Consider the following 45,006-nt stretch of genomic DNA (forward strand, 5'->3'; position numbering starts at 1 on the left):
GTCGAAGCTCTTTTCGATGCCCTCAATGCCCTGACCGTCAATGTTGGTAAAGCCGATCAGATGTGCAGTGACCTGACCGGCTGGATAGTAACGACGCGACTCTTCGCGCAGGTAAATGCCGGGCAGCTTGAGTTTTTTGACGTATTCGCCAATCGCTGGGTTCACCTGGCGCGCCAGATAGATAAAGCGCCCTTTGGGATTGGCATTCACGCGCGCGGCGAGTTGATCAAGTGGGATAGATAAGGCATCTGAAAGGGCTTTCCAGCGGCTGTCGAGTGACACACCGCCATGTTCCATCAGCTCTTTAGGATCGGCCCAGATGGCATTCACTGGCACGCTAACGGCCAATGGACGGCCAGCACGATCGCTGATCATGCCACGTGCAGTGGGAACAGATTGAACACGCAGCGAACGCAAATCCCCTTCTTTGACCAGCTTATCAGGGCTGATGACCTGTAACCACGCCACGCGTGACAGCAATCCGCCCAAAGCCAGTAAAATACAGCCGCACAGCAACGCAAAACGCCAGCTTATAAAGCTGGCCTTATCTTCCTGTTTTTTTAACTTCAGCGTTTTGCCTGCGCCGCTCATTGAGGTCTGCGATTCCTTATTTATCTCTGCACCACGATATTTTCCTGAGAAGGATCAACATGCTGCATCTGCAGCTTATCGGTTGCTATTCGCTCAACCCGGCTATGATCGCCGAGCGCATTCTCTTCCAAAATCAGGTTACGCCACTCGATATCGAGCGCATCACGTTCTAACACCAACTGTTCGCGCTGCGCCGTTAACAGGCGCGTTTTGTGCGTGGTGGTCACCACCAACACCGAGGACACAAGTACTGCAATCAGCAGCAACACCGGGATCTTGCCGAATCGCAGCAGGTCACCGCCGATGACGCCGGGCAGGCTGTGTCGCTCGTTGCCAATCATGTCGCGGTCCTCTCAGCAATACGCAGTACCGAACTGCGTGCGCGTGGGTTCTCGTTGACTTCCGCTTCACCCGGAATCAGCTTGCCTAAGGTTTTCAATTCACGTCCACCTAGCGCTTTAAGCTGGCTGTCGGTCATTGGGATACCCGCTGGAACTTGCGGGCCTCGGCTCTGATCGCGCATAAAACGCTTCACCAAACGGTCTTCCAGCGAATGGAAGCTGATAACCGATAACCGCCCGCCAGGTGCCAGCACCGACATTGCCCCTTTCAGTGCAGTATCGATCTCTTCCAGTTCGCTGTTGATCCAGATACGAATCGCCTGGAAGGTGCGCGTGGCCGGATGTTTAAACTTGTCCTTCACCGGCATCGCAGCAGCGATCACGGTGGCTAACTCTTTGGTGCGCGTCATTGGCTGTTCACGATTACGCTCGACGATGGCGCGTGCGATACGTTTGCCAAATTTCTCTTCACCGTAGGTCTTGATGACGAAGGCGATATCGGCTTCCTCGGCGTTCATCAGCCACTCTGCTGCAGACTGGCCCCGTGTCGGGTCCATACGCATATCCAGTGGCCCATCACGCATAAACGAGAAACCGCGCTCTGCGTCATCCAACTGCGGTGATGACACGCCAAGATCGAGCAATACGCCATCGATCTTGCCGGTGAGACCACGCGCTTCGACATACTCTGCCAGCGCCGAAAAGGGTCCGTGCACGATCGAAAAACGTGGATCCTGAATTTCAGCTGCAGCGGCTATGGCTTGCGGATCGCGATCGATCGCCAGTAACTGCCCCTTCTCGCCCAGTTGCGAAAGGATCAGACGTGAGTGACCGCCGCGCCCAAAAGTGCCGTCAATGTAAATGCCGTCGTCCCTGATATTGAGGCCGTTAACCGCCTCATCCAGTAGCACTGTGGTGTGTTTAAAATTATCCTGCATAGCTATAGCGACAAGTCCTGCAACCGCTCAGATAAAGGCTCCTGAGCCGACTGTTCTGCGTCAATATCGTCCTTAACTTGTTGATACCAGGTCTGTTCATCCCACAGCTCAAACTTATTGAACTGTCCAACCAGCATCACTTCTTTGGTCAGGCTCGCATGTTGCCGTAGCGTATTCGCCAGCAACAAACGACCTGCATTATCCATCTGGCATTCACTCGCATGTCCTAACAGCAGTCGCTGCACGCGACGCTCAATCGGATTCATGCTGGATAAGCGCGCCAGTTTTTTCTCGATGATTTCCCATTCGGGCAGGGTATAAAGCAACAGACATGGCTGGTGGAGGTCAATGGTGCACACCATTTGCCCCTGAGACTCCGCGACAAGCAATTCACGATAGCGTGTTGGTACCGCCAATCGGCCTTTGCCGTCGAGATTGACTAACGTTGCTCCTCGGAACATGTCAGTCCTACCCCCCAATCACCCGTTTTCACCACTTTATCCCACTTTTTACCACGAAACGAGTTTACGGAGCCTATGAAATCCTTGTCAAGCCGCAACGACAAGTGAATATCACTCTTTACAAGGGTGAGAATTATTTAGTGGAGGGAAATTTAGGGGAATGAATGGCAAAATAAAAAATTAACCTGATGAATAATGGAATAAAAATTTTCACGATTTGAAAAATGGCGAAAAATAAAGCGTTTTAATCGCAAAAGATAATTATCCCGGGATATGCGACAGCGGCTGCATTTTAGGGGATTTCTGAAAGGAAGCCCAGCACCATCGCGCCAGCTCTGCTACGCGTCACTGCTGAAGATGTAAACAAATAAGAAAATTCAGCGCAGTTAATTCGTTAGGGAAAGTGGTGACTATTTACGCTTTTTTACCCCAGTCCTATGGCAGAAAAATATCTGAATGATTAATAAGTGCGGGCAGCCATCTGCCCGCGATTTCATTTCGTACGTCGGCTTAATTGACCACGGCGGAATAAATTGCGGCGAATACGGGTTAATCCCGGCTTCGGTTTGCGCGGTTCATCCAGCGAGGCCAAAACTAATTCCAGCACGCGCTCGGCGACATCGCGATGACGCTGCCCCACCGCCAGTACCGGGCACTCTAAAAAGTCCAGTAATTCGTGGTCGCCAAAGGTGGCGATAGCCAGGTCAGTGGGCAGGCGGCCATCCCGCTTTAGGGTAATGTCCATCACGCCCTGAAGCAGACCGAATGAGGTGGTAAACAACGCATCCGGCATCGGATGATCTTCGAGGTATTTCTCGAATAGTGTGGCAGCCGCAGTGCGATCAAAGCTGTTGCAGTAGAGGTAATCCACCGTGCGTTCATCGTCTTTCCACGCATCGCGGAAGCCCATTTCACGCAGGAAACTGACTGAAAGCTCAGGCAAGGCCCCAAGGAACAGCACGTTTTTCACCGGAAGCTGACGCAATTCAGCCGCCAGAGCATGCGCATCGTCCTGATCGGCACCGACCACACTGGTGAAGTGTTCACGATCCAGCGCACGGTCCAGCGCGATAATCGGCAGCGGATCGTTGATCCAGCGCTGATAAAACGGGTGTTCTGGCGGCAACGAGGTCGAAACGATGATCGCATCCACCTGGCGCTGCAGCAGATGTTCAATACAGCGCATTTCATTGTCAGGCTGATCTTCCGAGCAGGCAATCAGCAGCTGATAGCCACGTTGACGTGCCTGGCGCTCCAGATAATTGGCAATGCGCGTGTAACTGGTGTTCTCAAGATCCGGGATCACCAGACCAATTGAACGCGTACGTCCGGCGCGCAGGCCTGCCGCAACAGCATTGGGGTGATAATTATGTTCACGCACCACCGCCATCACTTTTTCGACGGTTTTGTCGCTGACACGATACTGCCGCGCTTTGCCATTGATAACGTAGCTGGCCGTGGTGCGCGACACGCCCGCCAGGCGCGCAATTTCATCCAGTTTCACGATGACACCTTAATTCTGATAAGCCAGGGCTGGGCAAATGTCCGCAGAGTAGCTATGGGTAAAACATTTGTAACATCTAACCGCAGAACACTACGCTGAGCAACCGCTTTTATCGGGCAGCACTCACAAGCGCATTAAATAAAAAAAACCCGGCATTACGCCGGGTTAGCTTGGAAGCAGGATGATAACTCTGCGGAATTAACGCATCACACGATCGCCACGTGACACGCCCACAATCCCTGATCGCGCCACTTCAACGATCTCAGCAACATCGCGTACCGTGTTGAGGAAGGCGTCGAGTTTATCGCTGGTGCCTGCCAGCTGAACCGTGTACAGCGTTGGCGTCACATCGATAATCTGGCCACGGAAAATTTCCGCGCTGCGCTTCACTTCTTCGCGGCCATACCCGCTTGCCTGAATCTTCACCAGCATGATTTCACGTTCAACGTAAGCACCCTGCCCTAGCTCGCTGACACGTAACACGTCCACCAGCTTGTGCAGTTGCTTTTCAATCTGCTCCAGCACTTTTTCATCGCCGACTGTCTGAATGGTCATGCGCGACAGTGTTGGATCGTCGGTTGGCGCAACGGTCAGGCTTTCGATGTTGTAGCCGCGCTGCGAGAACAAACCCACTACGCGAGACAATGCGCCGGATTCATTTTCCAGCAGTACCGATAACACACGACGCATAATTAAGTCCTCTCCGTTTTGCTCAGCCACATCTCATCCATCGAACCGCCGCGAATCTGCATCGGGTAAACGTGCTCGCTGCCGTCGATATTCACATCAACAAACACCAGACGCCCTTTCGCCAGGGTATCCAATGCCAGCTGCAGCTTCTCTTCCAGCTCAGCGGGGTGCGCGATGGAAATACCCACGTGTCCGTAGGCTTCGGCTAAACGCACAAAGTCAGGCAGAGATTGCATGTAGGATTGCGAGTGGCGGCCGGAATAAATCATATCCTGCCACTGTTTCACCATACCGAGGAAACCGTTGTTGAGGTTCAGCACCAGCACCGGTAAATCGTACTGCAGTGCCGTCGACAGCTCCTGGATGTTCATCTGAATACTGCCATCACCGGTCACGCAGATGACGGTTTCATCCGGCAGCGCCATTTTCACCCCCAGCGCAGCCGGTAAGCCGAAGCCCATGGTGCCAAGGCCACCGGAGTTGATCCAGCGACGCGGCTTATCAAACTGATAATAGAGCGCGGCGAACATCTGATGCTGGCCGACATCAGAGGTAACGTACGCATCCCCCTTAGTCAGACGCCAGATGGTTTCGATCACCGCCTGCGGTTTGATCTTGTCGCTGGTGCGATCAAATTCAAGGCACTTACGGCTACGCCAGCCATCAATGGTCTGCCACCAGTCGCGCAGGCTATCCAGCTCTTGCTTCGCATCGCTTTGCGCCAGCAGTTCCAGCATCTGCGACAACGTCTGCTTCGCATCACCGACAATCGGGATATCGGCGCTGACGGTCTTGGAAATCGAGGTCGGATCGACGTCGATATGCATGATGGTGGCGTTCGGGCAATATTTCGCCAGGTTGTTGGTAGTACGGTCATCGAAGCGCACACCAATGCCGAAAATCAAATCGGCATTGTGCATGGTCATATTGGCTTCGTAAGTCCCGTGCATACCCAGCATGCCTACACTCTGGCGATGCGTGCCAGGGAACACGCCGAGGCCCATCAGTGACATGGTGACCGGAATATTCAGCTGTTCAGCTAACTGCAGCAGCTCCGCCTCACAGCCGGACATAATCGCACCGCCACCGGCATAAATTACCGGCTTATGTGCGGCCAGTAGCGTTTGCAGTGCACGCTTAATCTGTCCTTTATGCCCCTGAATCGTTGGGTTATAAGAACGCATGCTGACCGACTCAGGATAGACGTACGGCAGTTTATTCGCTGGGTTGAGAATATCTTTTGGCAGGTCGATCACCACCGGGCCTGGGCGACCGCTTGCTGCCAGCCAGAAGGCTTTTTTCAGCACGGTTGGGATCTCTTCCGCGTTTTTCACCAGGAAGCTGTGTTTGACCACCGGACGGGAAATCCCGACCATGTCGCACTCCTGAAACGCATCGTAGCCGATCAGTGAAGACGGCACCTGACCCGACAGAATCACCATCGGAATCGAATCCATATAGGCCGTCGCAATACCGGTAATGGCATTGGTGGCGCCTGGACCTGAGGTGACCAGCACCACGCCGACTTCGCCGGTCGCGCGTGCCAGACCATCTGCCATATGCACAGCGCCTTGCTCGTGACGCACTAATACGTGGTCAATTCCACCGACCGTTTGCAGCGCATCGTAAATGTCGAGCACTGCTCCGCCCGGATAGCCGAATACCTGCTTAACGCCCTGATCGATTAACGAACGGACGACCATTTCGGCTCCTGACAACATCTCCATTTTCTGCCTCCAGGCTTGAGGAACCGGATCCCGTGACGCGCATTGCCCCTGCGCCACTGACACCCAGCCCCGTATTCGCCAGTTAAGATCAAAACCTTATGTTTATGCTCAGATGACAGAATTCATTTCTGCCTTCCAGGTACAGGGAATCTACTTGAGTTGATTCTTTTAAGAGTAGGTCGATTACCATAACCGCAGAAAACCCGGCCTGCAAACGACAGGAGGCTGCGACAGGCTTATTTCGGCACAAAAGGCACTGACACGTGATAATCGCTCGCGAGGATTAAACTAATGCCATCCCACAACCACAGATGAAAATGCTGGTTTCATGATTATTTGCAGCGTGTTCTAAGAAATATGATTTTCATATTGCCTGGCCGGTTAGCCCACAATTTTTCCTGAATATTACTTTCTGGCGTGATTAACTTCAAAATCCGCTTCTTGCATGACATTGTGCTAAGCAACCCGCAAAATCTTGTTTTTATGATTGAACCAAAACCCCGATTAAACATATTAAATTCAATAACTTAAAATTAATTCGTTTTTATAAAAAATTTTTTAGGCTGTTTAAGCCATTATGCATGCAGCTAATTAATGCCAAAGCTCTGTGTAGCGGGATATTCGCAGCAGATCGCCCTTAACCGACAAAAGAAATACCCTTTCACTTAGGGTTGACTTCCCACAGCAATCCCAGTATCAATATGTGCAGCACAAAATTTACGAGGTTTGATTCATGTTCCATTCTTTCCGCCTACTCGGTCTACTACTAAACGCATTCAGTTTGCGCGGTAGACTTGTGGGTGGAATCAATCACTGATTCGAACCTGAAGAAGTTTAAAGAACCCGCGCCGATGCGCGGGTTTTTTTATGCTCGTTACACCGGCGAAGTTGAGTTAAAGCAAAAGGAAGATGACCATGAGCCAGCAAGTTATTATTTTCGATACCACTCTGCGCGACGGCGAGCAGGCATTACAGGCCAGCCTGAGTGTTAAAGAAAAACTGCAGATCGCCCTGGCGCTGGAGCGTATGGGCGTGGATGTAATGGAAGTCGGTTTCCCTATCTCTTCGCCAGGCGATTTCGAATCGGTGCAAACCATCGCGCGCTCGGTGAAAAACAGCCGCGTTGCTGCCCTGGCTCGCTGCGTGGATAAGGATATTGATGCCGCCTACGAGGCTTTGCGTGTGGCTGAAGCATTCCGCATTCATACTTTCCTCGCCACTTCGCCAATGCATATCGCCACCAAATTGCGCAGTACCTTGCCAGATGTGATTGACCGCGCGGTAGCCTCTATTAAACGTGCCCGCAACTATACCGATGACGTTGAGTTTTCTTGCGAAGACGGTGGCCGTACGCCTATCGACGATCTGTGCCGCGTAGTGGAAGCCGCGATCAACGCCGGCGCGACCACCATCAACATCCCGGATACGGTTGGTTACACCTTGCCGCACGAGTACGCCAACATCTTCAGCCAGTTGCGCGAACGCGTACCGAACATCGATAAAGCTATCTTGTCTGTTCACACCCATGATGATTTGGGCATGGCAACCGGCAATGCCGTAGCAGCGGTGTTAGCAGGTGCGCGTCAGGTTGAAGGCACCATCAATGGCCTGGGCGAACGTGCCGGTAACTGTGCGTTGGAAGAAGTGATTATGGCGATTAAAACCCGTCAGCAGATCATGAACCTGCACACCAATATCCATCATCAGGAAATATACCGCACCAGCCAGTTGATCAGCCAAATCTGCAACATGCCGATTCCAGCCAACAAAGCGATTGTGGGTACGGGTGCGTTTGCTCACTCCTCTGGTATTCACCAGGATGGCGTGTTGAAGAACCGCGAAAACTACGAAATCCTGACGCCAGAATCGATCGGCTTACACAAAATTCAGTTGAACCTGACTTCACGCTCTGGCCGTGCTGCGGTGAAACATCGCATGGAAGAGATGGGCTACAAAGATTCCGACTACAACGTCGATGCTCTGTACGATGCCTTCCTGAAGCTGGCCGACAAGAAAGGCCAGGTATTTGATTACGATTTGGAAGCGCTGGCGTTCATCAACAAACAGAATGAAGAGCCAGAATATTTCCAGCTGAACGAATTCAATGTGCAGACCGGTTCCAGCGTCACTGCCACCGCGTCGGTGCAGTTGGGCTGTGGCGAAGAGACCAAAGCCGATGCCGCGACCGGTAACGGCCCGGTGGATGCCGTATATCAGGCCATCAACCGCATCACCGGCTTTGAAGCAGAATTGGTGAACTACAAGTTGACCGCGAAAGGCCACGGCGAGAACGCGCTGGGCCAGGTTGATATCGTGGTGAACTACAACGGTCGTAAATTCCATGGCGTTGGCCTGGCGACTGATATCGTCGAATCTTCTGCTAAAGCGATGGTGAACGCCCTGAACAACATCTGGCGCGCCAAACAGGTAGAAAAAGAATTGCAGCGTAAATTTAAAGATCAGAAGGAAACGGTGTAACTATGACTCAGTCTTATCATATTGCGGTAATGCCAGGCGACGGAATCGGCCCGGAAGTGATGGCGCAGGCTATCAAGGTTCTCGACGCAATTCGCGCGCGCTTCGACATGCGTATCACCACAAGCGAATATGATGTTGGCGGTATCGCCATCGATCGTCACGGTGAACCGCTGCCGCCTGCCACCGTTGCCGGTGCAGAGCAAGCGAATGCGATTCTGTTCGGCTCTGTCGGTGGTCCAAAATGGGAACACCTGCCGCCAGCGGGTCAGCCTGAGCGTGGTGCACTGTTGCCACTGCGTAAGCACTTTAAGTTGTTCAGCAACCTGCGCCCCGCTTCCTTATATAAAGGCCTGGAAGCGTTTTGCCCACTGCGCAGCGACATCGCCGCACGCGGTTTCGACATCCTCTGCGTGCGTGAATTAACCGGCGGCATCTACTTTGGTCAGCCGAAAGGACGCGAAGGTAGCGGTCCACATGAGCGTGCATTTGATACCGAGGTGTATCACCGTTTCGAGATCGAGCGTATTGCACGCAACGCCTTTGAAGCCGCACGCAAGCGTCGTAACAAAGTGACGTCAGTGGATAAAGCCAACGTGCTGCAGACCTCAGTGATGTGGCGTGAAATCGTTAATGAAGTGGCAAAAGATTACCCGGATGTGCAGTTGAGCCACATGTACATCGATAATGCCACCATGCAGTTGATTAAAGATCCATCACAGTTTGACGTGCTGCTCTGTTCTAACCTGTTCGGTGACATCCTGTCAGACGAATGCGCGATGATCACCGGTTCCATGGGCATGCTGCCTTCTGCCAGCATGAATGAAGAAGGTTTCGGTCTGTATGAGCCTGCGGGCGGTTCTGCGCCCGATATAGCCGGTCAGAACATTGCCAACCCAATTGCTCAGATTCTCTCGTTGTCTCTGCTGTTGCGCTTCAGCCTGAATGCCGCTGAAGCTGCAGACAGTATCGAGCGTGCGGTCAGCCGTGCGCTGGAAGCGGGCCATCGTACCCGCGATTTAGCCGGTAACGGCCCAGCTGTGAGCACAGATGAAATGGGCAGCATCATTGCTGGTTTCATCGCTGAGGAAAAATAATAAAATGAAAAGCTTATACCAGAAGTTATTTGATGCACATGTCGTCCACGAAGCACCAAACGAAACCCCGTTACTGTACATCGATCGCCATCTGATCCATGAAGTGACGTCACCGCAGGCCTTCGATGGCCTGCGCGCTCACGGCCGCAAAGTGCGCCAGCCGTCGAAGACGTTCGCCACCATGGACCACAACGTTTCTACCCAGACCAAAGACATTAACGCGTCGGGTGAGATGGCGCGTATTCAGATGCAAGAGCTGATCAAGAACTGTGCTGAGTTCGGCATTCAGCTGTATGACCTGAATCACCCGTTCCAGGGTATCGTGCACGTGATCGGGCCTGAACAAGGGATGACGCTGCCAGGCATGACCATCGTCTGCGGCGATTCCCACACCGCGACCCACGGCGCATTCGGTTCGCTGGCATTCGGTATCGGCACCTCCGAAGTTGAGCATGTGTTTGCCACGCAGACCCTGAAACAGGGCCGTGCCAAAACCATGAAGATTGAAGTGCTGGGCGAAGCGGCGCCGGGCATTACGGCAAAAGATATCGTGTTGGCGATTATTGGTAAAACCGGCAGCGCCGGCGGTACTGGTCACGTGGTGGAATTCTGTGGCCCGGCGATTGAAGCGCTGAGCATGGAAGGCCGTATGACGTTGTGCAACATGGCGATTGAGATGGGTGCCAAAGCGGGCCTGGTCGCGCCGGATGAAACCACTTTCGCTTATCTGAAAGACAAGCAGTTCGCACCGAAGGGCGAGCAGTGGGATGAAGCCGTCGCCTACTGGCGTACGATGAAGTCCGACAGCGATGCCAAATTCGACACCATTGTCACCCTGAACGCGGCCGATATCGCGCCGCAGGTCACCTGGGGCACCAACCCAGGCCAGGTGATGGCGGTGGATCAGGCGATCCCTAACCCGCAATCCTTTGCCGATCCGGTTGAGCGTGCTTCTGCCGAGAAAGCGTTGGCTTACATGGATTTGCAGCCGGGTATTAAACTGACTGAAGTCGCTATCGACAAAGTCTTTATCGGCTCCTGCACCAACTCACGAATTGAAGATTTGCGCGCTGCGGCAGCCATCGCTAAAGGCCGCAAAGTCGCACCAGGCGTTGTTGCCATGGTCGTCCCTGGCTCAGGCCCAGTGAAGGCACAAGCCGAAGCCGAAGGTCTGGACAAAATCTTCCTGGAAGCGGGTTTTGAATGGCGTCTGCCGGGTTGCTCCATGTGTCTGGCGATGAACAATGACCGTCTGAACCCAGGCGAGCGTTGTGCCTCCACCAGTAACCGTAACTTTGAAGGTCGTCAGGGCCGTGGCGGTCGCACTCACTTAGTGAGCCCGGCGATGGCTGCAGCGGCGGCAGTAACCGGTCGTTTTGCCGACATTCGTGAATTGACTCAGGGAGCTTAAGCCATGGCGAACAAATTTACCCAACACACCGGAATTGTGGCGCCACTGGATGCGGCGAACGTCGATACCGATGCCATCATTCCAAAACAGTTCCTGCAGAAAGTGACGCGCACCGGTTTTGGCGCGCACCTGTTCCACGACTGGCGTTTTGAAGATGATGCGGGCACCGTGCCAACCCCAGGTTTCGTGCTGAACAAGCCGGAATTTAAAGGCACCAGCATCTTGCTGGCGCGTGAAAACTTTGGCTGCGGCTCATCACGTGAGCACGCCCCATGGGCACTGACCGATTTCGGTTTTCACGTGGTGATTGCGCCAAGCTTCGCGGATATTTTCTATGGCAACAGCTTTAACAACCAGCTGCTGCCAGTGAAGTTGAGCGATGAAGAAGTGGATGAGATGTTCAAACTGGTGGCCGCGCAGCCAGGCGTGACCTTTACCGTGGATCTGGAAGCGCAGACCGTGACGGCCGGTGATAAGTCTTACAGCTTTGAAATCGACAGCTTCCGCCGTCACTGCATGATCAATGGCCTCGACAGCATTGGTTTGACGCTGCAACACGAAGCGTCCATCTCCAACTACGAGACCAGTCAGCCAGCGTTCCTGCGTTAATGCCCTATTCGGTGCGCTTCAATGCGTATCGAATAGATTCACCCTGAATGTTTATAAAGTCGCCTTTGCGGGCGACTTTATATTTATCGGGCATCACGTACGCGCGACGCCAGCCCCAACGCCACAAGCGCCATCGCTAATGCCAGCCAATACACCGACTCATGGCCAAAGCGCTCGCTCAGCGTGCCCTGTATCAATCCTGCAATAATCAAACCGGTCGATATCGAGGTGGTAAACATGGTGGTCGCTGCGCCCGCGCGTCCCGGCATCAAATCCTGGAACCACAGCATGCCAATTCCCGCGACGATGCCGATAAACGCCGCGTTGAACAGCTGAAGCACCATCAATGCCGTGCGCGACTGGAACAACACCAGTCCGAGATAGAACAGAATCGCCGCCACCAGCGCTAACAGCACCAACTTGCGCTTACCAAAGCGCTTCGCGTAGTGTCCGGCCAGCAGCATGATAGGAATCTCCAACCCTGCCGCCGTCCCCATCAATAATCCCGCCAGTTTTTCCGGCAACCCCAATGTGGAGCTGATATACAGCGGCATATCGATGATATACATGGTGTTGCACGCCCACATCACCACCGAGGCGATAAACAGCATTCGCACCTGGCTATCTTTCCACGGACTGAGCTGGGTCAGCACCTGCTCTGGCGTCGCGGCCACGCGCGGCACTGAAGGCAGAGTGCGCCAAATCAGCAGCATACTGAGCAGGAAAATCGCCGCCGCCACGCAGAACAGCGTCACGAAGCCATAGTTAAGCGCTAAGGCGAACGACAGCGGCGGGCCTATCACCCATGCCAGCGACAGCTGCGCACGCATCACCGAGCTGAACATCACCACTTCACGCGCCGACTGATCGGCATACTCACGTGCCAGCGCAAAGATCTGCGGAATCGCCACGCTGGCCAGCGCCGACAGCAACACGCCCACACTGATCAACGTCAGGTAATGACGATTAAAGGCGAATAGCAGCGCATTCAGTACCGCCATCAGGCAGCAAAACAGGATCAGATTACGACGATCGCCACGGTTATCCGAGCGCTTCGCCATTAGCAGGCTAATCACAATCCCGGCAATCGCGTTAATGGTAAAAAACAGACCGACCCAAAACGGGCGCACCTGCACTTCGCGCGTCAAAAACAAACTGAGCGTCGGCGCCTGTAGAGCACCGGCGACGCCGGTCATAAACGACACCGCCATAAAAGAGAGATAAACCGGGTTAAGACGACGCTGGCGCGTTAACAGCGATTTCATGCAGAAATCCCTTTGCGGAGAAATGAGGCTAAGACAAAGAGGGTAGAAGATTTCACAGCAAAACGAAAAAAGCCAGCAGAGAAAACGCTGCTGGCGGTGAAATGCACCCTACTCAGAAAAGGCTCCACGTCGGCGGAACCGCTGGCAGAGCGCCATTCATTGCTGAATGCCTCCCGCTCTTCCATTGCCTGGCAGTATGCCTCTAATATGGGGCAGGAAAAACTGAGCGATTCTGAGAAGGAGTTCCCCTTTTATGTCCTCTGCGCGACTGCAACAGCAGTTCATCCGCCTGTGGCAAAGCTGCCAGGGTGTGGATCAGGAAACCACCTTAAGCGATCTGGCTGAACGACTGCACTGCTCGCGCCGCCACATGCGTAATCTGCTGAATGCCATGCAGGATGCGGGCTGGCTGATTTGGCAGGCAGAAGCCGGGCGCGGTAAGCGTTCGACTCTGAGCTTCAATTACACCGGCCTGGCACTCCAGCAGCAGCGCGCCGAGGATCTACTGGAGCAGGACCGCATAGAGCAGTTGGTGCAACTGGTCGGCGATAAGAATCAGGTGCGGCAGATGATTGCGGCCCATCTCGGACGTAGTTTCCGCCAGGGCAAGCACATCCTGCGCGTGCTCTATTACCGTCCGCTGCCCAATCTGCTGCCGGGCTCGCCGCTGCGTCGTTCGGAAACCCATCTGGCGCGACAAATCTTTAACGGCCTGACGCGGATAAATGAGGAAAAGGGGGAAATCGAAGCGGATATCGCCCATCACTGGCAGCAAACCTCCCCACTCCACTGGCGCTTCTTTTTACGTCCCGCAATTCGTTTCCATCACGGACGTGAACTGGAGATGGAAGACGTTATCGCCTCGCTGGATCGCGTACGCAGTCAGCCACTATTCTCGCATATCGACAAACTGCACTCTCCCGCGCCCTGGACGCTGGATATTCATCTGACGCAGCCCGATAGCTGGTTGCCTTGGCTGCTGGCCAGCGTCAGCGCGATGATCCTGCCGCGCGAATGGCCGACGTTGCGCCATTTTGCCCGTCAACCCATCGGCACCGGTCCTTACAGCGTGGTACGCAACCAGCAGACGCAGCTGAAAATCGCCGCCTTTGATGACTATTTTGGCTATCGCGCGCTGATTGATGACGTGTCGATTTGGGTGCTGCCGGAAATCAGCGACGAGCTGGTGTATGCCGGCGTGAAGCTGCAGGGGGAAACCGCCGATGAGAAATCCGAAGAGAGCCGTCTGGAAGAAGGTTGCTATTTCCTGCTGTTCGACCAGCGCTCAGAGCGTGGTAAGGATGCCCATTTTCGACGCTGGGTGAGCTATCTGCTCAACCCGATTGCCCTGCTCAACCATGCGGGTGTGGGCTATCAGCGCTACTGGTTCCCTGCATACGGTTTCTTACCGCGCTGGCATCATCGCCGCGATCTCACCCCAGCCGAAAAGCCCGATGGACTCACGCAACTGACCATCAGCTGGTACAGCCATCATGTTGAGCATGAAGGGATTGCTAACGCCCTGCGCCCGCTGCTGGCTGAACAGGGCGTTGAGCTGATTACGCGCGAGCTGAGCTACGAAGAGTGGTTCGAAGGTGAAGGAGAGAGTGACATCTGGCTCGGCAGCGTCAACTTCACTCTGCCGCTCGACTACGCACTGTTTGCGCAGCTCTACGAATTGCCGCTCATGCATCACTGCGTTCCGATTGACTGGCACGCAGATGCACAACAGTGGCGACAGAAAGCCTTGCCTCTGGCCGAGTGGAGCAAACAGTTGGTGAACAGCGACTTTGTTCATCCGCTCTTCCATCACTGGTTACTGCTGGAAGGCCAGCGCAGTATGCGCGGTGTGCGGCTCAACACGCTCGGCTGGTTTGACTTTAAATCGGCCTGGTTTGCACCACCGGAGCTGTGACACTTTCGCGCTGTAACAGAAGTGTCTAAAATAAGCCGTTCTCAACGGGGTGCCCTGGTATTGGGCTGAGAGAAACCCGTCGAACCTGATCCGGCTCATACCGGCGTAGGGATTTGAGATGAGCGATAACTCAGATCCTTTGCGGCTCAACCTTATCTTCTCCTCAAGGAGCGCAAAGTGTTAAACAAAGTCTTGCCCGTGTTGCTGTTGGTCTCCGCCCCGGTGTTGGCTGCCAAGCCTGTTCTCACCGTTTACACTTATGACTCATTTTCTGCAGAGTGGGGACCCGGTCCCGCCGTCAAAAAAGCCTTTGAGGCCGAATGCGGCTGCGAACTGAACTATGTGGCGCTGGAAGATGGCGTGTCATTGCTCAACCGCGTGCGGATGGAAGGCAAAAACAGCAAAGCCGATGTGGTGCTGGGCCTCGATAACAACCTCGTGCAAGCCGCCGAAAAAACCGGCCTGTTCGCGAAAAGCACCGTCAACACCAGTAAATTGCAACTGCCTGATAGCTGGCATAACGACACCTTCGTTCCGTTCGATTACGGCTACTTCGCCTTCGTCTACGATAAAAACAAGCTGAAGAACCCACCGAAGAGCCTAAAAGAATTGGTCGAAAGCCCGGAAAAGTGGCGTGTGATCTATGAAGATCCACGCACCAGCACACCGGGATTAGGCCTGCTGCTGTGGATGCAAAAAGTGTATGGCGATAAAGCACCTGACGCCTGGCAGAAGCTGGCACAGAAAACGGTCACCGTCACTAAGGGCTGGAGCGAAGCCTATGGCCTGTTCCTGAAAGGCGAAGGCGATCTGGTGCTGAGTTACACCACCTCTCCGGCATATCACATCATCGAAGAGAAGAAAGATAACTACGCCGCTGCGCCGTTTAGCGAAGGCCATTATCTGCAAGTGGAAGTGGCTGCACAGCTCGCTAGCAGCAAACAGCCCAAACTGGCGCAGCAGTTTATGCAATTTATGGTGTCGCCAGCTTTCCAGAAGACCATTCCGACTGGCAACTGGATGTATCCGGTGATCAAAAGCGATCTGCCTGCCGGTTATCAGTCGCTCACCGTGCCGGCGAATGCGCTGCAATATAGCTCAGCCGAAGTGGCCGATCATCGCGCGGACTGGATTCGCACCTGGCAACAAGCCGTTAGCCGTTAATGCCAGCCTGGTTAATTCCTGGAAGTGCCGTTGCGCTGCTATTGTGCGCAGTGGCACTGCTGGCGTTTGGCGCCTTAGTGATGGCGGCGCCGGTCACTGACTGGCGCGCCCTGCTGTCAGACAGTTATCTGCACCACGTCCTGGCCTTCTCGTTTGAGCAGGCGCTTTTATCTGCCCTGCTCTCGGTGCTGCCGTCGATTCTGCTGGCACGTGCGTTGTATCGTCGCCGCTTTCCGGGACGTAATCTGCTGCTGCGCCTGTGTGCCATGACGCTGGTATTGCCGGTTTTAGTGGCCGTATTTGGTTTGCTCAGTGTTTACGGTCGCAGCGGCTGGCTGGCTCACCTCTGCAGCCTGACTGGCATTGATTACACCTTCTCGCCCTATGGCTTGCAGGGCATTTTACTGGCACATGTGTTCTTCAATCTGCCGCTCGCCACCCGCATGCTGTTACAGGCGCTGGAAAGTATTCCCGGCGAGCAGCGTCAGTTAGCCGCCCAGCTTGGCCTGCGCGGCTGGAATCTGTTTCGTTTAGTCGAATGGCCATGGCTGCGACGCCAGATTCTGCCCACCGCAGCCCTGATTTTTATGCTGTGCTTCGCCAGCTTTGCCACGGTACTGGCATTAGGCGGAGGACCGCGTGCCACCACGCTGGAACTGGCCATCTACCAGGCGCTGAGTTTTGATTACGATCCCAGCCGTGCGGCGCTACTGGCACTGTTACAACTCGGATGCTGTTTGCTGCTGGTGCTGCTCAGCCAACGTTTCAGTAAAGCCATCCCTACCGGCAGCCAAAATATTCGTGGCTGGCGTGATCCGCAGGATTGCTGGCATGCCCGGATCGGCGACACGCTACTGATTGTCTGTGCGCTACTGCTGTTGCTGCCGCCGCTCGCTGCGGTGATCGTTGATGGCTTGCGCGGTGGTGTTGCAGGTGCCCTGCAACAGCCCGCGTTATGGCAAGCGACCTTCACTTCACTGCGCATCGCCATCGGCGCCGGATTGCTGTGCGTGGTGCTGACCATCATGTTGCTATGGAGCAGTCGCGAGCTGCGTCAGCGTCAGCGCAACGTGGCGGCACAGGCAATGGAGCTAAGCGGTATGCTGATCCTGGCGATGCCCGGTATCGTGCTGGCCAGCGGCTTTTTCCTGCTGTTCAACGCCACCATCGGCCTGCCGCAGCGCGCCGATGGCTTAGTGATTTTCACCAATGCGCTGATTGCCATCCCTTATGCGATGAAGGTACTGGAGAACCCGATGCGCGATATCAGCGCTCGCTACACCCCGCTCTGCGCATCACTGGGCATTGCTGGTATTAATCGCCTGAAACTGATTGAACTGCGCGCGCTGAAGCGGCCCATTGCACAAGCGCTGGCGTTTGCCTGCGTGCTGTCGATTGGCGATTTCGGCGTGGTGGCCCTGTTTGGCAGCGCCGATTTCCGTACGCTGCCGTTCTATCTGTTCCAGCAAATTGGCGCTTACCGCGGCGCAGACGGTGCCGTAACTGCACTGCTACTGTTATTGCTGTGCCTGTGGCTCTTTACTCTGATGGAAAAACTGCCGGGTCGTCATGCTGACACTGAATAATCTCACTTACCTTTACCAGCATCTGCCAATGCGCTTCCGTTTTGAAGCCCAGGCGGGTGAACGTCTGGCAATCCTTGGTCCCAGCGGCGCAGGCAAAAGCACCTTGCTCAGTCTGATCGGCGGTTTTTTGCCAGTGAGCCAGGGAACCCTAATGATGAATGGCGTCGATCACACGCGCAGCGTGCCGTCGGCGCGACCAGTGTCGATGCTGTTCCAGGAGAACAATCTCTTCCCGCACCTGACGGTGCAACAAAATATGGGGTTAGGTTTGCATCCGGGCCTGAAACTGACGCGGGAACAGCAACAACAGTTGGCCACCATCGCTGAGCAGACCGGGTTAGCGGAGATGCTGAACCGCTTGCCCGTCGAGCTTTCCGGCGGTCAACGCCAGCGCGTGGCCTTAGCGCGTTGCCTGCTGCGCGATCGGCCAATCCTGTTGCTCGATGAGCCCTTCTCTGCGCTCGATCCGGCGCTTCGCGGTGAGATGCTGCAACTGGTGCGTACGGTGTGTGAAAGCCGCAATATCACGCTGCTGATGGTGTCGCACAGCCTGGAAGATGCCCAGCAAATTGCACCGCGCAGTCTGGTGGTGGTCGATGGTCGGATTTACTGGGATGGCCGCACCGCGAGCTTGATCAGTGGAGAGAGTGAAGCGGCGGCCATCCTTGGCGTGAAAAAGCCTTAAGCGAAGAACACCTTCCACAACAGATGGCGGAAGATGGGCATCATCGGGTGATACTGAATAGCGATAAATGCCGCCACGCCGATAGCCGCCGCCAGCGGTGCCAGCCAGCGTAAGCGCGCCTGCGGCAGATATTTCGTCGCCCAATCAGTGGTTTTGCCACTGCGCCACCAACGCCACATCAGCCAGAATCCCATCCACACCAGCAACGCCACCAGCAACAGCAGCCACTTAAAATTGCCGCCTTGCGCGGCCTGCGGCACATCAATCGCCACACCGGCGAGGATACCCGGCATCAGATAAGCCGGCGGCCAGAGAATACAGCCAATCAGGTTGGGCGGCAGGAACTTGCGCACCGGCAGCTCCAGCATGCCCGCCGCCAGTGGAATTAACGGACGCGTCGGGCCGACGAAGCGCCCCACCAGAATGGTAAACATGCTGTGTTCATGCAGCGCGTGCTCAGTTTTATCCAGCAGGCCCTGATACTTTTTCAGATATTTCCAGCGGTGTAATGGCCCCTGAAACTTCCAGCCGATGCCATACGAGACCCAATCACCAATCAGGCAACCGGCAAAACCCGCCGCCCAGGCAGGATAAAGGCCAATCTGTCCGCTGCCCACCAGCGCCCCAAGGCTGGCCATTAATACGGTTCCTGGCAACAGCAATCCCACGAACGCCAGTGACTCAAGGAAGGTCACCAGCGCCACGGCCATCAGCGCGTACTCCAGCGATTGCGAAAACAGATGTTGAATCCAGGCTTCCATAACTATCCTCTGCGGAATATAGAGGCTGGATTGTCCGGAGCCAGCGCCAAACCGTCAAGGCAAGAATTGTAGGACGATGTTGACAGAGTACTGACAATGTCGCCACACACAGGCACTGTATAAACATCCATGATATACTTCAGGCAATTCATTTCCCGGAGTTCACGTGACCGAACCACGCGCAGGTTTTTTGCTTACCCGCCACTGGCGAGATACCCCAACCGGCAGCGAAGTGGTGCTGTGGCTGGCGACTGATCAGGGACCGCAGCGGCTGGTGCTACCGACACAAGAGTCCGTGGCTTTCATTCCAGAAGAGTTCCGCCAGCAAACCGAAGCGTTGATCCGTGACGAGCGGCATATTCGTGTGCAATCGCTCGAACTGAAAGATTTCCGCCGTCGTCCGGTGTTTGGCCTTTATTGCCGTAGCCATCGCCAGCTGCAAAACCTGGAAAAGCGCCTGCGCGAAAATGGCATCGCGGTGTATGAGGCCGATATCCGCCCACCAGAGCGCTATTTGATGGAACGTTTCATCACTGCGCCGGTGTGGTTCAGCGGCGAGGTGCGCGGCGATAGCGTGGTCAATGCTCGCCTGAAACCGCATCCAGATTACCGCCCGCAGCTAAGATGGGTTTCGCTGGATATTGAAACCACGGAACACGGTGAGCTGTATTGCATCGGGCTGGAGGGCTGCGGTCAGCGCCAGGTGTATATGCTGGGTCCACCCAATGGCGATGCCAGCACGCTCGATTTCGATCTCATCTATGTGGATAGCCGCCCGCAGCTGCTGGAACAGCTCAATGCCTGGTTCGCCCGTCACGATCCTGACGTGATCATCGGCTGGAGCGTAGTGCAGTTCGATCTGCGCGTCCTGCAAAAACACGCCGATCGTTATGGCATTCCGCTGCGCTTAGGACGCCAAAATCAGGCGCTGGAGTGGCGCGAGCACGGCTTTAAGCCTGGCGTCTTCTTCGCACAAGCCACAGGACGGTTGGTGATTGATGGTATTGAAGCGCTGAAGTCCGCTTTCTGGGATTTCCCCTCCTTTAGTCTCGAAGCTGTATCCCGTCAGTTGCTTGGCGAAGGCAAAGCCATTGATAACCCGTGGCAGCGTATGGAAGAGATCAACTGGCGCTTTGCCCATGACAAACCGGCGCTGGCGAAGTACAACCTGAAAGATTGCGAGTTGGTGACGCGCATTTTCCATCACACTGCCATCATGCCGTTTCTGCTGGAACGCGCCACGGTCAATGGCCTGGCGGTCGATCGTCACGGCGGTTCGGTGGCGGCGTTTGGTCATCTTTATATTCCGCGTATGCATCGCGCAGGATTCGTGGCACCTAACCTTGGTGAAGTGGCACCCGAAGCAAGCCCCGGCGGTTATGTGATGGACTCACGGCCCGGCCTGTACGACTCGGTGCTGGTGCTCGATTACAAAAGCCTTTATCCCTCCATTATTCGCACCTTTCTGATCGATCCCGTCGGTTTGGTGGAGGGGCTGGCGCATCCAGACGATGCCGATTCCGTGCCCGGGTTTCGCCATGCGCGCTTCTCACGCCAAACCCATTGCCTGCCAGCGATTGTGGAGCAGATTTGGCAAGGGCGTGAAGCGGCTAAACGCAACGGCAATCAGCCTTTGTCACAGGCGCTGAAAATCATCATGAATGCCTTTTACGGCGTGCTTGGCACCAGCGCCTGTCGCTTCTTTGATCCACGTCTTGCGTCTTCAATTACCCTGCGTGGCCACGCCATCATGCAGCAAACACGCGAGCTGATTGAGGCCGAAGGGTTTGATGTGATTTATGGCGACACCGACTCCACCTTTGTCTGGCTCAAAGGCGCGCACAGCGAGGCGGAGGCCGCCGCCATTGGTCATCGTCTGGCTAAACAAGTCAATGCGTGGTGGCAGCAACATCTGCAGCAGACTTACGGGCTGGAGAGCGCACTGGAATTAGAGTACGAAACCCATTTCAGTCGCTTCCTGATGCCCACCATTCGCGGTGCTGAACAAGGCAGTAAAAAGCGCTACGCCGGCATGATTCGCAGCGACGGAACAGAGCGGCTGGTGTTTAAAGGGCTGGAGTCAGTACGCACCGACTGGACACCGCTGGCGCAGCAGTTCCAGCAAAATCTGTATGGCCGAATTTTTCGTGGTGAGCCATGGCAGGATTATATCCGTGAGACCGTGGCGCAGCTGCTGGCGGGCGAACTGGATGAATTACTGGTCTACAAAAAGCGCCTGCGCCGCCCGTTAAAAGATTATGAAAAAAACGTGCCACCCCATGTACGCGCTGCTCGCCTCGCCGATGAGCAAAATCGGAAATTACAGCGTCCATTACAGCATCAAAATGGCGGGTCCATTCGCTATGTGATGGCGACCGCTGGCCCGGAACCGCTGGAAGCGCGCACCACGCCGCTCGACTATGATCACTATGTCACCAAACAGTTACAACCGGTGGCAGATGGCATTTTACCCTTCGTCGGCGATGACTTTGCTACACTTATTACCGGGCAGCTGGGGCTTTTTTGACAGGTGACGAATGCCCTGCCATCCAGTACCATAGCGCCCTTCCTGTTTCTCACCGCATAGACACCCTGACCAAACTCTTGTTTGGCGGTGTTGTATTGCCTGAGTGCAGGTGAACTTCTTTATGGCATGTCAGAGAGTCGAGCTAAAAATATATGGTTTTTACACTGGGTCAGCGCTGGATTAGTGATACGGAAAGTGAACTGGGATTAGGAACGGTGGTGGCGATTGATACCCGCATGATCACCATGATGTTCCCGGCAACCGGCGAAAACCGCCTGTATGCCCGTAATGATGCTCCCGTCACCCGTGTGATTTTCAATCCGGGCGACACCATCACCAACCACGAAGGTTGGCAGATGAGCGTCGATGAAGTCCGCAACGATAACGAATTAATGACTTACATCGGCACGCGTCTCGACACCGAAGAAAGCGGCGTGGTGATGCGCGAAGTGATGCTGGATAGCAAACTGGTGTTCAGTAAGCCTCAGGATCGCCTGTTCGCCGGTCAGCTCGACCGTATGGACCGTTTTTCCTTGCGCTTCCGTGCGCGTAAATACCAGAGTGAGCAGTATCGCCTGCCGATCAGCGGCCTGCGCGGCATGCGCACCAACCTGATTCCGCATCAGCTGCATATCGCCCATGATGTTGGCCGTCGTCATGCGCCACGCGTGTTGCTGGCGGATGAAGTGGGCCTGGGTAAAACCATTGAAGCCGGGATGATTATTCAGCAACAGCTGCTGGCCGGTCGTGCCGATCGCGTACTGATCGTGGTGCCGGAAACGCTGCAGCACCAGTGGCTGGTAGAGATGTTGCGCCGCTTCAACCTGCGCTTTGCCCTGTTTGATGACGACCGCTACACCGAAGCCCAGCACGACAGCGATAACGCTTTTGAAACCGAGCAATTAATTATCTGCTCGCTAGACTTCGTGCGTCGCAATAAGCAGCGTTTGGAATTACTGGCTGATGCCGACTGGGATTTACTGGTGGTCGATGAAGCTCACCATCTGGCCTGGAGCGAAGAGGCGCCAAGCCGTGAATATCAGGTGATTGAACAGCTGGCGGAAAAAACGCCAGGCGTATTGCTGCTGACGGCCACGCCGGAACAGCTGGGTCTGGAAAGCCACTTTGCTCGCTTGCGTCTGCTCGATCCGAATCGCTTCCACGACTTCAGCCAGTTCGTGGCTGAGCAGCAGAACTATCGCCCGGTGGCTGATGCGGTGAGTTCGTTGCTGGCCGATCAGGCTATCACCAAAGAAGAGATGAACCTGATCAATGACCTGATCGGTGAACAGGACATCGAGCCGCTGCTGCAGGTGGCGAACAGCGATCGTGAAGGCAAAGAAGACGCACGCAAAGAGCTGGTCTCGATGTTGATGGACCGCCACGGCACCAGCCGCGTGCTGTTCCGTAACACCCGTAACGGCGTGAAGGGCTTCCCGAAACGCGAACTGCACCAGATTCGTTTGCCACTGCCTGCGCAATATCAAACCGCGATTAAAGTTTCCGGCATTATGGGCACGCGCAAGAGCGCAGAAGAACGCGCGCGTGACATGCTGTATCCGGAAAAGATTTATCAGGAATTTGAAGGTGATAGCGGTACCTGGTGGAACTTCGACCCACGCGTTGAGTGGCTGATGGGCTACCTGACCAGCAACCGTAAAGAGAAAGTGCTGGTGATTTGCGCTCAGGCTGCCACTGCGCTGCAACTGGAGCAGGTGCTGCGCGAGCGCGAAGGTATTCGTGCTGCAGTGTTCCACGAAGGATTATCCATTCTGGAACGCGACCGTGCTGCGGCATTTTTCGCTTCAGAAGAAGAAGGTGCGCAGGTGCTGCTGTGCTCGGAGATCGGTTCTGAAGGCCGTAATTTCCAGTTCGCCAGCCGCCTGGTAATGTTCGACCTGCCGTTTAACCCGGATCTGCTGGAACAGCGTATTGGCCGTCTCGACCGTATCGGCCAAATGCACGACATTCAGATCCTGGTGCCGTGGCTGGAAAAAACCGCCCAGGCGGTGCTGCTGCGCTGGTACCACGAAGGCCTGGATGCGTTTGAGCATACCTGTCCAACTGGACGCACCATTTATGACAGCGAATACAGCAAGTTAATCGAATACCTCGCCGCACCTGAGAATCCACAGGGGCTGGATGAGTTTATTGCAGAGAGTCGTAAACAGCACGACACGCTGAAAGCGCAGCTGGAGCAGGGGCGTGACCGCTTACTGGAGCTGAACTCCAACGGCGGCGAAGCAGCGCAGGCGCTGGCGAATGCTATCGGCGAACAGGATAACGACACCGATTTGGTTAACTTCGCGCTTAACCTGTTCGATATCGTCGGCATCAACCAGGAAGACCGCAGTGACAGCCTGATCGTGCTGACGCCATCCGATCATATGCTGGTGCCGGATTTCCCAGGTTTACCGGAAGATGGCTGCACCGTGACCTTCAACCGTAACCAGGCGCTGTCGCGTGAAGACACCCAGTTCATCACCTGGGAACATCCGCTGATCCGTAATGGTCTCGATTTGATCCTGTCCGGCGACACCGGCAGCTGTGCATTGTCACTGCTGAAGAACAAAGCGCTGCCGGTGGGGACGCTGCTGGTTGAGATGGTGTACGTGGTTGAAGCGCAGGCTCCGAAAAGCCTGCAACTCACCCGCTTCCTGCCGCCAACGCCGGTGCGTCTGCTGATGGATCGGACGGGCAACAACCTGGCAGGCAAAGTGGAGTTTGAAAGCTTTAACCGTCAGTTGAACGCCGTGAATCGTCACACCGGCAGCAAACTGGTCAATGCCGTGCAGCAGGAAGTGCATGAGATTCTGACGCAGGCTGAGAAAGTGGTGATTCCGGAAGCACAGGCGATTATCGCAGCGGCGAAAGTCGAGGCGGATGAGAAACTGAGTGCCGAGCTGTCACGTCTTGAAGCATTGCGAGCGGTCAACCCCAACATCCGTGATGATGAGGTTGAAGCGCTGGAAAGCAATCGCGAGCAGGTATTGGCGAGCCTCGGTGATGCGGGCTGGCGTCTGGACGCACTGCGTCTGATCGTCGTTACGCACCAATAATCGCTGAAGGCCGCTACGACATGTTGATGGAAGCCTACAATCCGCCGCTCGAACCCTGGTTACATATTCTGTATCAGGACGAGCACATTATGGTGGTCAACAAGCCAAGTGGCTTGTTGTCGGTGCCAGGCCGGCTGGAGGAGCACAAAGATAGCGTGATGACGCGCATTCAACGTGATTTCCCCCAGGCGGAATCGGTGCATCGGCTGGATATGGCCACCAGCGGCGTGATCGTGGTGGCGCTGAATAAGGCTGCGGAAAGAGAGCTCAAGCGGCAGTTCCGCGAACGTGAGCCATCTAAGTATTATGTGGCACGCGTGTGGGGCCATCCTGCGGCGGAAGAGGGATTGATCGATCTGCCGCTGATTTGCGACTGGCCTAATCGCCCTAAGCAAATGGTGTGCTTCGAGAACGGTAAAGCCGCGCAGACCGAATATCAGGTGCTGGAATACGAAGCGAGCAACAGTGCCCGCGTGCGGCTTAAACCGATTACCGGGCGCTCGCACCAGCTGCGCGTGCATCTACTGGCGCTGGGTCACCCGATTTTGGGCGACCGCTTTTATGCCCATGAAGAAGCACTGAGCATGGCGCCGCGTCTGCAACTGCACGCGGAGTCATTAACCATTACCCATCCGGCGTTTGGCAACAGCATGACGTTTAAGCAGCCAGCAGATTTTTAATCTGCAGGTCATAAAAAAGGGCCGTCAGTCATGACGGCCCTTTCAAATTCAATCTTAACGTTCCAGGCTATTTAAATCCTTTCTCCTTACGAATCAAATCGTAAGCCGCCTGAATCTCCTGCGCTTTCTGCTTCGCCATCTCCATCATTTCTGGCGGTAACCCTTTCGCCACCAGTTTGTCCGGATGATGCTCACTCATCAGCTTACGGTAAGCGCGTTTAATGGTGGTGCTGTCATCGCTGCTTTTTACCCCCAGCACACTACAGGCGTCATCCAGCGTCGGTCCGCGTTTCGCCTGTTGATAAGCACCGCCATAAGAGGAGCCACCGCCACCAAATTGTTGCCCACCTTCCATCATGCGAAGGAACTGATCGAACTGTGCCCGCGAAATGCCCAGCTCTTCCGCGATTACATACAGCACCTGGCGTTCATTGGGATGCAGCGAACCGTCAGCAAATGCCGCCTGAATCTGAATTTCCAGAAACATCCGAATCAGATCAAAACGACCAAAACAGGCGCTGCGCAGTTCACGCAATTTATTCCGCAGCGGATAGTCACTTTGCTTGCCTTCGCGGAAAGCACGCTGCGCAGCCATGCGGGCATCGCCATGCAGTTGCATACGATCCATAAATAAGGAAGCAATCTGGATATCTGCCTCGGTGACGCGCCCTTTTGACTTGGTCAAATGACCCATCACCTGAAAAGTGGTACTGAAAAACAGCGTCTGTCGCGCCTGATTATTGGCGAAATAGCCCTGTCCTTTTACGCTGCGCACTTTGTCAAACATATGACCAATGATCAGACCCAGTACAATGCCCCAGAAGCCTGCTCCGGAAAGTAAGCCGAGAGCCAGACCAATAACTTTTCCCCAGTAGCGCATAAACTCCTCAATTCGCCATGCTTGCGGCTGAAAATTGCATTATCATACCTTTCATTTACTTCAGTGCCTAACAGCAACGCGATCAGACAAGGATTAACACTGGCACAACGCCGGGCAGTAAGTTAGTCTCTGAGCCGATTGTCGGCATGATGCCCGTTCTCATGGAAATCCCGAACCGCGTATGAAAAAACAGATACCTACCCTGCTGGCAACCATGATTGGTGCAGCGCTCTACAGTCAGCAGTCATTCGCCGACGATCTTATGTCGCAATGTATGCTGGGCGTGCCGAGCTACAACCGTCCGCTGGTCAGCGGCGACACCAATTCCCTGCCTGTCACCATCAACTCTGACTCGGCCAAGGGTAACTACCCGAATGACGCGGTATTCACGGGCAATGTTGATGTGCAGCAGGGCAACAGCCGCTTACGTGCCGATGAGATGCAACTGCATCAGCGTCAGCAGGATGGACAGACCACGCCAGTGCGTACCGTGGATGCGCTGGGTAATGTGCACTATGACGACAACCAGGTCATCCTGAAAGGTCCGAAAGCGTGGTCCAATCTGAACACCAAAGACACCAACGTGTGGAACGGTGATTACCAGATGGTGGGCCGTCAGGGCCGTGGTGTTGCCGACCAGATGAAACTACGTGGCGACAACCGTTATACCATTCTGGAAAACGGCAGCTTCACCTCTTGCCTGCCCGGCTCTAATAGCTGGAGCGTGGTCGGTTCTGAAGTGATCCAGGACCGTCAGGAAGAAGTGGCGGAGATTTGGAACGCCCGCTTTAAACTCGGCAATGTGCCGGTGTTTTACAGCCCATATTTGCAGTTACCGATTGGCGATCGCCGTCGCTCCGGTTTCCTGATCCCGAATGCGAAGTACGGTAGTAACAACGGCTTCGAATTTATGCTGCCGTATTACTGGAACATCGCGCCACAGGCCGATGCCACCATTACGCCGCATTACATGAGCAAACGTGGTCTGCAATTGCAGAACGAATTCCGCTATCTGACCGTGTTTGGTGCCGGTTTGATGGAACTGGATTATCTGCCGTCCGATCAGCAGTACGACAACGACAAATCGGTGCGTGGCATCTCTCAGGATGCCAGTTCTGATCGCTGGTTATTCTACTGGCAGCATGCTGGGGTATATGAGCAGCACTGGCGTTTTAATGCCAACTATACCAAGGTCAGCGATCCCTACTACTTCAACGATCTTGATTCGAAGTACTACAGCTCGACGGATGGCTACGCGACTCAGAAATTTAGCTTCGGTTATGCTGATACCAATTGGGACGCCACACTGTCGACCAAAGATTTCCAGGTATTTGGTACGACAGATACCACCAATGTTTATCGTGCAATGCCTCAACTCGATCTGAATTTTTATCAGAACGATATAGGACCGTTTGATGGACATGTTTATGCGCAGGCGGTGAAATTCACCAACGTAAATAGCCGTATGCCAGAGGCAACACGGTTACATATCGAACCGACCTTGAACTTGCCACTTTCCAACGGCTGGGCAAGTCTGGACACCGAAGCAAAACTCCTGGCAACTCACTATCAGCAGACTGGCATCGAAAACTACAACAATAATGTTGATGCAGACAGTGCCAGCGGACAGTTGAAAAACTCAGTCAACCGAACCATGCCTCAGTTCAAAGTGGATGGACGTTTGGTGTTTGACCGCGATATGGATTGGGAACCGGGCTATACGCAAACGCTGGAACCGCGTGTTCAGTACCTTTATATCCCTTATCGCAACCAGAGCAATATCTACCCGTACGATTCGACATTGCTGCAAACCGACTACACCGGACTGTTCCGCGACCGTACATACAGCGGCCTGGATCGCATCGCGTCGGCTAACGAGCTCTCAACCGGTGTGACCACGCGAATTTATGATAACGATCTGGTTGAACGTTTTAACGTTTCTGTGGGTCAAATCTACTCGTTTACCCCGTCTCGTACCGGCGTAAACCAGACAAATGATGATGATGACACCGGCAGCCTGGTATGGGCTGGTGACACCTATTGGAAAATCAGCGATCGCTGGGGCGCGCGCGGTGGCATTCAATATGATACACGTCTTGACAATGTATCTCAGGGTAATGCCATTCTGGAGTACCGCCAGGATACCGATCGTATGGTGCAATTGAGCTACCGCTATAGCAGCCCTGAGTATGTCGCTCAGGCACTCAGCGGCTCAACACTGGTTACCGATCCTAATTATCGCAAAATTTACGAAAAAGGGATTTCACAAGTCGGTGCTACCGCGAGCTGGCCAATTGCTGATGCCTGGTCACTGGTCGGCGGTTATTACTACGATACCCGCAACAGTCGTCCGGCTGAACAACTGGTAGGCCTGCAGTACAGCTCGTGCTGCTACGCCATTCGTCTGGGTTACGAGCGCAAGATCAACGGTTGGGAAAACAACGACAGTAAGTACGACAACCAAATCTCATTCAACATTGAGCTACGTGGTCTGAGTTCTAACTATGGCTTAGGCACCAATGAAATGCTGCGTCAGGGCATCATCCCTTACCAGCGCGCTTTCTGATGTTGTGATGTTTGACAGGCTATCCCGCAGTGCGGAAACAACAATGGATAAAGTATGAAGAACTGGAGAATGCTGATTCTTGGTGTAGCGATCACCGCTAACACTGCGTTCGCAGCCCCACAAGAGGTTGATAAAGTTGCTGCCGTCGTGAATAACGGCGTGGTACTGGAAAGTGACGTTGATAACATGATGCGCACCGTGAAATCACAGGCGCAGCAGGCTCATCAACAGTTACCTGATGACAAAACCTTGCGTCATCAGATCCTTGAGCGTCAGGTCATGGATGCCATCATTCTTCAGATGGGCGAGAAAGCCGGCTTGCAGGTCACCGATCAGCAGTTAGATCAGGCTATTCAAAATATTGCCGCACAAAATAAGATGAGCATGGACCAGTTGCGTAGCCGCCTGGCCTATGACGGAATGAACTACAACGCTTACCGTGCGCAGATCCGTCAGGAAATGCTGATCTCCGAAGTGCGTAATAACGAAGTGCGCCGCCGTGTCACCATCCTGCCGCAGGAAGTGGATACGCTGGCAACGCAGATTGGTTCTCAGAACACTCAGGGTACTGAACTGAACGTGAGCCAGATCTTGCTGCCGCTGTCAGAAAATCCGACGCAACAGCAGGTTGACGATCAGGAAGCGCTGGCGCGTCAATTAGTGGGTCAACTGAAAAGCGGTGCCGATTTCGGCAAAATGGCAGTGACTTACTCTGCCGATCCGCAAGCGCTGAAAGGCGGCAACATGGGTTGGGCGAAAATTGAAGAGTTGCCGACCCTGTTCTCGCAAGCGTTAAGCACCGCGAAGAAAGGCGACATCGTCGGCCCCATCCGTTCTGGCGTCGGCTTCCACATTCTGAAAGTGAACGATCTTCGCGGTGAGAGCAAAAACATCTCTGTCACCGAAGTGCATGCGCGTCACATTCTGCTGAAGCCTTCTCCGATTCTCACTGACGCGCAGGCGCAAGCGAAGATCGAGCAGATTGCTGCAGATATCAAAAGTGGTAAAACCACCTTTGCCGCTGCAGCAAAACAGTTCTCTGACGATCCGGGTTCAGCCAATCAGGGCGGTGATCTCGGCTGGGCAACCCCGGAAATCTACGATCCTGCCTTCCGTGATGCGCTGCTGAAGCTGCAAAAAGGCCAGGTCAGTGAGCCGGTACACTCATCCTTCGGCTGGCATCTGATTCAGTTACTGGATACCCGTCAGGTTGATAAAACCGATGCGGCGCAGAAAGAGCGTGCTTATCGTCTGCTGTTTAACCGTAAATTTGCCGAAGAAGCACAAACCTGGATGCAGGAACAACGCGCCAGTGCTTACGTGAAGATTCTGGACAACAATGGTCAGTAATTATCGTGTCGTGATCACCCCCGGCGAACCCGCCGGGATTGGTCCTGATCTCACCGTTCAACTGGCTCAGCTCGACTGGCCAGTTGAACTGGTGGTCTGTGCCGATGGCCATGTGCTGCGTCAGCGCGCCCAGCAACTGGGCTTACCGCTGACGCTGCGCGATTACCAACCGGGTGTTGCGGCACAAGCACAGCAGGCCGGTACGTTAACGCTGCTGCAGGTTGATACCGCGCAGCCGGTCACGCCTGGTGAATTAACCGTAGCGAATGGGCATTACGTATTGGAAACGCTGGCGCGTGCCTGCGACGGTTGCCTAAACGGTGAATTTGCTGCGTTGATTACCGGACCCGTGCACAAAGGCGTCATCAATGACGCCGGCATTCCGTTTACTGGTCATACCGAATTCTTCGCCGAGCGTGCCGGTGGCGATCGCGTGGTGATGATGCTGGCCACCGAAGAGTTACGCGTCGCGCTCGCCACCACGCATTTGCCGTTAAAAGATGTCGCTGATGCGATTACTCGCGACAGCCTGCATGAGGTGATTACGATTCTGCATCAGGATTTACAGCAGAAGTTCGGTTTACCCCATCCGCATATCTTTGTCTGCGGCCTGAATCCGCACGCGGGCGAAAGCGGCCATATGGGCCGTGAAGAAATTGATACTATCATTCCGGCGCTCGACGAACTACGTCAGCAAGGTATACAGCTTACCGGCCCATTACCGGCTGATACGCTGTTCCAGCCGAAGTACCTACAGCATGCCGATGCGGTCCTGGCGATGTATCACGATCAGGGCTTACCGGTGCTAAAATTTCAGGGGTTTGGTCGCGCGGTGAATATCACCCTTGGCCTGCCCTTTATCCGGACTTCTGTCGACCATGGTACCGCGCTGGAATTAGCCGGCCAGGGCAAGGCGGAACCGGGCAGCTTTATCACGGCGCTTAATCTCGCCATCACTATGATCAAGAGCAGTAATGAATAATCGCGTCCATCAGGGGCATTTTGCCCGTAAACGTTTCGGGCAGAACTTCCTGAACGATCAGTACATTATCGACAGCATTGTCTCCGCTATTCACCCGCAGAAGGGAGAAGCGATTGTGGAGATTGGTCCCGGCCTGGGTGCCTTAACTGAACCGGTGGGCGAACGCCTCGATGAACTGACCGTTGTAGAGCTGGACCGCGATCTGGCTGCACGTTTGCAGACCCATCCGTTCCTCGGACCTAAGCTGACCATTTACCAGCAAGATGCCATGACCTTCGATTTCTCGGCGCTGGCGCAAGAGAAAGGTCAGCCACTACGCGTCTTTGGCAACCTGCCGTACAATATTTCGACCCCGCTGATGTTCCACCTTTTCAGCTATACTGGTTCGATTAAAGACATGCACTTCATGCTGCAGAAAGAAGTGGTAAACCGTTTGGTTGCCGGACCAGGCAGTAAAGCGTATGGCCGCCTGAGCGTGATGGCTCAGTACTATTGCCAGGTGATTCCGGTGCTGGAAGTTCCACCCGAATCTTTCACGCCTGCGCCAAAAGTTGACTCCGCCGTGGTGCGTTTGATCCCTTACCCAGAACCACCTTATCCGGTGAGCGATATTCGCCTGCTGAGCCGCATCACCACTGAAGCCTTTGGTCAACGCCGTAAAACCCTGCGTAACAGCCTTGCACATATGTTTACTGCGGGTGCGTTGGATGAACTGAACATTGATGCCTCGCTGCGTGCTGAGAATGTCACCGTGGCGCAGTATTGCCAATTGGCGAATTGGCTGGGCAATCATCAGGCTGAAACCCCGGAGAAATAAGTGTATGAGTGAACTGGCCCGCGTCTGTATTCATGTATTGAGTCAATATGTGGAATCACAATCCTTGCCCGACGAGGATCGTTACGTGTTTGCCTACACCATCACCATACGTAATCTGGGACGAAATAGCGTTCAACTGCATAGTCGCTACTGGCTTATCACCAATGGCAACGGTCGTGAGACTGAAGTTCAGGGGGAAGGTGTGGTTGGCGAGCAACCGCACATTGCCGCTGGCGGTGAGTATCAGTACACCAGCGGTGCGATTCTGGAAACCCCTATGGGCACCATGCAAGGTCACTATGTGATGATCGACGATGAAGGTGAAGAATTTCACGTCGACATTCCGGTGTTCCGACTCGCCGTGCAAACCCACATACATTAATCCCCCTCCGCCCGGCCAGTCCGGGCGGCGCGTTTTGATCGGACTGACGTAATGAGTACATACCTGATTGGCGATATTCACGGCTGTTATGACGAGCTACGTGCGCTGCTGGCGCAGGTTGATTTCGATCCGCAGCAAGACGAGCTTTGGCTAACCGGCGACTTAGTGGCGCGTGGCCCGGGTTCGCTGGATGTGCTGCGCTATGTGAAATCGCTGGGAGATTGCGTACGACTGGTGCTCGGCAATCACGATCTGCATCTGCTGGCGGTTTATGCGGGCATCAGCCGTAACAAACCTAAAGATCGTCTGACGCCATTGTTAGAGGCGCAGGACGCGGATGAGCTGATCAACTGGTTACGTCGCCAGCCGCTGCTACAAGTGGATGAAGAGAAAAAGTTGTTGATGGCTCACGCAGGGATCACGCCGCAATGGGATCTCGACACCGCAAAACTCTGTGCACGTGAAGTTGAAGCCGTATTGGCCAGCGACACCTATCCGCTGTTCCTGGATGCGATGTACGGCGACATGCCAAACAACTGGACGCCGGAATTGAGCGGCTTGGCGCGTCTGCGCTTCAGTACCAATGCCCTGACGCGTATGCGCTTCTGCTTCCCCAACGGTCAGTTGGATATGATCTGCAAAGAAGCCCCCAACTCTGCCCCACCGCCGCTGAAACCCTGGTTCCTGGTTCCCGGCAAGATCAGCAGTGACTACACGCAGGTGTTTGGTCACTGGGCTTCACTGGAAGGCAAAGGGACGCCTGAGCACATTATCGGCCTGGATACCGGTTGTTGCTGGGGCGGCACGCTGACGCTGCTGCATTGGGAATCGCAACGCTATTATGTGCAGGCCTCCAACCGCGAAAAGGCGATGGCAGAGAGTGCCGCCAGCGTACATCCGCCATTGAGCGATATGTCATAAACAAAAAGCCCCGCAACGTGCGGGGCTTTTTTTGTTCGCCATAAAGGGTGGTTCTGAGATTTCCCGGTCGCCCTGTAGGGCAACACCACGACGAAATGAGACGATTTTCTCAGGGGCACATTGATGGGTGCCGGGATAAACATCAACGGCGATCTAAAATCTCAAAGCAGTAGCTGTGCGAGTTTTGCGCATCGGCGTCATGAAACTCGCTAAAGGTCGATTGCCACTCATCCGGCTCGTAATCCGGGAATTGGGTGTCACCTTCGACTTCGGCATCAATGTGTGTGAGATACAAACGATCGGCGCGCGCCAGCATCTGTTCGTAAATGCGACCGCCACCGATCACCATGACCTCTTCCACGTCTCCCGCCGCTTTCACTGCTTCGTCCAGCGAAGTCACCCAGGTCACGCCTTCATGGGTGCCCGGCTGGCTGCTCACCACGATATTCAAACGTCCCGGTAGCGGGCGGCCGATTGATTCAAAGGTCAGACGCCCCATAATCACCGGTTTATTCAGCGTATTACGTTTAAACCACGCCAAATCAGCAGGCAGGTTCCAGGGCATGGCGTTTTCCATACCAATAATGCGATCGGCTGCCAGTGCTGCGATCAGACTAATCATGTTAAAAGACCTACAGGAAAAAAATTGGCGCCATCATACGTAAAGGCGAAAGTTTCGTCGATAGGCCGCCCCCGCTATTTGCGTAAAGCTCCTATGCGACCGCATTTTTGTTATTGGACAGAGTTTTACACCGACTTTCCCACCATACATGGAAATAGACGCCAGATTAGTCCAGCGGAACGCTACAACTCAGGGTGAAATGAGGCTTTGACGTGATGGAGTGTAAAGAAAACCGCACTGTCTGCGACAAAGAAAAACGGCTCCCGCAGGAGCCGTTGATACTTCGATTAGAAATCGTAGCGCAGACGCACCAGGTTCATGTTACCCAGTGATTTGTCGGTGCTAGAAGTGATCACGTATTCGTAATCCACCTGGAAGCCGTAATCCAGTTTAGTGCTGATACCGACGCCATTGTCGATACGCTTGTAGTTACGTCCATTGACGAACTCCAGACGGTCACCCATGAAGTATGGCTGGATCGATTTAACCGCATACTGATCGATAGCGAATTTGTAGCCCGCGAAGTATTCAACGCCCCACGCATCATCTGCGAAGTAGTTGTTTACGTTCTTCACTGTCGTTGGGGAGAAGTTCTGGTACCAACCCGCACCTGCAGACAACGTCCAGTTATCCGGTTTCCAGCTCAGCGCGGTACCGTAGATGTTCTGGTTGTAATCTTTGTCATCGCCATTGGCAGCATTACGCATGGTGGCGCGTGTATAGTTCCACGCCGTGCCCCATGTTAAATCTTTTGTGATGTGGTAATCGATACCCAGTGAACCACCGCTCTTACGCTTATAGCGCAGGCTGTTGTTCTTCTGCAGCAGTTCATTATCTGCAAACAGATAAGACGCGTAAACATCAACGTCGCCGAAGGTATTTTTGTACTTCAGCATCTTACGTGAACGGTATGATCCGTCGTAATCGCCGTTGATACCGTTGCCCGGTGCCTGAGCCAGCATGTCGTAGTCCCAGATATCGGTCTTCGCGCCGACCACATCATAGTAAACGCTGTTCTGCTGACCAAAGGTCAACTGACCCCAGGTTTTGCTCTTCAGACCGGTGTAAAGCTGACGACGCGTGGTGTTGTTCTGGCCATCGGCATAGTGGTTATCCCAACCCCACCAGGCCGGGAAGTTCACGCCCAGCTCGTAGTAGCTGACCCAGCTGATGTCATCAAACAGGTAGTAATCCGCGGAGAAACGGAAACGTGAACCACCATCGTAGCCGTTACGCTTGTACGATTGATCACTGACGCCAGCCTGATGCTGGAACTGAGGACGAATACTGCCGCCGACTTTGAAATCAAGACGACTAAGTGGATCGCCTGCCTGCGGATCCTGCTTCAGCAGGGTAATTTCCGCCTGGCTGGCGAGAGGCGCAGCAACTAATAACGCAGCCACTGCGCTGAGGGTGAAAGCACGCATTTTCATTTTTTATATCCCAGTTAAGGTGAGCGCTCTATTGATGAGCGCTCAAGATAGTACGGTGCGCTTACCGGGATCGTATTTATAATTTTGTGCGGATAATCCGAGGTGTAACCGTTATCGCATCAACTGATAAAAACCATGTCAAATCAATATATTTTTCACACATAACCTTATTCAACCAACGATAAACAGGCGAAAAAAAACGGCTCCCTAAGGAGCCGTTTTCAGTCGGTCAACTTATTGATTAACCTTTGATTTGCGCATGCATTTCCTGCACTGAAATCACTTTCTCTGTCGGATCTGCATTCAACGCCATCGCGGTAGCAAATCCACCATTCAGCGTGGTGTCATAATGCACTTTATATTGCAGTGCACTGCGGCGAATCAGTTTGGAATCTTCAATCGCCTGACGACCTGCGGTGGTATTGACGATGTAGGTGTATTCGCCATTCTTCAGACGGTCCTGAATGTGTGGACGACCTTCATGCACCTTGTTAACCAGACGTGGGTTGATACCGGCTTCACCCAGCACCACAGCGGTGCCGTGTGTAGCGTCCAACTCGAAGCCAAACTTCTGCAGCTTCGCCGCCAGGTCAACGATACGTTTCTTATCGCCTTCGCGCACAGACAGTAACGCACGACCGGTTTTCTTCATGTTGCTCTGCGCACCCAGCATCGCTTTGGCGAACGCTTCCGCAAAGGTACGGCCGACACCCATCACTTCGCCGGTAGAACGCATCTCCGGACCAAGAATCGGGTCAACACCCGGGAACTTGTTGAACGGTAGCACCACTTCTTTCACCGAATAATACGGTGGAATGATTTCTTTCGTGACGCCCTGCTCAGCCAGGGTTTTACCTGCCATCACGCGCGCAGCCACTTTCGCTAAAGGTACGCCAGTCGCTTTAGACACGAATGGCACGGTACGCGCCGCACGTGGGTTCACCTCAATCAGGTAAACCTCGTTGTCCTTCACTGCAAACTGCACGTTCATCAAACCGCGTACGTTCAGCTCGAAAGCCAGTTTCTCGACCTGTTGACGCATCACGTTCTGGATTTCAGTGCTCAGCGTATAAGCCGGCAGTGAACAAGCGGAGTCACCTGAGTGAACGCCGGCTTGTTCGATGTGCTCCATGATGCCGCCAATCAGCACACGTTCACCGTCGCAAATCGCATCCACGTCGACTTCCACTGCATCATCCAGGAAACGGTCCAGCAGTACCGGTGCATCGTTGGAAACCGAAACCGCGGTCTGGAAGTAACGCTTCAGGTCGATTTCATCATAAACGATTTCCATCGCACGACCGCCCAGCACATAGGAAGGACGTACCACCAACGGATAACCGATACCTGCCGCTTTCTCAACAGCTTGCTCCAGCGTAGCCACGGTGGCGTTAGCCGGTTGCTTCAGGCTCAGGCGATCAACCGCCTGCTGGAAACGTTCACGGTCTTCAGCACGGTCAATCGCATCTGGGCTAGTACCTATCACGGGCACACCTGCTGCTTCCAGCGCGCGAGCCAGCTTCAGCGGGGTCTGGCCGCCGTACTGCACGATGACGCCTTTAGGCTTCTCGATGCGCACGATTTCCAGCACGTCTTCCAGCGTCACCGGTTCGAAGTACAAACGGTCGGAGGTGTCGTAGTCAGTTGATACGGTTTCCGGGTTACAGTTCACCATAATGGTTTCGTAACCGTCGTCGCGCAGCGCCAGTGCCGCATGTACGCAGCAGTAATCGAACTCGATACCCTGACCGATACGGTTTGGACCGCCGCCCAAAATCATGATTTTGTCACGATCCTGGTTTGGATTGGCCTCGCACTCTTCTTCATAAGTGGAGTACATATAAGCGGTATCGGTGGAGAATTCTGCCGCACAGGTGTCTACGCGTTTGTAGACTGGGTGCAGGTTGAACTGCTGACGCAGTTTGCGAATTTCGCTCTCTGCCACGCCCGCCAGGTTTGCCAGACGCACGTCAGCAAAGCCTTTGCGCTTCAGTGCACGTAGGAAATCAGCATTCAGTGAGTTGACACCTTCACGCGCAACCTGCTCTTCCAGACGTACCAGCTCTTCGATTTGCACCAGGAACCAGCGGTCAATGTTAGTCAGGTTGAACACGCCATCCACCGACAAACCGGCACGGAACGCATCCGCGATGTACCAGATACGGTCAGAACCGGCATCTTTCAGCTCACGGCGGATGCGGGTCAGGGCTTCGGCATCATCCAGATCCACTTTCGGGTCGAAGCCGTTTGCCCCCACTTCCAGACCGCGCAGCGCTTTCTGCATTGATTCCTGGAAGGTGCGGCCAATCGCCATCACTTCACCCACAGATTTCATCTGCGTGGTCAGGCGGTCATTGGCACCAGCGAACTTCTCGAAGTTGAAGCGAGGAATCTTGGTCACAACGTAGTCGATTGACGGCTCAAACGACGCCGGCGTACGACCGCCGGTGATGTCATTCATCAGCTCATCGAGAGTGAAGCCCACCGCCAGTTTCGCGGCGACTTTTGCAATCGGGAAACCGGTCGCTTTGGAAGCCAGCGCCGAGGAGCGCGACACGCGCGGGTTCATTTCGATAACCACAAGACGGCCGTCTTTTGGGTTAACCGAGAACTGCACGTTAGAACCGCCGGTTTCCACGCCGATTTCACGCAGTACCGCCAGCGAGGCGTTACGCATGATTTGGTATTCTTTATCCGTCAGGGTTTGCGCCGGTGCCACGGTGATGGAGTCACCGGTGTGGATACCCATCGCATCGAAGTTTTCGATTGAGCAGACGATGATGCAGTTGTCGTTTTTATCACGCACCACTTCCATCTCGTACTCTTTCCAGCCAATCAGCGACTCATCAATCAGCAGCTCATTGGTCGGTGACAGGTCGAGACCACGTTCACAAATCTCTTCGAACTCTTCACGGTTGTAAGCGATACCGCCACCGGTGCCGCCCATAGTAAAGGAAGGACGAATGATGCACGGGAAGCCAACGTCTTCGGCCACCGCCAGCGCTTCCTCCATGGTATGCGCGATACCGGAACGCGCGGTGCCGAGGCCGATGCTTTTCATCGCCACGTCGAAACGGCGGCGGTCTTCAGCTTTATCGATGGCATCCGCAGTCGCACCGATCATGGTGACGCCGAACTCAGCCAGCACACCCTGACGCTCCAGCTCCAGCGCACAGTTCAGTGCAGTCTGGCCACCCATGGTCGGCAGCACCGCATCCGGACGCTCTTTTTCGATAATCTTACGCACCACTTCCCAGTGAATCGGCTCGATGTAAGTCGCATCGGCCATTTCTGGGTCAGTCATGATGGTGGCCGGGTTGGAGTTCACCAGAATGACGCGGTAACCCTCTTCACGCAGCGCTTTACACGCCTGCGCACCGGAGTAGTCAAATTCACATGCCTGGCCGATAACGATCGGGCCAGCGCCAAGGATCAGGATGGATTTTATGTCTGTACGTTTTGGCATCGTGGGCTCCTGATTACTTCGCGTTAGAACGGTAAGCTTCGATCAGTTCGATAAAGTGATCGAACAGCGGCGCCGCATCGTGCGGGCCTGGGCTCGCTTCAGGGTGTCCCTGGAAGCTGAAGGCCGGTTTATCTGTGCGGTGAATACCTTGCACCGTCTGGTCGAACAGCGACACATGCGTGACACGCAGATTCGCTGGCAGCTGGCTGTCATCAACCGCGAAACCGTGGTTCTGCGCGGTAATCATCACCACATTGTTGTCGAGATCTTTGACCGGATGGTTGCCGCCGTGGTGGCCGAGTTTCATCTTGATGGTTTTCGCACCGCTTGCCAGTGCCAGCAGCTGATGGCCAAGACAGATACCGAACACCGGAATATCGGTTTTCAGGAACGCCTGAATTGCACTGATGGCGTAGTCGCAAGGCTCCGGGTCACCAGGACCGTTCGACAGGAAAATGCCGTCTGGATTGAGTGCCAGCACCTCTTCTGCGCTGGTCTTTGCCGGGACAACCGTCAAACGGCAACCGCGATCCACCAGCATTCGCAGGATGTTGCGCTTAGCGCCGAAGTCATAGGCGACAACGTGGAATGGCAGCTCTGCAGCCGTTTTCTGCTCAGGCAAATCCCCTTCCAGTGTCCAGCTACCCTGCTGCCACGCGTAAGTTTCCGCCGTGGTCACTTCTTTCGCCAGGTCCATGCCTTTCAAGCCCGGGAAGGCCTGCGCTTTTTGCAGCGCCAGTGCCGCATCCGGATTATCACCCGCGATAATGCAGCCGCTCTGAGCGCCCTTCTCGCGCAGCAAACGGGTCAGTTTGCGCGTGTCGATATCGGCGATGCCGACAATGTTATTGCGCTGCAAGTAAGCTGACAGGCTTTCTTCACTACGGAAGTTGCTGGTGATCAGCGGCAGGTCGCGAATAACGAGGCCTTGAGCATGGATTTGGCTGGATTCTTCATCGACGGCGTTAACGCCAACATTGCCGATATGGGGATAAGTGAGGGTAACGATTTGGCGGGAATAGGAAGGATCAGTGAGGATTTCTTGATAACCAGTCATTGACGTGTTGAAAACGACTTCCCCCACTGCCGACCCCGTTGCCCCGATGGCCCGACCGTGGAATTGGGTTCCGTCTTCCAGAACCAAGAGCGCTGACTTAATCAAAACATCCTCCAGGGAATAAACAGTCACAATATTTGCATATTAATTCAAAATACATGCCCGAATCAATGCAAAATCCGCCTGAATGCTCGAATTTTGGCAAATTGCGCGCATTCTAATGATCGACCTTCAGCTTGTCTACCCTGAGTGGCTATTTTTTTGTATTTTTAAGGCTGTTGAATGTTAAAAAGCGAGAAAGGCGATAAAAGAGTGAGATAAGTGAGGAAAATAAACGGTTGCTAAGCGGCAATAATCGCAAACACGTGCTACCGCGCATAAATTTTTGACCAAATGGTCAAAAATCGCATCTTACTGACCTCCTAACAGAACTAAACATTGAAAAACAGCCATCAAAAGACAAAAATACAATTAAGCCATCATTTTAATAAGTAAAATAAAGGGCAATGATCACATTGCCCTATTCAATCATCATCTTACCGATTGAAATAACCACATCACGATGGTTCACAACACTCACAACATCGATAAATCCAGCACATCCCGCATATCATAGAGGCCAGATTTCTTGTTCTTCAACCAACTTGCCGCCTTAACTGCGCCATTAGCAAAGGTCATGCGGCTGGAAGCCTTATGGGTAATCTCTACACGCTCGCCAATATCAGCAAACATCGCGGTATGTTCACCAACAATATCGCCTGCGCGTACGGTAGCAAAGCCGATGGTCTGTGCTTGACGCTCGCCGGTATGGCCTTCGCGTGCGTAAACCGCGTGCTCGTCCAATTTCCAGTTCATCGCATCGGCAATCGCTTCGCCCATCGCTAACGCTGTACCTGATGGTGCATCAACTTTATGACGGTGGTGCGCTTCCACAATTTCAATATCAGCATAGTCACCCATCACTTTGGCTGCTTGCTGCAGCAGATTCAGCACCAGGTTCACACCAACACTAAAGTTAGCGGCAAACACAATGCCAATTTCTTCGGCAGCGGCGCGAATCGCTTCTTTACCTGCCTCATCAAAGCCGGTGGTGCCAATCACCATCGCCTTTTTATGCTTGCGGCAGAATGCCAGGTATTCCAGCGTACCTTCCGGCCGAGTAAAGTCGATCAGCACATCAAAATCATTGACCACTTTCAGCAAATCATCGGTAACGGTAATACCGGTTTTACCGATACCAGCCAGTTCACCTGCGTCAGCGCCCAGCAGTGAAGAACCGCTACGTGCCAGTGCTGCGCCTAACGCGACACCTTCCGCTTGCTGCACAGCCTGAATTAAATTGCGTCCCATGCGGCCTGGCGCACCAACGATAGCAATGCGGATATCACTCATAATTATTCATTCCTGATACAAATCTATGCATGCAAAGCGTAAACAGGTTAACGGTCAGATAACCGTCACGCCACAATAAAAAAGGGATAATAAGAATTTTATGCCAGCCGCCAAACATTATCAGTAAAAGCAATCCCACCTGCTGGAAGTGGTCTATTTGGCGACGACAGATAAAGAAAAGGCCGAACGATGTCGGCCTGATTCTGTTTCGATAGCAAACGCTTACTGGACGTTGCGCACTTCGACACGCAACTCTTTCGGCACTTCAAACACAATGTTCTCTTCACGGCCAATCAACTCAATCGCGGCTTCGCCACCATACTCTTTCAAGCGCTGAATCACCTGCTGCACCAGAATATCCGGTGCCGAGGCACCCGCCGTCACACCGATGATCTGCTTGCCTTTAACCCACTCTTCCTGAATGTCATCCGCTGAATCGATCAGCTTCGCCAGTTTCCCCGCACGCTGTGCCAGTTCGGCCAGACGGTTGGAGTTAGAGGAGTTTTTCGAGCCCACCACCAGCACCACTTCCGCATCACGCGCCAGAACACGCACGGCTTCCTGGCGGTTAGTCGTGGCGTAACAGATATCATCTTTGCGTGGGCCAATAATTGCCGGAAAGCGCTGACGCAGTGCATCAATCACATCTGACGTATCATCAACCGATAAAGTTGTCTGCGTCATGAAGCACAGATTGCCTTCGTCCTTAACGCTCAGCTTGAACACATCTTCCGGTGACTCCACCAAATACATGCCACCGTTGGGGTTGTTGTACTGCCCCATGGTGCCTTCCACTTCAGGGTGTCCGGCATGACCAATCAGAATGGCTTCCACACCTTTACGGCTGGCGCGCGCCACTTCCATATGTACCTTGGTCACCAGCGGACAAGTGGCGTCAAACAGCATCGTGAGATTGCGCGCTTTCGCTTCCGCCCGCACCGCCTGAGAAACGCCGTGAGCAGAGAAGATCAGGATGGCATCGTCCGGCACTTCGCTGATCTCTTCAATGAAGATCGCTCCCCGATCGCGCAAGCTGCTCACCACGTAGCGGTTATGTACCACTTCGTGACGCACGTAGATCGGTGCACCGTACATCTCCAGCGCGCGCACCACGATGCTAATGGCGCGATCCACGCCTGCACAGAAACCGCGAGGGTTAGCTAACAGGATTTGCATCGCTGGCCTCCAGCACCGGATCAATCTCCAGCACTTCAATTTCAAACTGAATGCGCTGGCCGGCCAACGGATGGTTAAAATCAACGGTGATCGAGTCACCGGAAATTTCACGGATCACACCCGGCATCTCGCTACCACCTCTGCCGCTGAACAGCATGATGGAACCGACTTCCGGTTCGCCAGCATCTTTAAAGTCACGGCGCGAAAAGTACTGAACCAGGTCCGGACTGGTGCCACCAAAGGCATCTTCCGGTGCCAGCGTAAAGGCATGCTTATCGCCGACTTTACGTCCTAACAGTTCCTGTTCCAATGCACCAGACAAGCTGCCATCTCCCAGACGGAACAGCGCTGGTTTGCCGTTGGCGCGTGTTGATTCCGCTGTTGAGCCATCTTCCAGCTTCAGCGTGAAATGCACCAGCAACGCGCTATCGCGCTGTACGAAGTCGGTCATCTGTTACCCTTTCTCTTTTACCTGTTTATCTTTCGGGGTGAGAAAACCTTCTAACACCACCAACGCCGCGCCGATGCAGATTCCGCAGTCAGCGATATTAAAGGTGGCGAAGTGCCAGTCTCCAACATAGAAGTCGATGAAATCGACCACGAAGCCGTGATAAGCACGATCAAACAGGTTACCCAATGCCCCGCCGATAATCAGCGCATAAGCAATATTGGTTAATTTATTACTGGCGCGGTTGCGATACATCATCACCACCAGCGCCACAACGATAGCAATCGCAATGCCGGCAAAGAACCAGCGCTGCCAACCGCCTTTGTCCGCCAGGAAACTGAACGCCGCGCCATAGTTATGCGCGTAGAACAGATTCAGGAACGGTATCAGCGGCTGAGTTTCATGCAGCATCATGTTATTCATGATCCACTGCTTGCTGGCGAAATCGACCACGATCACCACCAGCACCAGCCACAACCAGCGCAATCCGGTAGAGCAGAGTTTACTCATCAGGCAAATTTCCGCACTTCACCGTTGCCGGCTACGTTGGTGTAACAACGTCCACAGACCGCAGCATGCTCCGGATTCTGGCCAACGTCAGTAGTGTAATGCCAGCAACGCGGACATTTCTCGCCTTCTGCTTTATGCAGTGCGATTTTCAGACCTTTCAGTACTTCGCTCTGCTGTGCTTCATCGCTGGCCGTAGCGTAATCCGCCACCGTAGCGCCGGAAGTCAGCAGGACAAAACGCAGCTCATCGCCCAGCGCCTGCAGTTTAGCGGCCAGTTCAGCATCCGCGTAAAGCGTTACTGTGGCTTCCAGCGCGCCACCGATACGTTTATCGCTGCGCGCCTGCTCGATCACTTTGTTGACTTCGCCGCGCACTTTCAGCAGCTCATCCCAATAAGCGTCGTTCAGTGCTTCGTTATCTGCCAGACCAAACAGGCCTTCATACCACTCTTCGGTGAATACGTATTTAGCACGTTCACCCGGCAGGTAGCCCCAGATTTCATCAGCAGTGAAGGACATGATTGGCGCCATCCAGCGCACCAGCGCTTCAACAATGTGCCACAGCGCGGTCTGGCAACTGCGACGCGCCAGGCTGTCACCTTTCGCGGTGTACTGACGATCTTTAATCACATCAAGATAGAACGAGCCCATTTCGATGGAGCAGAAGTGCATCAGACGCTGCACCACTTCATGGAAATCGTAGTTCTCGTAAGACTGGACGATGTCCTGCTGTGCAGCCAGCGCACGGCCAACCGCCCAGCGATCTACCACCACCATCTCTTCGGGTTTCACACAATCGGTCGCCGGGTTGAAGCCCGCGAGGTTAGCCAGCAGGAAACGCGCGGTGTTACGGATACGACGATAGCTGTCCGCTGCACGCTTCAGGATTTCGTCGGACACCGCCATTTCACCGGAGTAATCCGTTGAGGCGACCCACAGACGCAAGATATCCGCACCCAGTTTGTCCATCACATCCTGCGGAGCCACGGTGTTACCGATGGATTTCGACATTTTGCGGCCCTGACCGTCCACGGTGAAACCGTGCGTCAGTACCTGACGGTAAGGCGCTTTGCCTTTCATCGCCGTCGAGATCATCAGCGAAGACATGAACCAGCCACGATGCTGATCTGAACCTTCCAGATACATATCCGGCGCATGGCCGCCAAATTCTGGGCGCGAATCGACCACAGAGTAGCTGGTTGATCCTGAATCGAACCACACATCCAGCGTATCTGGCACTTTGACATAGTGATCAGCGTCATCGCCCATCAGATCACGCGGATCAAGATCCCACCATGCCTGAATGCCATCCTGCTCTACGCACTTCGCGACTTTTTCCATCAGCTCCAGTGTATCCGGGTGCAGCTGCTCGGTCTCTTTATGTACGAATAGCGCCATTGGCACGCCCCACGTACGCTGACGCGAGATACACCAATCTGGACGGTTCGCCACCATCGCTTCGATACGCGCCTGGCCCCAGTCTGGGATCCACTGCACGCCTTTGATCTCTTTCAGCGAC

36 protein-coding genes, 1 pseudogene and 1 riboswitch are annotated in these 45,006 nt (G+C 54.2%); of the genes and pseudogenes, 18 read left to right on the forward strand and 19 right to left on the reverse strand.

The window, feature by feature from the left end:
• From H7A81_RS07075 to ilvI, 7 genes and pseudogenes are all read right to left on the reverse strand, one after another.
• Positions 1-591 (reverse strand): annotated as a pseudogene (locus tag H7A81_RS07075) (peptidoglycan glycosyltransferase FtsI); the annotation flags it as partial.
• Between the two features lie 20 nt (positions 592-611).
• On the reverse strand, positions 612-932 hold the full coding sequence (gene ftsL, locus H7A81_RS07080; protein WP_034825986.1) for a cell division protein FtsL: 321 nt from the start codon (positions 930-932) through the stop codon (positions 612-614).
• Positions 929-1,870, reverse strand: a complete 942-nt coding sequence (gene rsmH / locus H7A81_RS07085) for a 16S rRNA (cytosine(1402)-N(4))-methyltransferase RsmH (protein ID WP_182057095.1) — start codon at positions 1,868-1,870, stop codon at positions 929-931. Before rsmH ends, ftsL begins: the two co-directional genes overlap by 4 nt.
• Positions 1,871-1,872: 2 nt before the next feature.
• Entirely contained in the window at positions 1,873-2,331 is a 459-nt protein-coding gene (gene mraZ, locus H7A81_RS07090) for a division/cell wall cluster transcriptional repressor MraZ (RefSeq protein WP_034825993.1), read from the reverse strand.
• A 493-nt stretch (positions 2,332-2,824) separates the two neighbouring features.
• The gene (cra, locus tag H7A81_RS07095; RefSeq protein WP_097118335.1) at positions 2,825-3,835 is read right to left on the reverse strand and encodes a catabolite repressor/activator; all 1,011 of its coding nucleotides are present in this window, start codon (positions 3,833-3,835) and stop codon (positions 2,825-2,827) included.
• A 198-nt stretch (positions 3,836-4,033) separates the two neighbouring features.
• Complete coding sequence (ilvN, locus tag H7A81_RS07100) at positions 4,034-4,525, reverse strand: acetolactate synthase small subunit (RefSeq protein ID WP_034825997.1); 492 nt, start codon at positions 4,523-4,525, stop codon at positions 4,034-4,036.
• 2 nt (positions 4,526-4,527) lie between these two features.
• A complete protein-coding gene (gene ilvI, locus H7A81_RS07105) occupies positions 4,528-6,252 on the reverse strand; it encodes an acetolactate synthase 3 large subunit (RefSeq protein WP_034825999.1) in 1,725 nt (574 codons plus the stop codon).
• A 733-nt stretch (positions 6,253-6,985) separates the two neighbouring features.
• On the opposite strand from ilvI, the gene leuL reads away from it, so the two are divergent.
• The 5 genes from leuL (at position 6,986) to leuD (ending at position 11,844) form a co-directional block, all read left to right on the forward strand.
• Positions 6,986-7,069 carry a leu operon leader peptide gene (gene leuL, locus H7A81_RS27965; RefSeq protein WP_101749442.1) on the forward strand — a complete coding sequence of 28 codons (84 nt, stop codon included), beginning with the start codon at positions 6,986-6,988 and terminating at the stop codon, positions 7,067-7,069.
• Positions 7,070-7,167: 98 nt separating this feature from the next.
• Positions 7,168-8,730: a 2-isopropylmalate synthase gene (gene leuA / locus H7A81_RS07115; protein ID WP_034826001.1), complete on the forward strand. Its 1,563-nt coding sequence runs from the start codon at positions 7,168-7,170 to the stop codon at positions 8,728-8,730.
• 2 nt (positions 8,731-8,732) lie between these two features.
• The gene (gene leuB, locus H7A81_RS07120) at positions 8,733-9,824 is read left to right on the forward strand and encodes a 3-isopropylmalate dehydrogenase (protein WP_058960908.1); all 1,092 of its coding nucleotides are present in this window, start codon (positions 8,733-8,735) and stop codon (positions 9,822-9,824) included.
• A 4-nt stretch (positions 9,825-9,828) separates the two neighbouring features.
• Positions 9,829-11,235, forward strand: a complete 1,407-nt coding sequence (gene leuC, locus H7A81_RS07125; protein WP_058960909.1) for a 3-isopropylmalate dehydratase large subunit — start codon at positions 9,829-9,831, stop codon at positions 11,233-11,235.
• 3 nt (positions 11,236-11,238) lie between these two features.
• Positions 11,239-11,844 (forward strand): 3-isopropylmalate dehydratase small subunit, encoded by a 606-nt coding sequence (leuD, locus tag H7A81_RS07130; protein ID WP_182057096.1) that lies wholly within the window; start codon positions 11,239-11,241, stop codon positions 11,842-11,844.
• Positions 11,845-11,927: 83 nt separating this feature from the next.
• On the opposite strand, the gene H7A81_RS07135 is transcribed toward leuD, so the two are convergent.
• Entirely contained in the window at positions 11,928-13,109 is a 1,182-nt protein-coding gene (locus H7A81_RS07135) for an MFS transporter (protein ID WP_182057097.1), read from the reverse strand.
• A gap of 253 nt (positions 13,110-13,362) precedes the next feature.
• On the opposite strand from H7A81_RS07135, the gene sgrR reads away from it, so the two are divergent.
• From sgrR to thiQ, 4 genes are all read left to right on the forward strand, one after another.
• Complete coding sequence (gene sgrR / locus H7A81_RS07140) at positions 13,363-15,024, forward strand: HTH-type transcriptional regulator SgrR (RefSeq protein WP_182057098.1); 1,662 nt, start codon at positions 13,363-13,365, stop codon at positions 15,022-15,024.
• 35 nt (positions 15,025-15,059) lie between these two features.
• A riboswitch (TPP riboswitch) is annotated at positions 15,060-15,154 on the forward strand.
• A 47-nt stretch (positions 15,155-15,201) separates the two neighbouring features.
• A complete protein-coding gene (gene thiB / locus H7A81_RS07145; RefSeq protein ID WP_182057099.1) occupies positions 15,202-16,188 on the forward strand; it encodes a thiamine ABC transporter substrate binding subunit in 987 nt (328 codons plus the stop codon).
• Positions 16,188-17,774, forward strand: coding sequence for a thiamine/thiamine pyrophosphate ABC transporter permease ThiP (gene thiP, locus H7A81_RS07150; RefSeq protein WP_182057100.1), 1,587 nt, complete (start codon positions 16,188-16,190; stop codon positions 17,772-17,774). Before thiB ends, thiP begins: the two co-directional genes overlap by 1 nt.
• Positions 17,758-18,459 carry a thiamine ABC transporter ATP-binding protein ThiQ gene (gene thiQ / locus H7A81_RS07155; RefSeq protein WP_182057101.1) on the forward strand — a complete coding sequence of 234 codons (702 nt, stop codon included), beginning with the start codon at positions 17,758-17,760 and terminating at the stop codon, positions 18,457-18,459. Before thiP ends, thiQ begins: the two co-directional genes overlap by 17 nt.
• Here the strand turns inward: thiQ and H7A81_RS07160 are convergent.
• Positions 18,456-19,220, reverse strand: a complete 765-nt coding sequence (locus H7A81_RS07160; protein ID WP_166934030.1) for a DedA family protein — start codon at positions 19,218-19,220, stop codon at positions 18,456-18,458. The genes thiQ and H7A81_RS07160 overlap by 4 nt on opposite strands.
• Positions 19,221-19,386: 166 nt before the next feature.
• On the opposite strand from H7A81_RS07160, the gene polB reads away from it, so the two are divergent.
• From polB to rluA, 3 genes are all read left to right on the forward strand, one after another.
• Positions 19,387-21,747 (forward strand): DNA polymerase II, encoded by a 2,361-nt coding sequence (gene polB / locus H7A81_RS07165; protein ID WP_182057102.1) that lies wholly within the window; start codon positions 19,387-19,389, stop codon positions 21,745-21,747.
• A 152-nt stretch (positions 21,748-21,899) separates the two neighbouring features.
• A complete protein-coding gene (gene rapA, locus H7A81_RS07170) occupies positions 21,900-24,806 on the forward strand; it encodes an RNA polymerase-associated protein RapA (RefSeq protein WP_182057103.1) in 2,907 nt (968 codons plus the stop codon).
• A 20-nt stretch (positions 24,807-24,826) separates the two neighbouring features.
• Positions 24,827-25,486: a bifunctional tRNA pseudouridine(32) synthase/23S rRNA pseudouridine(746) synthase RluA gene (rluA, locus tag H7A81_RS07175; RefSeq protein WP_182057104.1), complete on the forward strand. Its 660-nt coding sequence runs from the start codon at positions 24,827-24,829 to the stop codon at positions 25,484-25,486.
• Positions 25,487-25,553: 67 nt separating this feature from the next.
• Here the strand turns inward: rluA and djlA are convergent, their stop codons facing one another.
• On the reverse strand, positions 25,554-26,366 hold the full coding sequence (gene djlA, locus H7A81_RS07180) for a co-chaperone DjlA (RefSeq protein ID WP_058959353.1): 813 nt from the start codon (positions 26,364-26,366) through the stop codon (positions 25,554-25,556).
• Between the two features lie 181 nt (positions 26,367-26,547).
• On the opposite strand from djlA, the gene lptD reads away from it, so the two are divergent.
• From lptD to apaH, 6 genes are read left to right on the forward strand one after another with little or no spacing between them, the layout of a single operon-like run.
• Entirely contained in the window at positions 26,548-28,932 is a 2,385-nt protein-coding gene (gene lptD / locus H7A81_RS07185) for an LPS assembly protein LptD (protein ID WP_182057105.1), read from the forward strand.
• Between the two features lie 54 nt (positions 28,933-28,986).
• Positions 28,987-30,282: a peptidylprolyl isomerase SurA gene (gene surA, locus H7A81_RS07190; protein ID WP_034826072.1), complete on the forward strand. Its 1,296-nt coding sequence runs from the start codon at positions 28,987-28,989 to the stop codon at positions 30,280-30,282.
• On the forward strand, positions 30,272-31,264 hold the full coding sequence (gene pdxA, locus H7A81_RS07195) for a 4-hydroxythreonine-4-phosphate dehydrogenase PdxA (protein WP_182057106.1): 993 nt from the start codon (positions 30,272-30,274) through the stop codon (positions 31,262-31,264). The genes surA and pdxA overlap by 11 nt, the downstream gene beginning before the upstream one ends.
• Positions 31,257-32,081 carry a 16S rRNA (adenine(1518)-N(6)/adenine(1519)-N(6))-dimethyltransferase RsmA gene (rsmA, locus tag H7A81_RS07200; protein ID WP_182057107.1) on the forward strand — a complete coding sequence of 275 codons (825 nt, stop codon included), beginning with the start codon at positions 31,257-31,259 and terminating at the stop codon, positions 32,079-32,081. The genes pdxA and rsmA overlap by 8 nt, the downstream gene beginning before the upstream one ends.
• A gap of 4 nt (positions 32,082-32,085) precedes the next feature.
• Entirely contained in the window at positions 32,086-32,463 is a 378-nt protein-coding gene (gene apaG / locus H7A81_RS07205; RefSeq protein ID WP_034826077.1) for a Co2+/Mg2+ efflux protein ApaG, read from the forward strand.
• A gap of 51 nt (positions 32,464-32,514) precedes the next feature.
• Positions 32,515-33,384 (forward strand): bis(5'-nucleosyl)-tetraphosphatase (symmetrical) ApaH, encoded by an 870-nt coding sequence (gene apaH / locus H7A81_RS07210; RefSeq protein WP_166934020.1) that lies wholly within the window; start codon positions 32,515-32,517, stop codon positions 33,382-33,384.
• Positions 33,385-33,526: 142 nt separating this feature from the next.
• Here the strand turns inward: apaH and folA are convergent, their stop codons facing one another.
• From folA to H7A81_RS07255, 9 genes are all read right to left on the reverse strand, one after another.
• Entirely contained in the window at positions 33,527-34,006 is a 480-nt protein-coding gene (gene folA, locus H7A81_RS07215) for a type 3 dihydrofolate reductase (RefSeq protein ID WP_034826087.1), read from the reverse strand.
• 287 nt (positions 34,007-34,293) lie between these two features.
• Complete coding sequence (locus H7A81_RS07220) at positions 34,294-35,439, reverse strand: porin (protein WP_182057108.1); 1,146 nt, start codon at positions 35,437-35,439, stop codon at positions 34,294-34,296.
• A gap of 241 nt (positions 35,440-35,680) precedes the next feature.
• Positions 35,681-38,905: a carbamoyl-phosphate synthase large subunit gene (carB, locus tag H7A81_RS07225; protein ID WP_182057109.1), complete on the reverse strand. Its 3,225-nt coding sequence runs from the start codon at positions 38,903-38,905 to the stop codon at positions 35,681-35,683.
• 13 nt (positions 38,906-38,918) lie between these two features.
• The gene (carA, locus tag H7A81_RS07230) at positions 38,919-40,067 is read right to left on the reverse strand and encodes a glutamine-hydrolyzing carbamoyl-phosphate synthase small subunit (protein WP_182057110.1); all 1,149 of its coding nucleotides are present in this window, start codon (positions 40,065-40,067) and stop codon (positions 38,919-38,921) included.
• 471 nt (positions 40,068-40,538) lie between these two features.
• A complete protein-coding gene (gene dapB, locus H7A81_RS07235; RefSeq protein ID WP_160833563.1) occupies positions 40,539-41,354 on the reverse strand; it encodes a 4-hydroxy-tetrahydrodipicolinate reductase in 816 nt (271 codons plus the stop codon).
• 222 nt (positions 41,355-41,576) lie between these two features.
• Positions 41,577-42,530, reverse strand: a complete 954-nt coding sequence (ispH, locus tag H7A81_RS07240; protein WP_182057111.1) for a 4-hydroxy-3-methylbut-2-enyl diphosphate reductase — start codon at positions 42,528-42,530, stop codon at positions 41,577-41,579.
• Entirely contained in the window at positions 42,511-42,981 is a 471-nt protein-coding gene (fkpB, locus tag H7A81_RS07245; protein ID WP_160869768.1) for an FKBP-type peptidyl-prolyl cis-trans isomerase, read from the reverse strand. Before fkpB ends, ispH begins: the two co-directional genes overlap by 20 nt.
• A gap of 3 nt (positions 42,982-42,984) precedes the next feature.
• On the reverse strand, positions 42,985-43,488 hold the full coding sequence (gene lspA / locus H7A81_RS07250; RefSeq protein ID WP_038649144.1) for a signal peptidase II: 504 nt from the start codon (positions 43,486-43,488) through the stop codon (positions 42,985-42,987).
• On the reverse strand, positions 43,488-45,006 hold a 1,519-nt coding region (locus H7A81_RS07255), incomplete at its 5' end, for an isoleucine--tRNA ligase (protein WP_182057112.1). The genes lspA and H7A81_RS07255, both read right to left, overlap by 1 nt.

Origin of the sequence: Pantoea sp. ME81 (assembly GCF_903970985.1) — a bacterium.
Taxonomy (GTDB): Bacteria; Pseudomonadota; Gammaproteobacteria; order Enterobacterales; family Enterobacteriaceae; genus Pantoea; species Pantoea communis.

What these genes read in the sequence shown, in the direction of transcription:
- ftsL (WP_034825986.1), bottom strand. Translation starts at nt 932, where the DNA reads ATGATTGGCAACGAGCGACACAGCCTGCCCGGCGTCATCGGCGGTGAC.
- rsmH (WP_182057095.1), bottom strand. Translation starts at nt 1,870, where the DNA reads ATGCAGGATAATTTTAAACACACCACAGTGCTACTGGATGAGGCGGTT.
- mraZ (WP_034825993.1), bottom strand. Translation starts at nt 2,331, where the DNA reads ATGTTCCGAGGAGCAACGTTAGTCAATCTCGACGGCAAAGGCCGATTG.
- ilvN (WP_034825997.1), bottom strand. Translation starts at nt 4,525, where the DNA reads ATGCGTCGTGTGTTATCGGTACTGCTGGAAAATGAATCCGGCGCATTG.
- ilvI (WP_034825999.1), bottom strand. Translation starts at nt 6,252, where the DNA reads ATGGAGATGTTGTCAGGAGCCGAAATGGTCGTCCGTTCGTTAATCGAT.
- leuL (WP_101749442.1), top strand. Translation starts at nt 6,986, where the DNA reads ATGTTCCATTCTTTCCGCCTACTCGGTCTACTACTAAACGCATTCAGT.
- leuA (WP_034826001.1), top strand. Translation starts at nt 7,168, where the DNA reads ATGAGCCAGCAAGTTATTATTTTCGATACCACTCTGCGCGACGGCGAG.
- leuB (WP_058960908.1), top strand. Translation starts at nt 8,733, where the DNA reads ATGACTCAGTCTTATCATATTGCGGTAATGCCAGGCGACGGAATCGGC.
- leuC (WP_058960909.1), top strand. Translation starts at nt 9,829, where the DNA reads ATGAAAAGCTTATACCAGAAGTTATTTGATGCACATGTCGTCCACGAA.
- leuD (WP_182057096.1), top strand. Translation starts at nt 11,239, where the DNA reads ATGGCGAACAAATTTACCCAACACACCGGAATTGTGGCGCCACTGGAT.
- H7A81_RS07135 (WP_182057097.1), bottom strand. Translation starts at nt 13,109, where the DNA reads ATGAAATCGCTGTTAACGCGCCAGCGTCGTCTTAACCCGGTTTATCTC.
- sgrR (WP_182057098.1), top strand. Translation starts at nt 13,363, where the DNA reads ATGTCCTCTGCGCGACTGCAACAGCAGTTCATCCGCCTGTGGCAAAGC.
- thiP (WP_182057100.1), top strand. Translation starts at nt 16,188, where the DNA reads ATGCCAGCCTGGTTAATTCCTGGAAGTGCCGTTGCGCTGCTATTGTGC.
- thiQ (WP_182057101.1), top strand. Translation starts at nt 17,758, where the DNA reads ATGCTGACACTGAATAATCTCACTTACCTTTACCAGCATCTGCCAATG.
- H7A81_RS07160 (WP_166934030.1), bottom strand. Translation starts at nt 19,220, where the DNA reads ATGGAAGCCTGGATTCAACATCTGTTTTCGCAATCGCTGGAGTACGCG.
- rapA (WP_182057103.1), top strand. Translation starts at nt 21,900, where the DNA reads ATGGTTTTTACACTGGGTCAGCGCTGGATTAGTGATACGGAAAGTGAA.
- rluA (WP_182057104.1), top strand. Translation starts at nt 24,827, where the DNA reads ATGTTGATGGAAGCCTACAATCCGCCGCTCGAACCCTGGTTACATATT.
- djlA (WP_058959353.1), bottom strand. Translation starts at nt 26,366, where the DNA reads ATGCGCTACTGGGGAAAAGTTATTGGTCTGGCTCTCGGCTTACTTTCC.
- lptD (WP_182057105.1), top strand. Translation starts at nt 26,548, where the DNA reads ATGAAAAAACAGATACCTACCCTGCTGGCAACCATGATTGGTGCAGCG.
- surA (WP_034826072.1), top strand. Translation starts at nt 28,987, where the DNA reads ATGAAGAACTGGAGAATGCTGATTCTTGGTGTAGCGATCACCGCTAAC.
- pdxA (WP_182057106.1), top strand. Translation starts at nt 30,272, where the DNA reads ATGGTCAGTAATTATCGTGTCGTGATCACCCCCGGCGAACCCGCCGGG.
- rsmA (WP_182057107.1), top strand. Translation starts at nt 31,257, where the DNA reads ATGAATAATCGCGTCCATCAGGGGCATTTTGCCCGTAAACGTTTCGGG.
- apaG (WP_034826077.1), top strand. Translation starts at nt 32,086, where the DNA reads ATGAGTGAACTGGCCCGCGTCTGTATTCATGTATTGAGTCAATATGTG.
- apaH (WP_166934020.1), top strand. Translation starts at nt 32,515, where the DNA reads ATGAGTACATACCTGATTGGCGATATTCACGGCTGTTATGACGAGCTA.
- folA (WP_034826087.1), bottom strand. Translation starts at nt 34,006, where the DNA reads ATGATTAGTCTGATCGCAGCACTGGCAGCCGATCGCATTATTGGTATG.
- H7A81_RS07220 (WP_182057108.1), bottom strand. Translation starts at nt 35,439, where the DNA reads ATGAAAATGCGTGCTTTCACCCTCAGCGCAGTGGCTGCGTTATTAGTT.
- carB (WP_182057109.1), bottom strand. Translation starts at nt 38,905, where the DNA reads ATGCCAAAACGTACAGACATAAAATCCATCCTGATCCTTGGCGCTGGC.
- dapB (WP_160833563.1), bottom strand. Translation starts at nt 41,354, where the DNA reads ATGAGTGATATCCGCATTGCTATCGTTGGTGCGCCAGGCCGCATGGGA.
- ispH (WP_182057111.1), bottom strand. Translation starts at nt 42,530, where the DNA reads ATGCAAATCCTGTTAGCTAACCCTCGCGGTTTCTGTGCAGGCGTGGAT.
- fkpB (WP_160869768.1), bottom strand. Translation starts at nt 42,981, where the DNA reads ATGACCGACTTCGTACAGCGCGATAGCGCGTTGCTGGTGCATTTCACG.
- lspA (WP_038649144.1), bottom strand. Translation starts at nt 43,488, where the DNA reads ATGAGTAAACTCTGCTCTACCGGATTGCGCTGGTTGTGGCTGGTGCTG.